General features: G+C 64.1%; 52 protein-coding genes, 1 tRNA gene, 1 pseudogene and 1 other annotated feature (1 of these 55 cut by a window edge). Of the genes and pseudogenes, 27 read left to right on the top strand and 27 right to left on the bottom strand.

Annotated features, from left to right (window positions below; all coding sequences use genetic code 11):
- From DKT70_RS07655 to trpS, 3 genes are all read right to left on the bottom strand, one after another.
- On the bottom strand, nt 1-304 hold the beginning of the coding sequence (locus tag DKT70_RS07655) for a universal stress protein (protein WP_111558615.1). 554 nt of this gene lie to the left of the window's left edge; only the first 304 of its 858 coding nucleotides appear in the window; its start codon is at nt 302-304; the stop codon falls past the left edge of the window.
- 11 nt (nt 305-315) lie between these two features.
- Complete coding sequence (locus tag DKT70_RS07650) at nt 316-1,812, bottom strand: SulP family inorganic anion transporter (protein ID WP_111558589.1); 1,497 nt, start codon at nt 1,810-1,812, stop codon at nt 316-318.
- Nucleotides 1,813-1,881: 69 nt separating this feature from the next.
- Nucleotides 1,882-1,937: a sequence feature (sul1 is cis-regulatory element that is thought to sense ions involved in sulfur or methionine metabolism; They are found in Alphaproteobacteria), on the bottom strand.
- A 126-nt stretch (nt 1,938-2,063) separates the two neighbouring features.
- On the bottom strand, nt 2,064-3,098 hold the full coding sequence (gene trpS, locus DKT70_RS07645; protein ID WP_111558588.1) for a tryptophan--tRNA ligase: 1,035 nt from the start codon (nt 3,096-3,098) through the stop codon (nt 2,064-2,066).
- Between the two features lie 76 nt (nt 3,099-3,174).
- On the opposite strand from trpS, the gene DKT70_RS07640 reads away from it, so the two are divergent.
- Complete coding sequence (locus tag DKT70_RS07640; RefSeq protein WP_111558587.1) at nt 3,175-3,876, top strand: rhomboid family intramembrane serine protease; 702 nt, start codon at nt 3,175-3,177, stop codon at nt 3,874-3,876.
- Here DKT70_RS07640 and murJ read toward each other — a convergent pair.
- The 3 genes from murJ to DKT70_RS07625 are packed head-to-tail and all read right to left on the bottom strand — an operon-like array spanning nt 3,867 to nt 9,412.
- Nucleotides 3,867-5,402 (bottom strand): murein biosynthesis integral membrane protein MurJ, encoded by a 1,536-nt coding sequence (gene murJ / locus DKT70_RS07635; RefSeq protein WP_111558586.1) that lies wholly within the window; start codon nt 5,400-5,402, stop codon nt 3,867-3,869. The genes DKT70_RS07640 and murJ overlap by 10 nt on opposite strands.
- Nucleotides 5,399-8,146 (bottom strand): [protein-PII] uridylyltransferase, encoded by a 2,748-nt coding sequence (locus DKT70_RS07630; RefSeq protein ID WP_233490475.1) that lies wholly within the window; start codon nt 8,144-8,146, stop codon nt 5,399-5,401. The genes murJ and DKT70_RS07630 overlap by 4 nt, the downstream gene beginning before the upstream one ends.
- Before the next feature lie 57 nt (nt 8,147-8,203).
- Nucleotides 8,204-9,412 (bottom strand): penicillin-binding protein activator, encoded by a 1,209-nt coding sequence (locus DKT70_RS07625; protein WP_111558584.1) that lies wholly within the window; start codon nt 9,410-9,412, stop codon nt 8,204-8,206.
- 111 nt (nt 9,413-9,523) lie between these two features.
- Between DKT70_RS07625 and rsmI the strand changes: the two genes are divergently transcribed.
- The 3 genes from rsmI to gshB all read left to right on the top strand — a co-directional run bounded on the left by rsmI (nt 9,524) and on the right by gshB (nt 11,814).
- The gene (gene rsmI / locus DKT70_RS07620) at nt 9,524-10,432 is read left to right on the top strand and encodes a 16S rRNA (cytidine(1402)-2'-O)-methyltransferase (protein ID WP_111558583.1); all 909 of its coding nucleotides are present in this window, start codon (nt 9,524-9,526) and stop codon (nt 10,430-10,432) included.
- Nucleotides 10,432-10,797: a YraN family protein gene (locus tag DKT70_RS07615; protein ID WP_111558582.1), complete on the top strand. Its 366-nt coding sequence runs from the start codon at nt 10,432-10,434 to the stop codon at nt 10,795-10,797. The genes rsmI and DKT70_RS07615 overlap by 1 nt, the downstream gene beginning before the upstream one ends.
- Nucleotides 10,798-10,863: 66 nt before the next feature.
- Nucleotides 10,864-11,814: a glutathione synthase gene (gene gshB / locus DKT70_RS07610; RefSeq protein ID WP_111558581.1), complete on the top strand. Its 951-nt coding sequence runs from the start codon at nt 10,864-10,866 to the stop codon at nt 11,812-11,814.
- Here the strand turns inward: gshB and DKT70_RS07605 are convergent.
- The gene (locus tag DKT70_RS07605) at nt 11,811-13,325 is read right to left on the bottom strand and encodes a YifB family Mg chelatase-like AAA ATPase (protein ID WP_111558580.1); all 1,515 of its coding nucleotides are present in this window, start codon (nt 13,323-13,325) and stop codon (nt 11,811-11,813) included. The two genes, gshB and DKT70_RS07605, sit on opposite strands and share 4 nt — an antisense overlap.
- A 129-nt stretch (nt 13,326-13,454) precedes the next feature.
- Between DKT70_RS07605 and coaBC the strand changes: the two genes are divergently transcribed.
- The 10 genes from coaBC to uvrB all read left to right on the top strand — a co-directional run bounded on the left by coaBC (nt 13,455) and on the right by uvrB (nt 25,309).
- On the top strand, nt 13,455-14,663 hold the full coding sequence (gene coaBC, locus DKT70_RS07600) for a bifunctional phosphopantothenoylcysteine decarboxylase/phosphopantothenate--cysteine ligase CoaBC (RefSeq protein WP_111558579.1): 1,209 nt from the start codon (nt 13,455-13,457) through the stop codon (nt 14,661-14,663).
- Nucleotides 14,660-15,742 (top strand): cysteine desulfurase family protein, encoded by a 1,083-nt coding sequence (locus DKT70_RS07595; protein WP_111558578.1) that lies wholly within the window; start codon nt 14,660-14,662, stop codon nt 15,740-15,742. The genes coaBC and DKT70_RS07595 overlap by 4 nt, the downstream gene beginning before the upstream one ends.
- 3 nt (nt 15,743-15,745) lie before the next feature.
- A complete protein-coding gene (gene sufB, locus DKT70_RS07590) occupies nt 15,746-17,266 on the top strand; it encodes a Fe-S cluster assembly protein SufB (protein WP_111558577.1) in 1,521 nt (506 codons plus the stop codon).
- 77 nt (nt 17,267-17,343) lie between these two features.
- Nucleotides 17,344-18,099: a Fe-S cluster assembly ATPase SufC gene (sufC, locus tag DKT70_RS07585; RefSeq protein WP_111558576.1), complete on the top strand. Its 756-nt coding sequence runs from the start codon at nt 17,344-17,346 to the stop codon at nt 18,097-18,099.
- Nucleotides 18,099-19,442, top strand: a complete 1,344-nt coding sequence (locus tag DKT70_RS07580; protein ID WP_111558575.1) for a SufB/SufD family protein — start codon at nt 18,099-18,101, stop codon at nt 19,440-19,442. Before sufC ends, DKT70_RS07580 begins: the two co-directional genes overlap by 1 nt.
- Nucleotides 19,415-19,933, top strand: coding sequence for a hypothetical protein (locus tag DKT70_RS07575; RefSeq protein ID WP_233490473.1), 519 nt, complete (start codon nt 19,415-19,417; stop codon nt 19,931-19,933). The genes DKT70_RS07580 and DKT70_RS07575 overlap by 28 nt, the downstream gene beginning before the upstream one ends.
- Nucleotides 19,930-20,523, top strand: a complete 594-nt coding sequence (locus tag DKT70_RS07570) for a YIP1 family protein (RefSeq protein ID WP_111558574.1) — start codon at nt 19,930-19,932, stop codon at nt 20,521-20,523. The genes DKT70_RS07575 and DKT70_RS07570 overlap by 4 nt, the downstream gene beginning before the upstream one ends.
- Complete coding sequence (locus DKT70_RS07565) at nt 20,520-21,731, top strand: cysteine desulfurase (protein WP_111558573.1); 1,212 nt, start codon at nt 20,520-20,522, stop codon at nt 21,729-21,731. Before DKT70_RS07570 ends, DKT70_RS07565 begins: the two co-directional genes overlap by 4 nt.
- A gap of 101 nt (nt 21,732-21,832) precedes the next feature.
- A complete protein-coding gene (locus DKT70_RS07560; RefSeq protein ID WP_111558572.1) occupies nt 21,833-23,056 on the top strand; it encodes an NAD(P)/FAD-dependent oxidoreductase in 1,224 nt (407 codons plus the stop codon).
- Nucleotides 23,057-23,125: 69 nt separating this feature from the next.
- Nucleotides 23,126-25,309, top strand: a complete 2,184-nt coding sequence (gene uvrB, locus DKT70_RS07555) for an excinuclease ABC subunit UvrB (protein ID WP_111558571.1) — start codon at nt 23,126-23,128, stop codon at nt 25,307-25,309.
- Here the strand turns inward: uvrB and DKT70_RS07550 are convergent.
- Nucleotides 25,306-25,584 carry a hypothetical protein gene (locus DKT70_RS07550; RefSeq protein ID WP_111558570.1) on the bottom strand — a complete coding sequence of 93 codons (279 nt, stop codon included), beginning with the start codon at nt 25,582-25,584 and terminating at the stop codon, nt 25,306-25,308. The two genes, uvrB and DKT70_RS07550, sit on opposite strands and share 4 nt — an antisense overlap.
- 94 nt (nt 25,585-25,678) lie before the next feature.
- On the opposite strand from DKT70_RS07550, the gene DKT70_RS07545 reads away from it, so the two are divergent.
- From DKT70_RS07545 to DKT70_RS07535, 3 genes are all read left to right on the top strand, one after another.
- The gene (locus DKT70_RS07545) at nt 25,679-25,990 is read left to right on the top strand and encodes a hypothetical protein (protein WP_111558569.1); all 312 of its coding nucleotides are present in this window, start codon (nt 25,679-25,681) and stop codon (nt 25,988-25,990) included.
- A 79-nt stretch (nt 25,991-26,069) separates the two neighbouring features.
- On the top strand, nt 26,070-26,381 hold the full coding sequence (locus DKT70_RS07540) for an ETC complex I subunit (RefSeq protein ID WP_072296080.1): 312 nt from the start codon (nt 26,070-26,072) through the stop codon (nt 26,379-26,381).
- A 488-nt stretch (nt 26,382-26,869) separates the two neighbouring features.
- Complete coding sequence (locus DKT70_RS07535; RefSeq protein WP_111558568.1) at nt 26,870-28,321, top strand: aldehyde dehydrogenase; 1,452 nt, start codon at nt 26,870-26,872, stop codon at nt 28,319-28,321.
- Nucleotides 28,322-28,691: 370 nt separating this feature from the next.
- On the opposite strand, the gene DKT70_RS07530 is transcribed toward DKT70_RS07535, so the two are convergent.
- From DKT70_RS07530 to DKT70_RS07485, 12 genes and pseudogenes are all read right to left on the bottom strand, one after another.
- The gene (locus tag DKT70_RS07530) at nt 28,692-29,822 is read right to left on the bottom strand and encodes a thiamine pyrophosphate-binding protein (RefSeq protein WP_233490472.1); all 1,131 of its coding nucleotides are present in this window, start codon (nt 29,820-29,822) and stop codon (nt 28,692-28,694) included.
- On the bottom strand, nt 29,756-29,989 hold the full coding sequence (locus DKT70_RS18325; RefSeq protein ID WP_233490471.1) for a hypothetical protein: 234 nt from the start codon (nt 29,987-29,989) through the stop codon (nt 29,756-29,758). Before DKT70_RS18325 ends, DKT70_RS07530 begins: the two co-directional genes overlap by 67 nt.
- Nucleotides 29,990-30,013: 24 nt before the next feature.
- Nucleotides 30,014-31,095: pseudogene (locus DKT70_RS07525) on the bottom strand (TRAP transporter large permease).
- Nucleotides 31,096-31,387: 292 nt separating this feature from the next.
- Complete coding sequence (locus DKT70_RS18165; protein ID WP_199559551.1) at nt 31,388-32,056, bottom strand: TRAP transporter small permease subunit; 669 nt, start codon at nt 32,054-32,056, stop codon at nt 31,388-31,390.
- A 90-nt stretch (nt 32,057-32,146) separates the two neighbouring features.
- Nucleotides 32,147-32,467: a type 2 periplasmic-binding domain-containing protein gene (locus DKT70_RS18160; RefSeq protein WP_199559550.1), complete on the bottom strand. Its 321-nt coding sequence runs from the start codon at nt 32,465-32,467 to the stop codon at nt 32,147-32,149.
- 415 nt (nt 32,468-32,882) lie between these two features.
- Nucleotides 32,883-33,866, bottom strand: a complete 984-nt coding sequence (locus DKT70_RS07515) for an ABC transporter substrate-binding protein (protein WP_072296085.1) — start codon at nt 33,864-33,866, stop codon at nt 32,883-32,885.
- Between the two features lie 34 nt (nt 33,867-33,900).
- Nucleotides 33,901-34,734: an ABC transporter permease gene (locus DKT70_RS07510; RefSeq protein WP_111558567.1), complete on the bottom strand. Its 834-nt coding sequence runs from the start codon at nt 34,732-34,734 to the stop codon at nt 33,901-33,903.
- Nucleotides 34,731-35,606: an ABC transporter permease gene (locus tag DKT70_RS07505; RefSeq protein ID WP_111558566.1), complete on the bottom strand. Its 876-nt coding sequence runs from the start codon at nt 35,604-35,606 to the stop codon at nt 34,731-34,733. The genes DKT70_RS07510 and DKT70_RS07505 overlap by 4 nt, the downstream gene beginning before the upstream one ends.
- On the bottom strand, nt 35,599-36,378 hold the full coding sequence (locus tag DKT70_RS07500; RefSeq protein WP_111558565.1) for an ABC transporter ATP-binding protein: 780 nt from the start codon (nt 36,376-36,378) through the stop codon (nt 35,599-35,601). The genes DKT70_RS07505 and DKT70_RS07500 overlap by 8 nt, the downstream gene beginning before the upstream one ends.
- 3 nt (nt 36,379-36,381) lie before the next feature.
- The gene (gene hydA / locus DKT70_RS07495) at nt 36,382-37,833 is read right to left on the bottom strand and encodes a dihydropyrimidinase (RefSeq protein ID WP_111558564.1); all 1,452 of its coding nucleotides are present in this window, start codon (nt 37,831-37,833) and stop codon (nt 36,382-36,384) included.
- A 27-nt stretch (nt 37,834-37,860) separates the two neighbouring features.
- Nucleotides 37,861-39,126 (bottom strand): Zn-dependent hydrolase, encoded by a 1,266-nt coding sequence (locus tag DKT70_RS07490; RefSeq protein WP_111558563.1) that lies wholly within the window; start codon nt 39,124-39,126, stop codon nt 37,861-37,863.
- 65 nt (nt 39,127-39,191) lie between these two features.
- Complete coding sequence (locus DKT70_RS07485) at nt 39,192-40,517, bottom strand: aspartate aminotransferase family protein (RefSeq protein WP_111558562.1); 1,326 nt, start codon at nt 40,515-40,517, stop codon at nt 39,192-39,194.
- Nucleotides 40,518-40,673: 156 nt separating this feature from the next.
- On the opposite strand from DKT70_RS07485, the gene DKT70_RS07480 reads away from it, so the two are divergent.
- The gene (locus DKT70_RS07480; RefSeq protein ID WP_111558561.1) at nt 40,674-41,276 is read left to right on the top strand and encodes a TetR/AcrR family transcriptional regulator; all 603 of its coding nucleotides are present in this window, start codon (nt 40,674-40,676) and stop codon (nt 41,274-41,276) included.
- A gap of 13 nt (nt 41,277-41,289) precedes the next feature.
- Here DKT70_RS07480 and DKT70_RS07475 read toward each other — a convergent pair whose 3' ends face one another.
- Entirely contained in the window at nt 41,290-41,877 is a 588-nt protein-coding gene (locus DKT70_RS07475; RefSeq protein WP_158529970.1) for a TetR/AcrR family transcriptional regulator, read from the bottom strand.
- A gap of 153 nt (nt 41,878-42,030) precedes the next feature.
- The gene (locus DKT70_RS07470) at nt 42,031-42,591 is read right to left on the bottom strand and encodes a YcbK family protein (RefSeq protein WP_111558559.1); all 561 of its coding nucleotides are present in this window, start codon (nt 42,589-42,591) and stop codon (nt 42,031-42,033) included.
- A gap of 400 nt (nt 42,592-42,991) precedes the next feature.
- Here DKT70_RS07470 and DKT70_RS07465 point away from each other — a divergent pair, with 400 nt between their 5' ends.
- The 4 genes from DKT70_RS07465 to DKT70_RS07450 all read left to right on the top strand — a co-directional run bounded on the left by DKT70_RS07465 (nt 42,992) and on the right by DKT70_RS07450 (nt 47,287).
- The gene (locus tag DKT70_RS07465; RefSeq protein ID WP_233490470.1) at nt 42,992-44,524 is read left to right on the top strand and encodes a L,D-transpeptidase family protein; all 1,533 of its coding nucleotides are present in this window, start codon (nt 42,992-42,994) and stop codon (nt 44,522-44,524) included.
- 70 nt (nt 44,525-44,594) lie between these two features.
- On the top strand, nt 44,595-45,695 hold the full coding sequence (gene lpxD, locus DKT70_RS07460) for a UDP-3-O-(3-hydroxymyristoyl)glucosamine N-acyltransferase (protein WP_111558557.1): 1,101 nt from the start codon (nt 44,595-44,597) through the stop codon (nt 45,693-45,695).
- 12 nt (nt 45,696-45,707) lie between these two features.
- Nucleotides 45,708-45,974 (top strand): acyl carrier protein, encoded by a 267-nt coding sequence (locus DKT70_RS07455; protein WP_072296096.1) that lies wholly within the window; start codon nt 45,708-45,710, stop codon nt 45,972-45,974.
- A 104-nt stretch (nt 45,975-46,078) separates the two neighbouring features.
- On the top strand, nt 46,079-47,287 hold the full coding sequence (locus DKT70_RS07450) for a beta-ketoacyl-[acyl-carrier-protein] synthase family protein (protein WP_111558613.1): 1,209 nt from the start codon (nt 46,079-46,081) through the stop codon (nt 47,285-47,287).
- A gap of 68 nt (nt 47,288-47,355) precedes the next feature.
- On the opposite strand, the gene DKT70_RS07445 is transcribed toward DKT70_RS07450, so the two are convergent.
- Nucleotides 47,356-48,198, bottom strand: a complete 843-nt coding sequence (locus DKT70_RS07445) for an invasion associated locus B family protein (RefSeq protein WP_111558556.1) — start codon at nt 48,196-48,198, stop codon at nt 47,356-47,358.
- 318 nt (nt 48,199-48,516) lie between these two features.
- Entirely contained in the window at nt 48,517-48,708 is a 192-nt protein-coding gene (locus DKT70_RS17765) for a hypothetical protein (protein WP_146612603.1), read from the bottom strand.
- On the opposite strand from DKT70_RS17765, the gene DKT70_RS07440 reads away from it, so the two are divergent.
- A complete protein-coding gene (locus tag DKT70_RS07440; protein ID WP_111558555.1) occupies nt 48,707-50,272 on the top strand; it encodes a helicase HerA-like domain-containing protein in 1,566 nt (521 codons plus the stop codon). The two genes, DKT70_RS17765 and DKT70_RS07440, sit on opposite strands and share 2 nt — an antisense overlap.
- Here DKT70_RS07440 and DKT70_RS07435 read toward each other — a convergent pair.
- Nucleotides 50,269-50,601: a DUF6477 family protein gene (locus DKT70_RS07435; protein ID WP_111558554.1), complete on the bottom strand. Its 333-nt coding sequence runs from the start codon at nt 50,599-50,601 to the stop codon at nt 50,269-50,271. The two genes, DKT70_RS07440 and DKT70_RS07435, sit on opposite strands and share 4 nt — an antisense overlap.
- Before the next feature lie 216 nt (nt 50,602-50,817).
- Between DKT70_RS07435 and DKT70_RS07430 the strand changes: the two genes are divergently transcribed.
- A complete protein-coding gene (locus tag DKT70_RS07430; RefSeq protein ID WP_111558553.1) occupies nt 50,818-51,945 on the top strand; it encodes a DUF6456 domain-containing protein in 1,128 nt (375 codons plus the stop codon).
- Between the two features lie 39 nt (nt 51,946-51,984).
- Here the strand turns inward: DKT70_RS07430 and DKT70_RS07425 are convergent, their stop codons facing one another.
- A complete protein-coding gene (locus tag DKT70_RS07425; protein WP_111558552.1) occupies nt 51,985-53,457 on the bottom strand; it encodes a catalase in 1,473 nt (490 codons plus the stop codon).
- 101 nt (nt 53,458-53,558) lie between these two features.
- Between DKT70_RS07425 and DKT70_RS07420 the strand changes: the two genes are divergently transcribed.
- Nucleotides 53,559-54,461 (top strand): hydrogen peroxide-inducible genes activator, encoded by a 903-nt coding sequence (locus DKT70_RS07420; RefSeq protein WP_111558551.1) that lies wholly within the window; start codon nt 53,559-53,561, stop codon nt 54,459-54,461.
- 37 nt (nt 54,462-54,498) lie between these two features.
- Here DKT70_RS07420 and DKT70_RS07415 read toward each other — a convergent pair whose 3' ends face one another.
- Nucleotides 54,499-55,047, bottom strand: coding sequence for a peroxiredoxin (locus tag DKT70_RS07415; RefSeq protein ID WP_111558550.1), 549 nt, complete (start codon nt 55,045-55,047; stop codon nt 54,499-54,501).
- Between the two features lie 232 nt (nt 55,048-55,279).
- On the opposite strand from DKT70_RS07415, the gene lipA reads away from it, so the two are divergent.
- Entirely contained in the window at nt 55,280-56,215 is a 936-nt protein-coding gene (lipA, locus tag DKT70_RS07410) for a lipoyl synthase (RefSeq protein WP_111558549.1), read from the top strand.
- A 117-nt stretch (nt 56,216-56,332) separates the two neighbouring features.
- Nucleotides 56,333-56,416 (top strand) — tRNA-Leu (locus DKT70_RS07405).
- The last annotated feature ends 432 nt before the right edge of the window (nt 56,417-56,848 follow it).

Genomic DNA, 56,848 nt, shown 5'->3' with positions numbered 1-56,848 from the left:
TCGTAACGGCAGTTGCGCCGGCGCCTTCGGTCAGCTGCCGCGCATCCTCCAGCAAGGCGCGTCCGGCCTCGTTGGCGATGCGGGCGCGTTGGGCGTCCAGGGTCGCCAGTTCCTCCAGCAGTGCGGTCCGGGCACCCAGTCGGATCGCACCGGACAGATCCTGCGGGCCGGCCGCTTCGCGGCGCCCCATCACGTGCAACAGCTGGACCGGCGCGCCGGTCAGATGCGATACCCAGGCCGCATGTTCGCAGACCGAAGTTGCATAGCCCGAGTCGTCGACCAGCGCGATGATATTGTCGGTCATGATCATCCCCCTCAATGCGCCATCAGTTTATCGATTGCGCCGGGCTTGTCATGCACGGCGAGCTTGTCGACGATAGTTTCGGATGCCTTGTTCATGCCGATCAGCTGCACCTCGGCCCCGTCGCGCCGGAATTTCAGGATGGCCATGTCCAGCGCCTGCACCGAACTGATGTCCCAGATATGGGCGCCGCTGACATCGATGATCACGCGGTCCAGCGCCTCGGAGAAGTCAAAGGCCGCCATGAAATCCTCGACCGAGCCGTAAAACAGCTGACCCTCGACAATATAGCGGCGTTCGCGCCCATCCTCGGACAGGGTCGAGCGGACGCGGAACAGCTGGGCGATCTTGGCGGCAAAGAAGATGCCGGACAACAGCACGCCCACCAGCACGCCGATCGCCAGGTTGTGGGTCCAGACAACCACGGCCACCGTCGCCAGCATCACGATGGAGGATGACCGCGGGTGCGAGCGAAGGTTGGCAATGGACGACCAGCTGAAGGTGCCGATCGACACCATGATCATGATCGCGACCAGGGCAGGCATCGGGATCTGGCTGACCAGATCGCCCAAGCCCACCACCAGGATCAGCAGGAAGACCCCCGCCACGAAAGAGGACAGGCGCCCGCGGCCGCCGGATTTGACGTTGATCATCGACTGCCCGATCATCGCGCAGCCCGCCATGCCGCCGATGAAGCCCGTGGCCGTGTTGGCCAGGCCCTGGCCGATGCATTCCTGGTTGCGGTTCGACCGGGTGTCGGTCAGTTCGTCCACCAGGTTCTGCGTCATCAGGCTTTCCAGCAGACCCACGATGGCCACCGCGACCGAATAGGGCAGGATGATCCGTAGCGTTTCCAGGTTCAGCGGCACATCGGGCAGCAGGAAGATCGGCAGTGTATCGGGCAGCGCGCCCATGTCGCCCACGGTCCGCACGTCCCAGCCCAGCAGCATCGCAAGCGCCGTCAGCACCACGATGGTCACCAGCGGCGAGGGGATCGCCTTGGTCAGATAGGGGAACAGATAGATGATCGCCAACGAAGCCGCGACCAGCAGATAGGTGAACCAGGTGACGCCAGGCGTCGCGAAGTTCAATTCCGGCAGCTGCGCCATGAAGATCAGGATCGCCAGCGCGTTCACAAAGCCGGTCATTACCGATTTTGACACGAAGCGCATCACGAAGCCCAGCCTCAGCATCCCGCAGGCGATCTGGATCAGGCCGGCCAGCACCGTCGCCGCCAGCAGGTATTGCAGCCCGTGATCGGCCACCAACGTGACCATCAGAACCGCCGTTGCCGCAGTCGCGGCGGAAATCATCCCCGGCCTGCCGCCGGTGATCGCGGTGATCACCGCGATGGAAAAGCTGGCATAAAGCCCCACCTTGGGGTCCACACCCGCAATGATGGAAAAGGCGATGGCCTCGGGGATCAGGGCAAGCGCGACGACCAGCCCCGAAAGGATATCGGGGCGGATATTGCCAAACCATTCCTGTTTGTAGCGTTCGATTGAAAACATGGATCATCCGTTCCTGACCGTTGCGGCGCCATTCGCGCCGGGGTCCGTCGTGCAAGTCTGCAAGGTTCGATTTGTCCGGCGGATCGGCGGCCGGAAGAGCCACCCGGATTCTCACCGGGTCCAGTCGTTTGACTGGCTGATAGCCGTAACCTGTGCGTGATCGCAACCCTCCGGGCAAAAATCCCGCCTGAAACGGACGAAACCGCCACTCCTTGCGGAATGGCGGTCACGTTTCGGGCAATGGGCAGGTTTCAGCGGCGGGTGCGCAGCAGGCCCATGATTTCCTTGGTGCGGTCCAGGATCGGGCGGGCGATGGCGTCGGCACGCTCGGCGCCATCCGCCAGAACCGCATCGATCTGGGCCGGGTCGGCCATGTATTCCGACATCTTGCGGGTGATGGGGGCCATCGCCTCGACCGCGACTTCGGCCAAGGCGGGCTTGAAGGCGCCAAAGCCCTGACCCTCGAACCGCCCCAGCACTTGGTCGGGGGTTTCATCGGCAAGGGCGGCATAGATGTTGACCAGGTTGCGCGCCTCGGGGCGGTCCTTCAGGCCGTCCATCTGGCCGGGCAGGGGATCGGCGTCGGTCCGCGCCTTGCGGATCTTCTGGGCGATGGTGTCGGCATCGTCGGTCAGGTTGATGCGGCTGGCATCGGACGGATCCGATTTCGACATCTTCTTGGACCCGTCGCGCAGGGACATGACGCGGGTGGCCACGCCCTCGATCAGAGGTTCGGTGATGGGGAAATGATTGACGCCGTAATCGTGGTTGAACTTGGCCGCGATATCGCGGGTCAGTTCCAGATGCTGCTTCTGATCCTCGCCCACGGGAACGGCGGTCGCCTGATAGGTCAGGATGTCGGCGGCCATCAGCGCCGGATAGGCCAGCAGGCCCAGGCTGGCATTTTCGCTGTTCTTGCCGGCCTTGTCCTTGAACTGGGTCATCCGGTACATCCAGCCGACGCGGGCCACCGTGTTGAACAGCCACGCCATTTCCGCATGGGCGCTGACTTGGCTCTGGTTGAACAGGATCGATTGCGCGGGGTCCACCCCCGAGGCCATGAAGGCCGCCGCCGCCTCGCGCGTGCGCGACAACAGCACCTGGGGGTCCTGCCAGACGGTGATCGCATGCAGGTCGACTACGCAATAGACGGTTTCGGCCTGATCGCCCTGCAGGGCCGCGAAACGCTTCAGCGCGCCCAGGTAGTTGCCAAGCGTCAACCCGCCCGAGGGCTGGATCCCCGAAAAGATGCGCGGGCGGAAGGTGCTGTTGGTGGGTTCTGACATGACCGGCCTGCCTTGGAATTTCCTGGCCGCTGGCTTAGCGGTTGGGGGAAACTTCCGCAACCGCCAAGGAAACGCCATGCGTCAAGGCCTGACCGAATCTCCGCTGAACCCGCTGCCGCCCGTGATCTGGTTGCTGACCCTGCCCGTCATCGCCTCCGAGGCGGCGTTTGCCCTGGCGCAGGCGGGCTTTCTGGGCGGTGCCGAGGGCGTGGGCCTGCGCCTTAACGCCATCCGCATGACGGCGCTGCCCCCCGAACTGTTCCAGCGCATCTGGAGCCTTGGTGCCTTCGACATCGACCAGATGTACCGGGCGCTGTCCTTCAACTTTGTCCACACGTCCTTGACGCATGCGCTGTTCGTGGTGGTCTTCACGCTGGCGCTTGGCAACCTGGTGGCCCAGCAGTTCCGGCCCTTGGCCGTGGTCGCGCTGTTCCTGGGATCGGCCATCGGGGGGGCATTGATCTATGCGGCGGTGCTGCAGGTCATCGGTGCGCGGCCGTCACTGCTGATCGGGGGCTATCCAGCCGTCTATGGGCTGGTGGGCGCCTTTACCTTCCTGCTGTGGACCAAGCTGGCGGCGGTGAATGCCAACCGCCTGCGGGCCTTCAGCCTGATCGGCGTCCTGCTGGCCTTCCAGCTGGTCTTCGGCCTGGTCTTCGGCGGCGCAGGAACCGGCTGGATCGCCGAAGTGGCGGGCTTTGCCACCGGGTTCCTGCTCAGCTTCGTACTGGTCGATGGCGGGTTGCAGCGGGCGCTGACGCAGATGCGTCAGCGCTGACCCCGGCGGATGGCGGCCTTCAGTTCGGACAGGCGATAGGCCCCGGTGATGAACGCCAGCGAGAAATAGATCGCCGCCCCGCCAAAGACCAGGATCGCCAGCCCGACGCCCCGACCGGTGCCCGCAGCCTCCAGCCATTCGCGCATCCCCCATAGGGCCGCGGCCATCAGCGCCGAGGCCGTCAGGATGCGCGGAAAGGCCCGGACCAGCCGTGCATCCGCCCGTGCCGCCTGACCCATCTCGCGCGTCCCGAGCCACAGTTGGGCGACCATGACCCAAGCCGCGATGGTCGTGCCAAGCGCCGCCGCCAGGAAGCCCAGGAACGGCATCAGGCTGAAGGCCGCGACCGCGTTCACCACCATCGAGATGACGGCAAAGCGCAGCGGCGTGCGGGTGTCTTCACGCGCAAAGAACAGCGGTTGCAGGATCTTTTGCAGCACGAAGGCCGGCAGACCGATCGCATAGACGATCAGCGCGGCCGCCGTCTGCTGAGTGTCGAAGGCAGAAAAAGCGCCGCGCTGGAACAGGGTGGAAACCATGGGTTCGGCGATGACGGCGATGGCAAATGCGGCGGGCAGGGTCAGGAACAGCCCGAATTCCGTCGCGCGGCTATAGGCCGACTGGCCGCCTGCGTGATCATCGGCGCGGATGCGGCGGGCCAGTTCGGGCAGCAGAACCACCGCCACCGCAGCCCCCACCACGCCAAGCGGCAGCTGATACAGGCGGTCCGAATAGGACAGCCAGCCGATCGCCCCGTCAAAGCGCGATCCGACTTGGCGACCGACCAGCAGGTTGATCTGCACCACGCCGCCCGCAAAGGCCGCGGGCAGGGCTACGGCGATCAGGCGGCGCATATCGGGGGTTAGGCGCGGGCGCCGCGGGCGGAAGGTCCAGCCGCTGCGATGCGCGTCCCACCAGACCAGCGCCAACTGGGCGATGCCCGTGACCGGCGTGGCCCAGGCCAACGTCAGCCCCAAGTCCCAACCCTGCCACTGCCCCAGCCCCATCGCCACGATGAACAGCAGGTTCAGCAGCACCGGCGCCGCCGCCGCCGCCGTGAAGCGGCCATTTGCGTTCAGCACCCCCGAAATCATCGAGGCCATTGAGATCAGCAGGATATAGGGGAAGGTGATCCGCCCGTATTCCACCGCCAGATCAAAGCGTTCATCGCCAGCGAAACCCGACGCCATCAGCCAGACCAGACCCGGCATGAAGATCATCGCCACGGCCGACAGGACCATCACCGCTGCCAGCAGGCCCGAAAACGCCTCTGAGGCGAAGCGCTGCGCCTGTGCGTGATCCTCCAACTTCTTGGAAAACATCGGCACGAAGGCGGTGTTGAACGCCCCTTCGGCAAAGAAGCGGCGGAACATGTTGGGCAGCGACAGCGCAATCAGGAACGCCTCGGCCACGGGGCCTGTGCCCAGCCACGCCGCCATCAGGATGTCGCGCACAAAGCCCGACGCACGCGAAATCAGCGTCCAGCTTCCCACTGCCAGGAAGCCACGCACCAGTCCGGATTTCATCCCTGTTCTGCCTCTGCCCGTTTCACGCCGTCGGCGATCGCCGTCCGCAGTTTCTTTTCCAGCGCCTCGCGTTTCGAGGCGCTGTGGAGTTTCAGACCGAACATGTCCTTGACATAGAAGCTGTCGACGACCTGCGCACCAAAGGTGGCGATCACCGCGCTGACGATCTGGATATGGTTCGAGGCCAGCGTCCGCGTCAGGTCGTAAAGCAGACCCGGACGGTCGCGGGTATCGACCTCGACGATGGTATAGATGTCGCTGCCTTCGTTGTCGAAGGTGATATGGGTCGGGAACTTGAATTCCCGGTTGCGCTTTTTCGGCTTGTCGCGGGTCGCGAAAGCCTCACGCGCGACGATCTCGCCGCTCAGCGTCCGCAGAATGGTCTGGCGCAGCTTGGGCAGGCGGTCTTCGGCAAAGGGGTGACCCTCGGCGTCCTGGACCCAGAAGACGGCGGTGGCATAGCCATCGCGCGTCGTATAGGTCCGCGCATCGACCACGTTGGCGCCCGTCAGGGTCAGCGCCCCGGCCAGCCGCGAAAAGATGCCGGGATGGTCCGACAGCACGAAGGCCGTGCGCGTCGCGTCGCGATCGGGATCGGCACGCAGGTCGATGCGGATTTCATCCGGTCCGATGCCGCGCAGCAATTCGGCAAAGACCGTGTGGGATTGCGTCGGCAGGCCGGGCCAATAGGCATCGTAATGGCGGGCGATCTCGGCGCGGATGGCGCGGGCATCCCAACCCTTGGCAACCAGCATGTGGCGCAGCGACCGCTTGGCCTCGTTCTGGCGCTTGTCGCGGTTCAGCTCCTCCAGCCCGTTTTCCAGGGCGGCGGCGGTTTCCTGGTGCAGCGTGCGCAGAAGCGCCGCCTTCCAGTTGTTCCAGGTGCCGGGGCCCACGCCGCGGATGTCGCAGACCGTCAGCACCAGCAGCTTGTCCAGCCGCTTGCGGGTCTTCACCGCCTTGGCGAAATCGCGCAGGGTGCGCGGATCGCTGATGTCACGTTTCTGCGCGACGTCCGACATCAGCAAGTGGTTGCGCACCAGCCATTCGACCGTGTCGATATCTTCCTGATTGAAGCCGAAACGCGTGGCGATGCGCCGCGCGATGCGGGCGCCCAGGATCGAATGATCCTCGGGGCGGCCCTTGCCGATGTCATGCAGCAGGGTCGCCAGATACAGCACCCGGCGGTTCACTCCGTCCTCGATGATCTGGCTGGACAGGGGCAGGTTTTCGGGGTGTTCGCCGCGCTCGATCTCGGCCAGGGCGGCGATGCACTGGATGGAATGTTCGTCGACCGTATAGTGGTGATAGACGTTGAACTGCATCATCGCCACCACCGGTTCGAATTCCGGGATGAAGGCGGCCAGAACGCCCAGCTCGTTCATGCGGCGCAGGGCGCGTTCGGGGTTTCCATGCTTCAGCAGCATGTCCATGAAGATGCGGATCGCCTCGGGGTCGGATTGAACCTTCTCGTCGATGAGGTCCAGATTGGCGGCGACAAGACGCATCGCATCGGGATGGATCAGCACGCCCGTCCTCAGGGCTTCTTCGAAGATACGCAGCAGGTTCAGCGGATCGGCCAGAAAGGTCGCTTCGGATTCATAGGACAGGCGACCCTGCTGATCGATAAACCCCGGCTTCATCTTGCGTTTGCGACGGAACAGCCGACCCAGGAATGGGGCGGTGCGGACGTGCTGGGTTTCCAGCGCGGCCAGAAAGACGCGGGTCAGTTCACCCACGCGCGTGGCATGGCGGAAATAATCCTGCATGAAATATTCGACGCCGCGCCGCGCGGTCGTATCGGCATAGCCCATCCGACGGGCGACCTCGACTTGCATGTCGAAGGACAGCACATCCACCGGACGCCCCGAGATCAGGTGCAGATGGCAGCGCACGGCCCAGAGGAAATCCTCGGCCTGCCAGAAGGCCAGATGTTCGTCGCGCGAAAAGACGCCCAGATCGACCAGTTCGACCGCGCGATCGACGCGGTGGATGTATTTGGCGATCCAGTAGAGCGTCTGCAGGTCGCGCAGGCAGCCCTTGCCCTCCTTGACGTTGGGTTCCAGGACATAGCGCTGGCCCCCTTGGCGGGCATGGCGAGCGGCGCGTTCGTCCAGCTTTGCCTCGATGAATTCGGGCACGGTGCGTTCGAACAGTTCGTCCCACAGGCGCTGGCGCAACTCCTGGGCCAGCGGCGCGTGGCCGGTCACCAGCCGGTGTTCCACCAGCGATGTGCGGATCGTCATGTCGCCTTCGCCAAGACGCAGGCAATCGTCGACGCTGCGGATCGAATGGCCGATCTTCAGCTTCAGGTCCCACATCATGTAAAGCATCGATTCCACGACGCTTTCGGCCCAGCCCGTTATCTTCCAAGGCGTCAGGAACAGCAGATCGACGTCGGACGCGGGGGCCATCTCGGCCCGGCCATAGCCGCCCACGGCCAGAACGGCCAGCCGCTCGCCTTCGGATGGGGCATCCAGCGGGTGAAGCCGCGTGACCGCCACATGATGGACGGCGGTGACGATCTGATCGGTCAGGTTGGCGATGGCACGCACCGTTTCGCGGGCAGCGCGGGGATGGGTCGCGAAGGATGCCTCGATCGCCTGCATCCCGTCGGCGCGCGCCTGCATCAGCAGGGTGACGGTTTCGCTGCGGATGCGGCGGGGTTCGTCGATATCCTGCAGGCGCGCATCCAGCGCCCGCAGAAGCTCGTCCCCGTCACGGGAAAATTGCGCCCCGGTCATGTCCCGGGCGCCGTCGGTGACGCCGTTCAGTGCCATGTCTTGTCGTGCCGTTCCCGTTTACGATCCGAACCCGCGGGTGGTGCGCGGTGCGGGGTCCAGAATGACGAGCCTGCCATCGCGGATGGTCGCGACCGAAAGGCCCCGTTGCGAGGTGCCGTCACGCTTCAGGCGGAAGATGCCGGCCACGCCCGAAAAGCCCGCGGGCTGGGTCAGGCCGGTCGTGGTCAGCGCGTTGCGCTTGCCCGCGCGCACCAGCGACGCGATGGCCGCGACCCCGTCATAGGACAGCGATGCCAGCTGGTGCGGCGCCTCGCCATAGGTCTGGGCATAGCGCGCCTCGAATTGCTGTTGCAGGCCTTGGTCGGGAATGGCGAACCAGCCTTCGGCCAGCTGCGGCATGCCCAAGCGGTCGCGCGGCTGGTCCCAACGGGTCAGGCCCATCATCTGGGTTACAGGCGAGCGCACGCCGGCCTTGGCCAAGTTTTCGGTCAGATAGGGCAGCACGGCCTGGTTGTTGGCCGTCATGAAAATCGAATCGACTTGGCCTGACTGGACAGCCTCGGCCACGCGCGGGGTCGCCGCATCGATCCCCGAGATCGACACCGGGTGATTGACTCGGCCCGCCAGACGCGCGCCATTGCGGGCGATGGCGGTCTGGATGGCGCGTGCGCCCAACTGGCCCGCGACGTCATCCTCGGCCACCAGCAGGACGTTGCGCTTACCCTGACGGACGCCATAGCGCACCAGCCGATCGGCGATGTTGTCGAAGCTGTTGCCCAAGGTGAAGACGTTGCCGCCCGCGATCTCGGTATTGTTCGAGAAGGTCAGCACGTTGATGTTGCGCGACAGCATGGCATTGCCGACGGCGTTTGCATTGCCCGCGAAAAGCGGCCCCAGGATGATCTGCGCGCCCGCATCGGCGGCCGCATTGGCCTGGGCGACAGCCTGTGCCTCGGACCCTGCGGTGTCATAGATGCGCAGGTCGATGCTGGCACCCTGGGCGTCCGCCGCCGCCATCTTGGCCGAGTTGCGCAGGCTGCGCGCCAGCCATTCCATCTCTTGCGATGACGTGCCGCCGGGAACCAGCAGCGCGACCCGAACCGGCTGGCCCGGTTCGATCATCTGCCCGATCTCGGGGCCGCTGGCACGTTCGGTCATGGCGACAGGGTCGCAGGCGGCCAGGAACAGCGCCGAGATCACGGCGGTCGTGCGGATTGCGGCCCGGCGCAGGCGCTGTCCGGGCCGGGTTGTGGCGGATGCAAACATGTGAAACTTCCCTGTCAGATGATACGCGGCGCGCTTATGGTGGCAGACTAGGACCTGAGCCCGTGATTGGCAATCAGCGCCACCCCGCAACCGCGACGACAGGAGGGTTCGATGACCGACCGCAACGACCGATTGGATGCCGAATCTCCGCGCCGCCTGACCGCTCATGTCGAGGCCGCGCGCCTGGACGGCGGTCTTTACCTGGTGGCCACCCCCATCGGGGCCGCGCGCGACATCACCCTGCGGGCGCTGGACGTGCTGAACAGCGCCGACATGCTGGCCGCCGAAGATACGCGCGTCCTGCGCCACCTGCTGGACATCCACGGCATTCCGCTGCGCGGGCGGCGTATCCTGGCCTATCACGACCACAATGGCGACCGGGCCCGCCCGGCGCTGATGGCGGCCCTGGCCGATGGGGCCAGTGTGGCCTATTGTTCCGATGCGGGAACGCCGCTGGTGGCCGACCCCGGCTATCGCCTTGCCGTTGACGCGGCCGAGGCAGGCGCGCGGGTCCATGCCCTGCCGGGGCCGTCATCCTCGCTGGTGGCGCTGTCGCTGTCGGGGCTGCCAAGCGATCGCTTCCTGTTCCTGGGTTTTCCGCCCTCGACGGCCACGGCGCGGCAGACCTTTTTGAAGACCTGGACGGCGGTCGATTCGACGCTGATCCTGTTCGAAAGCCCGCGCCGGGTGAACCGCACCCTGACCGACCTGGCCGCCATCGACCCGAACCGCATGACCGTCATCGCCCGCGAGCTGACCAAGAAATTCGAGGAGGTCATCCGCGGCACCGCCCGGGACCTTGCCGCCGACCCGCGCATGGCGACCCTGAAGGGTGAGGTCGTGATGGTGTTGGACCGCCCCGGCGAAACGGTCGTGGACGAGGCGCAGCTGGACGACGTCATCCAGCGCCACATGGCCAGCATGTCCGTCAAGGATGCCGCGCGCGAGGCCGCGCAGGAACTGGGCCTGCCCAAGCGCGACGTCTATCAGCGCGCCTTAGCGCTGGCCGGGCAGCGCTGATGCGCAGCCGTCGTGGTCAGGTTGCGGCCATGTCGGGACAGATGGCCGAGGAAGCCGTCGCACGCCTCTACCAATCGCGCGGCGCCACGGTGCTGGAAACCCGCTGGCGCGGCGCGGGGGCCGAAATCGACCTGATCCTGCGGGACGGCGACGATCTGGTTTTTGTCGAGGTCAAGGCCGCCGCGACCCACGCCGCCGCCGCCCTGCGCATCCTGCCCGCCCAGATGGGGCGGATCATGCAGGCGGCGCAGGATTATTGCGGGCAGGCGGGGCTGGGGCAGGACGCACCCATGCGGTTCGATGCGGCACTGGTGGACGAAATGGGCCGCATCGACTTGATCGCGAACGCCTTCGACGCCACCTGAACCCCCTCGGGCTTGCATCCGCGACAGGCGCAGGTCACAACAACCTCAAAGTTCAGGAGGGGCAGCATGAGCCTTTACGTCGCCTTGCAGATGGACCCGATCGAAAATGTCTCGATCGACGCCGACAGCACGTTCCGCATCGGGCTGGAGGCCGAGGCCCGCGGCCACAGGCTGTTCCAGTATACCGTCGACCAGTTGCGCTATGACGAAGGTCGCGTCATCGCGCGCGGGCGCCCCGTCACCCTGCGTCGCAAGCAGGGCGACCACGTCACCTTCGGCGATTGGGCCGAGGTCGAGCTGACCGAGTTCGACGTCGTCTGGCTGCGTCAGGACCCGCCCTTCGACATGGGCTATGTCACCTCGACCCATCTGCTGGACCGGGTGCATCCGGGCACGCTGGTCGTGAACGACCCGTTCTGGGTCAGGAACTGCCCCGAAAAGCTGATGGTGCTGGATTTTCCCGACCTGACGCCGCCCACCATGATCGCCCGCGATCCGGCCGCCTTCCGCGCCTTTCGCCAGCGCCACGGAGAGATTATCGTCAAGCCGCTTTACGGCAATGGCGGCGCGGGGGTGTTCCATCTGAAGCCGGGTGATCCGAACCTGTCTTCGCTGCTGGAAACCTTTGCCGGCATGAACCGCGAACCGATGATCGCCCAGAAATACCTGGCCAAGGTCACCGAGGGCGACAAGCGTATCATCCTGGTCGATGGCGAACCCGTCGGCGCGATCAACCGCGTCCCGCTGGAGGGTGAGGCACGGTCCAACATGCATGTCGGCGGTCGCGCCGAACAGATCGGCTTGACCGAACGCGAATACGAGATCTGCAAGCGCATCGGCCCGGTTCTGCGCGAAAAGGGTCTGATCTTCACCGGCATCGACGTGATCGACGGCTGGCTGACCGAGATCAACGTGACATCCCCCACCGGCATCCAGGAACTGGAGCGTTTCGACGGCATCAACGCCGCCGAGGCCATGTGGGAAGCGATCGAGCGTCGCGTGGCCGAAAAGGCCTAACCGCCCGCGACGAAGGGCAGGCGATAGCTGATCGCCTCGGCCAAGTGATGGACCTGCACCGGGTCCGATCCTTCCAGATCGGCGATGGTGCGGGCGCTGCGCAAAATGCGGTGATAGCCCCGCGCCGTCAGCCCCAGCCTGTCCGCCGCCTTGGAAATCAGCGCCCGCCCGGCATCGTCGGGCGCGGCGACCTGTTCCAGCAGCGTCCCCGAAGCATCGGCATTCACCGTCACCTGCGGATGGTCCGCATAGCGTTCGGCCTGCAGCTGCCGCGCCTGCGCCACGCGGGCCGCAACCGTGGCGGATGTCTCGCCCCCCGCCTCGCGGTCCAGATCCTGAAAGGTGACGCCCGGCACCTCGAGCCGCAGATCGAAGCGGTCCATCAGCGGGCCGGATATCTTCGACATGTAGTCCCCGCCGCAGACAGGCGCCCGCGAACAGGCCCGCGCCGGATCGGCCAGATAGCCGCAGCGGCAGGGGTTCGCCGCCGCGACCAGCAGGAAGCGGCAGGGATAGCGGACATGGGCGTTGGCGCGGGCGACCATCACCTCGCCGCTTTCGATGGGCTGGCGCAGGGTGTCCAGCAGTTGGCGTGGAAATTCGGGGAATTCGTCCAGGAACAGCACGCCGTTATGGGCAAGGCTGATCTGGCCGGGCTTGGCGCCGCGTCCGCCGCCGACGATGGCCGGGACCGATGCCGTGTGGTGGGGTTCCTGAAAGGGTGCGTGCCGGGTGATGCCGCCATCGGGCAGCGTGCCCGCCAGCGAATGGATCATCGAAGTTTCGAGCGCCTCGCGCGCCGACAGGGGCGGCATCAGGCCGGGGATGCGGGCGGCCAGCATGGATTTGCCCGCGCCGGGCGGACCGACCATCAGCATGTGGTGACGCCCGGCGGCGGCGATTTCCAGCGCCCGCTTGGCGCGTTCCTGGCCCTTGACCTCGGACAGGCAGCCGACGGGGGGCGCATCGCCGACCAGGCCGGGACGGGCGGGGGTGATGGGGCTGCGGTCGGTCAGGTGGTCGACGACCTGTTTCAAGGTCTCCGCCGCCAGCACCGGCACCGCGCCGACCCAGGCTGCCTCGGGGCCGCAATCGCGGGGGCAGATCAGAGCGCGGTCGTCTTCCGAGGCGGCCATCGCGGCAGGCAGGGCGCCCGTCACCGTCACCAGCCGCCCGTCCAATGACAGCTCTCCCAAGGCGACGCAGCGCGCGACTTCCTCGGAGGGGACGATCTGCAGGGCGGCCAGAACCGCAAGCGCGATGGGCAGGTCGAAATGCGACCCTTCCTTGGGCAGGTTGGCGGGCGACAGGTTCACCGTGATGCGCCTGCTGGGCATGGCGATCGACAGCGCGCCAAAGGCCGCCTTGACCCTTTCGCGCGCCTCGCTGACGGCCTTGTCGGGCAGGCCGACGATGGAGAAGCCCGGCAGGCCGGCCGCGACGGCGCATTGCACCTCGACCAGGCGGGCCTCGATGCCGTCGAAGGCAACGGAATAGGCGGTGGCGACCATGCATCCTCCCACGATGTCGCGGAATGGTTAACGTGGCAGGGTTAAGGAGGAGTTAACAATCAGCCGCTTCCTTGCGGCAGGGGGGGATGGCGGTTATCTGTGCAGGGCGCAAGGAAGCGGGGCGATGCAATGCTGGGCAAACGAATTCTGTTGATCGTCGGCGGGGGGATCTCGGCCTACAAGATCCCGCAGCTGATCCGGTCGATCCGCGCCCAAGGCGCGTCGGTGACCCCTGTGCTGACGGCGGCGGGCGCGCAGTTCACCACGCCCATGACCCTGTCTGTCCTGGCCGGAGAACCCGTGCACGACACCCTTTGGGACCGCAATTCCGAGGCCGAGATCGGCCATATCCAGCTGTCGCGCAACGCCGATCTGGTCGTGGTCGCCCCCGCCACGGCCGACATGATGGCCAGGATCGCGCAGGGGCTGGCCAACGACCTGGCCTCGACCCTGCTGCTGGCGACGGACAAGCGAGTGCTGATCGCGCCGGCAATGAACGTGCGGATGTGGGACCACCCGGCGACGCGGCGCAATCTGGCGACCCTGCGGGGCGACGGCATCCTGACCGTGGGACCCGACAGCGGTGACATGGCCTGCGGCGAATACGGCCCGGGACGGATGGCCGAACCCGATGCGATCATCGCGGCGATCCGCGATGCGCTGACGCCTGAGGCGCAGCCACTGTCGGGGCGGCATGTCATCGTGACATCGGGGCCGACGCATGAACCCATCGACCCGGTGCGCTATATCGCCAACCGCTCCAGCGGGGTGCAGGGAGCGGCCATCGCGGCAGCGCTGCGGGATCTGGGCGCGCGGGTCAGCTTCGTGACGGGGCCTGCGGCGGTTCCGCCCCCGGCGGGGGTCGATGTCATCGCGGTGGAAACCGCCCGCCAGATGCGCGATGCGGTGGGGGCTGCCCTGCCTGCCGATGCCGCCGTGATGGCTGCCGCCGTGGCCGATTGGCATGTGGTCGGCGCATCCGACAGCAAGATCAAGAAGGACGGCAGCGGCCGGCCACCGGCGCTGGACATGGCCGAAAACCCCGACATCCTGGCATGGATCAGCCGCGCGGAGGAACGGCCCGCCCTGGTGGTGGGTTTTGCCGCCGAAACCGACGACGTGATTGCCAACGCGACCGCCAAGCGGCTGCGCAAGGGCTGTGACTGGATCGTGGCGAATGATGTCAGCCCGGCGACGGGGATCATGGGTGGGACCGAAAACGCCGTTACTCTGATCGGTGAACACGGTGCCGAAGAATGGCCCCGCATGGGCAAGGACGCGGTGGCCGCCCGCCTGGCCGACCGCATCGCAGCCCATCTGAACGGAAAGACGACATGAGAACCTATCTGGACTGGAACGCGACCACCCCTCTGCGCCCCGAGGTCAAGGCCGCGATCGTCGAGGCGCTGGAGATTTCCGGCAACCCGTCCTCGGTCCATACCGAGGGACGCGCCGCCAAGATGGCGATGGAACGCGCGCGTGAACGGGTGTCGGTCGCGCTTGGCGCCGAAGGGGCGGATGTGGTCTTTACCTCGGGGACGACCGAGGCGGCGGCGATGGTGCTGGGGGGCCGGAGCATCCGCTGCGCCGAGGTGGAACACAGCGCCATCAAGGTCTGGTGCGACGCCACGCTGCCGGTGGATGCGGACGGCATCGTCACCGTGGATGATCCGGCGACGAGCAGCCTGCAACTGGCCAACAGCGAAACCGGCGTGATGCAGGACCTGCCGCAGGGGTTGGCCTCCAGCGATCTGACGCAGGCCTTCGGCAAAGTGCCCTTTGCCTTCAACTGGCTGGGAGTGACGGCGGGCTTCGTCAGCGCGCACAAGTTGGGCGGCCCCAAGGGTATCGGTGCGCTGATCCTGCGCAAGGGCACTGATGTTCCTGCCCTGCTGCGCGGGGGCGGCCAGGAACAGGGACGCCGCGCGGGGACCGAGAACCTGATCGGCATCCTGGCCTTCGCCGCCGCCGCTGAGGCCGCGCAGCGCGATTTGGAAAGCGGATTGTGGGATCAGGTGGCCGCACGGCGCGACCTGCTGGAGGCGCGCCTCTGCGACATCGCGCCCGAGGCTGTCATCGCGGGAAAAGGCGCGCGGCGCTTGCCGAACACCACCTGCCTTCTTACATCGGGGTGGAAGGGCGAGACCCAGGTCATGCAGATGGATCTGGCGGGCTTTGCGATTTCGGCAGGTTCGGCCTGTTCGTCTGGCAAGGTTCGCGCTAGTGGCACGCTGCAGGCGATGGGTTTTGATGATCAGCATGCGCAATCGGCGATCCGGATATCGATAAGCCCAGCTTTGGGCGATGATCAGATCAACCGATTTGCGGATGCCTGGGAAAAGTCGTATTCACGCTGGCGCGACAGACATGGCGTGACGGGAATGGCTGGGCAGGGGCCCGCCACCAAGGAAGGATAAGGGATGACGGGTACCACCGATCTTGACGTGCGCGAAGGCGTCGACCGCGAAACGGTCGAGACCGTGCAGAACATGGGCAGCTATAAATACGGCTGGAACACCGAGATCGAGATGGAATACGCGCCGAAAGGCGTGAACGAGGATATCGTCCGTCTGATCTCGGAGAAGAACGGCGAACCGGAATGGATGACCGACTGGCGGCTGGAAGCATACCGCCGTTGGGTCACCATGACCGAGCCGAAATGGGCGATGCTGAACTATCCCGAGATCGACTATCAGGATCAGTATTACTATGCGCGCCCCAAAAGCATGCAGGAAAAGCCGAAATCGCTGGACGAGGTCGATCCCAAGCTGCTGGCGACGTATGAAAAGCTGGGCATTCCGCTGAAGGAACAGATGATCCTGGCCGGTGTCGAGGGTGCTGAAAACGCGCCTGCCGAAGGCCGCAAGGTCGCTGTGGACGCCGTCTTTGACAGCGTCAGCGTCGGCACGACCTTCAAGGATGAACTGGCCAAGGCAGGCGTCATCTTCTGTTCGATCAGCGAGGCGATCCGCGAACATCCCGAACTGGTGAAGAAGTACCTTGGCACGGTCGTTCCGGCCTCGGACAACTATTTCGCCACGTTGAACAGCGCAGTCTTCTCGGACGGGTCCTTCGTTTATATCCCCGAGGGCGTCAAATGCCCGATGGAGCTGTCGACCTATTTCCGCATCAATGCCGAAAACACCGGCCAGTTCGAGCGCACGCTGATCGTGGCCGAAAAGGGCAGTTCGGTCAGCTATCTTGAGGGCTGCACCGCCCCCAAGCGCGACATCGCGCAGCTGCATGCGGCCGTGGTCGAGATCGTGGTGCTGGAAGATGCCGAGGTGAAATACTCGACCGTCCAGAACTGGTTCCCGGGCGACGAAGACGGCAAGGGCGGCATCTATAACTTCGTGACCAAGCGCGCCGATTGCCGCGGGGCGCGCGCCAAGATCATGTGGACCCAGGTCGAAACCGGTTCCGCGATCACTTGGAAATACCCGTCCTGCATCCTGCGCGGCGATGACAGCCAGGGCGAGTTCTACTCGATCGCCATCGCCAACAACTGGCAGCAGGCCGACACGGGCACCAAGATGATCCATCTTGGCAAGAACACCAAGTCGCGCATCGTGTCCAAGGGCATCTCGGCGGGGCAGGCGCAGAACACCTATCGCGGTCTGGTGAGCATGCATCCGCGCGCCGTCAACAGCCGCAACTATACCCAGTGCGACAGCCTGCTGATCGGCGACAAGTGCGGCGCCCATACCGTGCCCTATATCGAGGTCAAGAACACCTCAAGCCGGGTCGAGCACGAGGCGACCACCAGCAAGGTCGATGACGACCAGCTGTTCTATTGCCGTTCGCGCGGGATGGACGAGGAAGAGGCCGTGGCCCTGGTCGTCAACGGGTTCTGCCGCGAGGTGCTTCAGGCGCTGCCGATGGAGTTTGCCATGGAAGCCCAGGCCTTGGTCGCCATCTCGCTGGAAGGCTCGGTGGGCTGAACATTCGGCCGGGTCTTCGGGACCCGGCCACCTGATATCACGGCGCCCAAGGGGCGTCTTTGCCGTTTGAGGGAATTATGCTGAAAATCAACAACCTGCACGTCAAACTTGAAGAAGAGGACAAGCAGATCCTGAAAGGTCTGTCTTTGGAAGTGCCCGCAGGTGAGGTTCACGCCATCATGGGCCCGAACGGGTCGGGGAAATCCACGCTGTCTTATGTGCTGTCGGGCCGCGACGGCTACGAAGTCACCGACGGCGAAGCCACGCTGGACGGTGAAGACCTGCTGGACATGGACCCCGAGGTTCGCGCCGCTGCCGGTCTGTTCCTGGCCTTCCAGTACCCGGTGGAAATCCCCGGCGTCGGCAACATGACCTTCCTGCGCACCGCCGTGAACGCGCAGCGCAAGGCGCGCGGCGAGGTTGAGCTAACCGCGGGCGAGTTCCTGAAGGAAGTCCGCGCCAAGGCGGCCGAGCTGCAGATCAGCCCTGAAATGCTGAAGCGCCCGGTCAATGTCGGCTTCTCGGGTGGTGAGAAGAAGCGCAACGAGATCCTGCAGATGGCCATGCTGCAGCCGCGCATGTGCATCATGGATGAAACGGATTCGGGTCTGGACGTCGACGCCATGCGTCTGGTGTCCGAAGGCGTGAACGCCCTGCGTTCGCCGGATCGCAGCTTCCTGGTCATCACCCATTATCAGCGCCTGCTGGACCACATCAAACCCGATGTCGTCCACATCATGTCGAACGGCCGCATCATCAAATCCGGCGGCCCGGAACTGGCGCTGGAAGTCGAACATAACGGTTACGGCGATTTGCTGGCGGAGGCCGATTGATGTCCGATACCGCCGTGAAACCCATCAATGAGGTGACGCCGCAGGTTTCGGGCAATCCGAAGGCTGCCAGCGCACTGGAAGATCGCCTGGCCGCGATCACCATGCCCGACGCGGGCTTCAGCGCCGATGCGCGCGCAGATGCGATGGCGCGTCTGCGTGCCATGGGCCTGCCTGCGCCGCGGGACGAATATTGGCGCTATACCGACCCGCGGGCATTCAACGCGCCCCGGCCGGCGGCGCTGCGCTTCGACGCGAATGGGGCTGAATCGCCGCTGTTCACCGGTCGTGACAAGCTGACGTTGGTTTTTGTCGATGGTGCCTTCGACGAAGCCGCATCCGACGATCTGTCGCTGGAAGGGATCGAGATCACGACCCTTGCCAAGGCAGACGCTGCTGGTGACCACTGGTCCGCGGATCTATACGGCCAGCTGGAACTGGCAGGGCAGACCCCGGTCAAGCGTCCGTTCGCGGCGCTGAACACCGCCGTCGCCCATGACGGTCTGCTGATCCGTGTGACGGGCAAGCCCTCCAAGCCGGTGCACGTGCTGTACCGTCGCGGCGCGGACGACGCGGACGCCGTCTGGCACCACGTCATCCGCGTCGAAGCGGGGGCCGAGATGACCCTGTTGGAAAGCGGCATGGCGGGCGCACGGTCGAATGGCATGCTGGAGGTCGATCTGGCCGACGGCGCCAAGCTGCATCACATCGCCGCCAAACGCGCCGTCGACCCCAAGGTCGGCCTGTCGCATATCTTCGCCCGCGTCGGCGCCGAGGCTCAGCTGAAAAGCTTTACCCTGGCTGTCAATGGCACGCTGATGCGCAACGAAGGCGCCATCGACATGGTCGGCGATGACGCGGTAGCCCATATCGCGGCTGCCGTGCTGGGCGATGGCGACAATGGTTCGTTCCACCATGACGATACCGTCTTCATCACCCATGGGGCCCAACGCGGTGAAAGCCGTCAGGTCTTCAAGAAGGTGCTGAAGAACGGCGCGACCGGGGTGTTCCAAGGCAAGATCCTGGTCAAGCCGGGCGCGCAGAAGACCGATGGCTATCAGATCAGCCAAGCATTGCTGCTGGACGAAAACAGCCAGTTTCTGGCCAAGCCAGAGCTTGAGATCTATGCCGACGACGTCAAATGTTCGCACGGGTCGACGACTGGGGCCATCGACGAGGAAGCGCTGTTCTATCTGCGCTCGCGCGGTGTGCCGCATGACCGCGCCATCGTCTTCCTGGTCCTGTCCTTCCTGGCCGACGCCCTGTCCGAGGTTGAGGATGACGACCTGCGCGACGACATCAATGATCGGTTGGAAGCGTGGCTGACAACGCGCCCGCAGATCTGAGATCCGCGCGCGGCGGCATGGTGCTGCGCGTGATCGAGAGCTGGTGGGCTCCGCGCCGGGTGGTGCGGAGCCTGTCCGGCATGCCCGACAGGGTGCTATTGGTGGTGCTGATGGTGGCGATGCTGATTTCGCTGATCGCGCAGGCACCGGGCCATGCGCGGGCTGCGGCGCTGGACCCCTCGGTCCCGCTCGAGGCGCGTATCGGCGGTGCGGTCATGGGCACGATCTTCATGATGCCGCTGCTGGCCTATGGCGTCGCAGCGTTGACGTCGCTTCTGGCACGGCTGACGCGCTGGCGGCTGGATCCGCTGGACGCGCGGCTGGCGCTGTTCTGGGCCTTCTTGGCGGTATCGCCGGCGATGCTGCTCTCCGGCATGGTGGCCGGGTTCATCGGGCCGGGGCCTGCCCTGACCCTGACGCAGACTGTTTCCGGCTTGGCGTTCCTGTTCATCTGGGCCGCCGGGATTTCGACATTGGCGAGACGCATATGACCTTCGACGACTTCAGGGCGCTGGTGCGTCTGACCCTTCGCGACCCCGAACGCGGGGCACATATGCTGATGGGGCTGCACCTGCCGATGGCGGTGCGCTGGATGGCGCTGCTGCTGGCGGTGTCGGTATCAGGGCTGCTGGCCTATCTGGCGGCGATGCTGTTTCCTGTGCCCGAGGCCGAAACCCCGCCCATGTATTCCATGGTTCAGCAACCGCTGGTCATGGCCGGAATGCAGATGGTGGCGATCGTGATCGGCGCCGGACTGATGACCGGCGTCGGGCGGATGTTTGGCGGGCAGGGCAATTTCGCCGATGCGCTGCTGCTGACCGTCTGGATCGAGGTGATGCTGCTGCTGATCCAGGTTGCGCAGATCATCCTGTCGCTGGCGCTGCCTGCGCTGTCGGGCCTGCTGGGCTTGCTGGCGATCGCCATGTTCCTTTGGCTGACGGTCCAGTTCACCAAGGCGCTGCACGGCTTTGCCAGCGGCCCCAAGGTGATGCTGGGTCTTTTCGCGACACTTTTGGCCATGGGCTTTCTGCTGTCATTTTTCGCCGCCTCGTTTGGCCTGCTGCCGGAGATGCCGCAATGAGTTTTGACGTGAACGCCGTCCGCGCCGATTTTCCCATCCTGTCCACGCAGGTCAACGGCAGGCCGCTGGTCTATCTGGACAGCGGTGCCAGCGCCCAAAAACCGCAGGTCGTGATCGACGCAATCAGTCGCGCCTATGAGGGCGAATATGCCAATGTCCATCGTGGCCTGCACCATCTGTCTAATTTGGCGACGGACAATTACGAACGCGTGCGCGGCATCATCGCGCGCTTTCTGAACGCCCCCCATCAGGACGAGGTGATCTTCACCTCGGGTTCGACCGAGGCGTTGAACTTGGTCAGCTATGGCTGGGCCGCCCCCCGGCTGCGCGAAGGCGACGAAATCGTGCTGTCGGTGCTGGAACACCACGCGAACATCGTCCCGTGGCATTTTCTGCGCGAACGTCAGGGCGTCGTTCTGAAATGGGTCGAACCCGAACCCGATGGCAGCCTGTCGCCCGAAAAGGTGCTGGAGGCGGTCGGTCCGCGCACGAAGCTGATCGCGGTCACCCATATGTCGAACGTGACGGGAACCGTGGTCGACGTGGCCGCCATCGCCGCGGGCACCGATGTACCGGTGTTGGTCGATGGCAGCCAGGCTGCGGTCCACATGCCCGTGGACGTCGCGGCGCTTGGCGTCGATTTCTACTGCATCACGGGGCACAAGCTTTACGGGCCCTCGGGTTCGGGCGCCATCTGGATCAAGGCCGACCGCCAAGCCGAGATGCGGCCCTTCCTGGGCGGCGGCGACATGATCAAGACCGTCGCCCGCGACCAGATCACCTATAACGACCCGCCCTTGCGCTTCGAGGCAGGGACCCCCGGCATCGTCAACCAGATCGGCCTTGGGGTCGCGCTGGAATACATGATGGGGCTGGGGATGGAAAACATCGCCGCCCATGAACGCACCTTGCGCGACCACGCCCGCGCCCGGTTCCGCGACCTGAACTGGTTGCAAATTCAGGGCGATGCGCCGGGCAAGGGGGCGATCTTTTCGATGGTCATGCAGGGTGCCCATGCGCATGACATCTCGACCATTCTCGACAAGCGGGGAATCGCGGTGCGGGCGGGCAGCCATTGCGCCATGCCCTTGATGGAATTCTTTGGTGTCAATGCCAGCGCACGTGCATCCTTCGCGATGTACAACACTGTTGAAGAAGTGGACGCCTTGGTCGAAGGATTGAGCTTCTGCCACGAGCTTTTCGCCTGAATCTTGCAAAGTTTCCGGCGGTCGTCGAAGATTGCCCGATAAATCTTGCCCCACACCATTGATCTGGGCATCCCTGACCCAAAGCAAGTCAGGAGGCCGTCATGGCAGAGGTTCTGGTTCTGGGTGCAGGCATGGTCGGCGTGACGACCGGGCTGGCCCTGCAGGCGCGTGGTCATCAGGTGACGATCATCGATCGCGGGTCGCCCGGTCGTGAAACCAGCTATGGCAATGCCGGTTTGATCCAGACCGAAGCCGTCGAACCCTATGCGATGCCGCTGCAGCCCGCCGCCCTGATCCAGATCGCGATGGGGCGGGGCTATGACGTCAAATGGAACGTGCCGGGTCTGGCCGCACAGGTCGGGGCCGTCTGGAAATACGCGGTCAATTCGCTTCCGGCGGCGCATCGGCGGGCTTCGGTCACCTGGGGCAAGCTGATCCGGCAATCGACCGAGCGCCACGGGCCGCTGATTGCGGCGGCAGGCGCCGACAACATCATTCGCCGCGACGGTTATATCGAACTGCACCGCACGGCCGCCAAGCTGCAGAAGGCGCAGAAGAACGCCGAGCGGTTCATGACCGAGTTCGGGGTTCAGGCACGTCTGATCGACGGGGCCGAACTGCGCGCCATGGAACCCTCGATCAAGGCTGACATCTTGGGCGCAACCCATTGGTCAGACAGCTGGAATTCCTCCGATCCCGGCGCTCTGGTCGCGGCTTATGCGGCGCTGTTCCAAAGACAGGGCGGACGGATTGTCAATGGCGATGCGGGCGATCTGCACCGCAAGGGCAATGCCTGGGTTGCCGACGAAGCCACGGGCGAACATGCCGTCGTGGCGCTTGGTCCCTGGTCGCCGATGCTGACGGCCCGTTTCGGGTTGAAGGTGCCGATGGTCTACAAGCGCGGCTATCACCGCCATTACCGGATGGAGGCCGCGCCGCATCACCCCATCGCGGATTTCGGCAATTCTGTCGTGTTTTCGCCGATGCGGCGCGGCCTGCGGATTGCCACGGCGGCTGAACTGACCTTGCACCCGCGCAGCACGCCGCCGCAATTGCGCCACGGCGAGGAAGCCGCGCGCGAGCTGTTCGACCTGGGATCGCCGGTCGAGGCGGAGCCTTGGACGGGGCGGCGCCCCTGCATGCCCGACATGCTGCCGCTGGTGGGGCGTATTCCCGATCAGCCGAACCTCTGGGCGCATTTCGGGCATGGGCATCAGGGGTTTACCTTGGGTCCCGTGACCGCCGAAATCCTGGCCGACGAACTGGATGGCGGCGAAGGCTGGGAGGCATTGCAGCCCGCCCGCCTGAAAGCCCGCAAAGGGTGACGCGCGGCTGTTGATCTTTGGGCCTGCCGCACACATCTTGGGGGCAAGCACGAACGGATCAGGAACCTCATGGGTCATAACAACACCAGCGCGCCCGTGACGCGCTTTGCCGAGGTGACCCGCCCCAAGCTGGAGGGCGGGAAGCGCTTTGTCATGAACAGCGAGTTCAAGCCGGCGGGCGATCAGCCCACGGCCATCGCAGAACTGTCGCAGGGCGTCAAGGCGGGCGAACGCGACCAGGTGCTGCTGGGTGCCACCGGCACCGGCAAGACCTATACCATGGCCAAGGTGATCGAGGAAACGAACCGCCCCGCGATCATCCTGGCCCCCAACAAGACGCTGGCCGCACAGCTTTACGGCGAGTTCAAGGGGTTCTTCCCCGACAACGCGGTCGAGTATTTCGTCAGCTATTACGACTATTACCAGCCCGAAGCCTATGTGGCCCGCAGCGATACCTACATCGAGAAGGAATCGCAGATCAACGAGGCCATCGACCGGATGCGCCACAGCGCCACCCGCGCGCTGCTGGAGCGCGACGACGTGATCATTGTGGCCTCGGTCAGCTGCATCTATGGCATCGGTTCGGTCGAAACCTATTCGGCGATGACGCAGGACATGATCGTCGGCGAAAGCTATGACCAGCGCGAATTCCTGGGCCAGTTGGTGGCGCAGCAGTACAAGCGTCTGGACGCCAGTTTCCAGCGCGGGGGTTTCCGCGTGCGTGGCGATCTGGTCGAAGTCTGGCCCGCCCACTTGGAGGACCGCGCCTGGCGGTTCGATTTCTTCGGGAATGAGCTGGAGGCGATCACCGAATTCGACCCGCTGACCGGTGCGAAATCCGACAGCTTCAAGCAGATCCGCATCTATGCCAACAGCCACTATGTGACGCCGCGCCCGACGATGCAGCAGGCGGTCAAGGGCATCAAGCAGGAACTGGCCATGCGCCTGAAGCAGCTGACCGATGAGGGCAAACTGCTGGAGGCCCAACGCCTGGAACAGCGCACCGCCTTCGACATCGAGATGCTGGAGGCAACCGGGGTCTGCAATGGCATCGAAAACTATAGCCGCTATCTGACCGGGCGCGCGCCGGGCGAACCGCCCCCCACGCTGTTCGAATTTATCCCCGACAATGCCATCGTCTTTGCCGATGAAAGCCATGTCAGCGTGCCGCAGATCGGCGGGATGTACCGGGGCGACTTCCGGCGCAAGTTCACCTTGGCCGAGCATGGCTTCCGCCTGCCCAGTTGCATGGATAACCGGCCCCTGAAGTTTGAGGAGTGGGACGCGATGCGGCCCCAGTCCGTCTTCGTGTCGGCGACCCCTGCGCAGTGGGAGATGGACCAGACCGGCGGCGTCTTCACTGAACAGATCATCCGCCCCACTGGGCTTCTGGACCCGGTGATCGAAATCCGCCCCGTCGAGACTCAGGTCGACGACCTGCTGGACGAAGTGCGCCGCGTCACCGCCGCCGGCATGCGGACCCTGTGCACAACCTTGACCAAGCGCATGGCCGAAGACCTGACCGAGTATTTGCATGAACAGGGCATCAAGGTCCGCTATATGCACAGCGACATCGACACGATCGAGCGGATCGAGATCCTGCGCGATCTGCGGCTTGGGGCATTCGACGTGCTGATCGGCATCAACCTGCTGCGCGAGGGGCTGGATATTCCCGAATGCGGGCTGGTGGCCATTCTGGATGCCGACAAGGAAGGGTTCCTGCGGTCGGAAACGTCGCTGATCCAGACCATCGGGCGCGCGGCGCGCAATGCCGATGGTCGCGTCATCATGTATGCCGACCGCATCACCGGCAGCATGGAACGCGCCATGGCCGAAACCGACCGGCGCCGCGAACGCCAGATGGCCTATAATGAGGAACATGGCATCACGCCCACGACCGTGCGCAAGAATGTCGAGGATGTTCTGGCAGGCCTGTGGCAGGGCGATACGGACCAGTCGCGCGTTACCACCAAGGTCGACAAGCCGATGATCGGGGCAAATTTGGCCGCTCATTTGGACGCGATGCGCACGCAGATGCGCAAGGCCGCCGAGAACTTGGAATTCGAAGAGGCCGCCCGCCTGCGCGATGAGGTCAAGCGGCTGGAGGCCGTCGATCTGGCGATTTCGGACGATCCGATGGCACGGCAATCCGCGATCGATCAGGCGGCCGAGGCGGCGGTCAAATCGTCCGGGCGATCGACCGCCGGCCGCGCCGGTCAGCGGGGCGGCAACAAGCGGTCAAAGCGCGGCTAGCCGCAGGCGACCTGAACGATCCAGCCCTTCACGTCGACGAACATCGTCAGGCGTGAAGCGTCGTTCGCCATACTGGGCGATGACCCGAAGGGGACCTCTTGGCGGCGCAGGGTGGGCGGCAGGGTGATGCCCCCGACATTCTGGCCGACCAGCGCCTGATGCCTGCGCAGGTCGCAGCTTTGGCTGCTCACGGTGTAATTCGTGGTGGCGCATGCGGACAGGGTCAAAAGCAGTCCGGGAAGGGCGAATGCCGTGGCGCGGTTGAATTTTTGCATATCACGGTTCTCTCATGTGACTTGATCGGCCGATGGGGCCATTGTCACCAAACATGATGATCCCCGAAGCGTTCCCATGAAAGGAAAAACAGTCTTGAAACATGGTTATCCCGCAACGCTGCTGTTCTATCTTTGCCTGGGTGCACCGATGGCCGCCCATGCCTCCAGCGAAGCGGCGTGGGATCTGTTGCGCCAGGATCTGGCTGCCGCTTGCGAACGTCTCGCCCGGGAAATCGCGCCCAATGCGGAAATCAGTCTGCGCTTGAACGAATTCGGGTCGGAAAACTATGCGGTGGCCCTGGTCACGATGGAAAACTCGGCCGGGCCAGAGCTTTCGGTCTGCGTCTATGACAAGCAGTCCGGGCAGGCGCAGCTGACCACGGCCTTTCCCGAAGCCGAGGAATAGGCCGCATCGACGTTCCGGGGCTTGAACCGCTGCCTGGATTTGGCGATAAACCCCCAACATCTGGTCGAGGAAAATTCCCATGCTCGTGCGCATCTATCAACCTGCCCGCAACGCCATGCAATCGGGCACGGCCAAGACCAAAGGCTGGGTTCTGGAATTTCCGCCATCGGGCACGCGCGAGGTTGATCCGCTGATGGGCTGGACCAGCAGCAGCGACACGCAAAGCCAGGTCCGCCTGCGCTTTGACACCTGCAAGCAGGCCGAAGATTATGCCCGCGAACACGGCTATGATTTCGTCGTCCAGCAGCCGCACAAACGGGCCGCCAACATCCGCCCGCGCGGATATGGCGAGAATTTCGCCACCGACCGGCGCGCGCCCTGGACGCATTGAGGCGCTGATGTCGTCAAGGTTATGGCATGGCGGCCCCGGAAAGGGTCGCCATTTTCATATTCGGCCCTGATCAACGCCCAGGAAAAGTGCAAAAAATTGACAAGAATGTCTATTCAGTTCAATCTGGATAGACCCTAGCGTCGTCGGGTGGTCCATGGGATCGTGACAGTTCACATTCCATGGACCGCCCGCAGATTCAAGACGTCTCTTCGGAAAAATAACAATCAAGATCAATTCGCTATATAAAATCTAGCTTTGTATAGATGGAACGCGCATGCGTGGTGACTTGACGACGATGCAGCCCCTGTGAACGGTCGATGCGTCAGTCGATAGGTCGGTCCGGTCGCATCTGTAAGATGACGGACGGTCAATGGCGGAAGGCATCGGCGGGCAGGGACCACGAAGGGGGGGCGTGTCGATGACGCCGGATTGTCAGACAGATGTTCCGCGAACGGCACCCGACGGTATTTGGAGGAGGAGCTTTGAGCTTGGAGACACTGGGATTGATGATCGGCGGCAAGGATATGGACGCCATGGATGGCGCCACATTCGAGCGCCTGAACCCCCTGACCAACAAGACGGCGACGCGCGCTGCCGCAGCCAGCATCGACGATGCGATCAGTGCCGTCGATGCCGCCGCCGCAGCCTTTCCGGAATGGTCCCAAAGTTCACCCAAGGTCCGGCGGACGATCCTTCACAAGGCTGCCGATATCCTGATGGACAAGATGCCGGAATTCGTCGACGCCATGGCCTCCGAGATCGGCGCGACGGCAGGCTGGGCCGGCTTCAACGTGAACCTGGCCGCCGATATGCTGCGTGAGGCAGGAGCCATGACCACGCAGATCACCGGTCAGATCATCCCGTCTAACCGGCCCGGAACGATGGCCATGGCCACGCGACAGGCGGCGGGGGTCGTGCTGTCGATAGCACCGTGGAATGCGCCGGTAATCCTGGGCGTGCGGTCGATCGCCATGCCCATCGCCTGCGGCAATACGGTGGTTATGAAGACGTCCGAAATCTGCCCCCGCACCCATCGCCTGATCATCGATGCCCTGAATCATGCCGGCCTGCCCATGGGGGTGTTGAATGCCATTTCGAACGCGCCCGAGGATGCGCCGGCCATCGTCGAGGCGCTGATCGCCCAGCCCGCGATACGCCGGGTGAACTTCACCGGTTCGACCCGGGTGGGGCGGATCATCGCCGAACTGGCGGGGCGCCATCTGAAGCCCGCCCTGCTGGAACTGGGGGGCAAGGCGCCGTTGATCGTTCTGGACGACGCCGATATCGAAGCTGCCGTCGCGGCAGCGGCCTTCGGGGCCTATATGAACCAGGGCCAGATCTGCATGGCGACCGAACGCCTGGTGGTGGATGACAGCGTCGCCGATGAATTCGTCGAGGCATTGGCCGCCAAGGTCAGGACGCTGACCGCGGGCGATCCCGCGCAGGGCAAGGCCCCCCTGGGCAGCGTCGTCGATGCCACAGCCGCGCGGCGCATTCAGGACCTGGTGAAGGATGCCGTGGCGAAGGGGGCCAGGATGGTGGCCGGTGGCGATCACGACGGAACGCTGATCTCGGCCATCGCGCTGGATCATGTCACCCCGGCGATGCGCATCTATTCCGAGGAATCCTTCGGCCCCGTCGTCGCCATCGTCCGGGTTTCGGGCGTGGACGAGGCCGTGCAGGTCGCGAATGATACGGAATATGGCCTCTCCGCCGCGGTCTTTGGACGTGACACCATGCGGGCCATGGCGGTGGCGCGGCGCATCGAATCAGGCATCTGCCACATCAACGGTCCCACCGTGCATGACGAGGCGCAGATGCCTTTTGGTGGTACCAAGGCCTCGGGCTATGGCCGGTTCGGGGGCCAGGCGGCGATCCAGGAATTCACCGAAACGCGGTGGATCACGATCCAGGACGGACCGCTGCACTATCCCATCTGACCGGTCAGGCGGGCCGCACCCGCACATCCGGCAGCGCAAGGCTGCGGGACGTGCGGATATGGTCTAATGCATCTTGCTGGGCGGCCGTCCGAGATGCTGCGTGCCCAGGCCCGGCTGGCCTGTGCCACCAGCGTAAAGTCGAGCGCGGGCGACAGCTGCGTCAGCGGCATGGCGTTGGTGCGCACGGCGGGGCCATCGGGATAGAGGCCCAGCACCGATTGCCGCACAGCCCCCATTCGGGGTTGTTCGCGATCACCACCAGCAAGGGCAGCGACAAGGCCTCGGCGATCTGGTGACAGGCCACGGGATTGGCGAACATGCATGACCGGTCCCCCATCGTCGCCACGATCAGCCGGTCCCGGTCGGCCAGCTACATGCCCAATGCGGCGGGAAAGGACCAGCCCAGCCCGCCGGCATGGGTTTCCTGATACCAGGCCCGGTGATGGTCCAGCGTCATCGGCGCCATCGGGCAGCCCAGTTCGGGCAGCACCGACGCGTCCCGCCCTTGGATGGCCCACGACAGGCACAGGCTGACCCAATCCTTGTTCATCGCGCCTTCGCCCCCCGTCCCGGCGCGATCCAGCACCTGCATGCGGTCGCGGGCATTGACATCGACCACTCGTCTGGCCCGGTCCGCAACATCCGCAGGCCGATGCGCATCTATCGCACGCTTCAGCGCAAGGATGCCGTCGGTGGTATCGCAGGCGATCAACAGGTCGGATTGGAAATTGCGTACGGGGATACGCGTCGACAGCGGGTCCGGCCCCATCTGGATGATCCGGCAGGCGGCGTCCGGTCTGTGGTTGTCAGGCGACCAAGGGGCCAGCGCGTCCAGCACAAGGATGGCGTCGGCCTGTTCCAGCAGGGGCGCGGGGTCGGGACCGGCCGCCATCGGGCGATCGGTCGGGATCGCCAGGCCCAAGGCCCAGTATTGGCAGACCGGAATGCTCCAATCCTGCGTCAGTTCCGACAGGGCGGCAAAAGCCTCGGCGCTGCCCGCGCCGTGTTGGGCAAAGATGACCGGACTTCGAGCCGAGGCCAGGATTTGCGCCGCCTGTTCGATTTGGTCCGCGCTGGTATGGGCGCGGGTGGGTTGCATCAGGGGTGGCTGGTCCAGCCCATCGGACGGGGCGGCCTGGCACAGAACCTCTCGCGGCAGGCTGACATAGACCGGGCCGCGCGGCGCGGAATTGGTAAAGGCCCCGGCCCTGTCGACGACCTCGGCCACCTGTTCGGGAAAGCGTAGTTCATAGTCCCATTTGACGGCCTCGCGGACCAGGGCGGTCTGGTCGCGTATTTCCTGGCCCCAACCGATGGGCACGGTCCACGCCCGGAACAGGTCGCGTTCCGTCGTGGGGGTGCGGCCGGAAAACAGCAGCATTGGGATATGTTCGACCGCCGCGTTGATCGCCCCGATGGCGCAGTTGGCCAGCCCTACATTGGTGTGGCCATCACCGCCTGCGATCGCCCCGTGGAGGTAATAGCCATGCGCAATGGCCATCGCGGCGCCTTCATTGGAATGACGATGCCCTGGAGCAGGTCGATATCGTTGGCGGCGGCCTCGGCCAGGCCCTCGATGATGGGCGGAAAGTCGGTGCCCGAATTGGCGAAGACATAATCGACGCCGATGCGTTTCAGCTGAGCCAGCAGCGCGCCGCCGGCGGTCATGGTCAGGGGTCAGACATAGTGGCCTCATTGCAGGATACGGGGCAGGAACAGCGCGATGGCCGGAAACGGCACTAGCAGGGTGATGCGCATGATTTCCGAGGCAAAGAACGGCATCACGCCGAGAAAGGTTACGCGCATGGGTACATCGCGGGCGACGGAATTGATGATGAAGACGTTCAGCCCGACTGGCGGCATGATCAGGCCCAGTTCCACCACCACCAGAATGGTGATGCCGAACCACAGCTTGGTTTCGTCCGGTGTCAGGCCGTAATCCAGCCCCGCGACGACCGGCCAGCAAAAGGGGATTGCCAGGATCACCATCGACAGGCTGCCCATCAGGCAGCCCAGCACCAAGAAGGTCACGATGATCAGCACCATGATCGTCATCAGCGCCAGCCCGCTGTTCTCCAGCAGGTCGGCCGCTGCCTGCGGGACGCCTGCGCGCGACATGCAGATCTTGAGCAGTTCCGCCCCGAAGACGACCAGCAAGATCATGCCGCTGTTGTGCGCCGTTTCCAGCATGGCCTCGACCATGTCCTGAAGGCCCAGCCTGTGGTGTGCCACGACATAGGCCACCACCATCACCACGCTGATCGCCGCCGCTGCGGTCGGGCTGTAGATGCCGCCGATGACCACGCCGAAGATCACGACGACCGGCAGCATGGCCACGGTCGCCCCGATCAGATCATGCCGGCCGACGGGCTGCGCCTTGGGGCCCGAACCCGGCACCAACCGCACATAGAGCAAGATCACCGCGATGAACATCAGCGTCGCCATGATCCGGGGGCTCAGGGCGGCGGCGAACATGGTGATGATGTTGATCTCGACGATGATGGCATAGACGCTCAGCACGACCGAGGGCGGAATCAGGATGCCAAGCGTGCCCCCGCCGCGATGCAGCCGGTCGCCAGCGCGCCGCTATAGCGGTCTTTGCACAGTTCAGGGATGGCGACTTGACCCATGGTCGATGCCGTGGCGGTCGATGACCCGCAGACCGCCCCGAAGCCCGCGCAGGCGGCGACGCCGCCCTGAAATCGGCCCGGCCACGCGTTCGCGCACCGGAAGATATCGGCGGACAACCCGTACCGTGCCGCCAGCCAACCCATGAGGATGAACATCGGCAGCACCGACACGTCGTAATTGGAAAACTGCGCGTAGTCCAGATCCCGCGGCTGATTCAGGATGTTGGCCGGTCCCGATTGCAGGCAGATGCCCGCAAAGCCGATCAGGAAGTTGTCGATCATGCGCTGGTCCCGTCATCATGGGGCGATCTGACGGCGCGCACCTGCGCCATCAGTGTCGCGAGGGCCGCCAGAGCCAGCAGCGCCAGCGACAGAAGCATCGGCGGAAAGGCCGTCCACACGGGCAGGTTCAGGACGGGCGTGACCTTGAAGTATTTCAGATAGCTTTGCAGCGCGCCATCAGCACCAGCATCAGAACCGCGAAGGCCAGCCCCAAAACCGAAAACAGAACCGCCATCGCGGCCTTCTGTCGGCGGCCCATCCGTTCGGTGAAGATGTCGACATACACGTTCGCGCCGGTGATCTGGCAATAGGGCAGGAACATGAAGATCGCGATGGCGATGACATGCTTGACCAATTGGTATTTTGCCGCAAAAAGCCTGCCGATCAGCAGGTTCGACACCGCGCTGCCCGACGTCATCAGCGCCAGCCCCATGGTCAGGACCCCGCCCAACAGCGCCCATCCGCGGATGATCCGCAAGATCCACCCGCGGGGGGGAACGCTGCCTTCTTCCACCATGCTCAACCCTGGCGGGTTCGCGATCGCCTGACGGGTGGCGGTGACAAGGGCATCGGCGTCAAAACCCGACTGCGCGGCGGCCCAGTCTTCGACCACGGGGGCCAAAACCTGATTGAAGGCGGCCATTTCACCTTTGGTCAGGACGACATGGTCGTTGCCGTTGTCCACCGCCATCTGGATGCCGACATCATCGGCGGCGCGCCGGATCTCGGCGACCTCTCGCAGCCAGTCCTCGCCGCTGTTGTCGGTCAAGATCTGCTGCAGCTCGGGGCCAATGCCGTCCCACCGGACCTTGTTCAAAGACATCTGGAAGTTGGTGGTGCCAAAGCAGTTCCGGTCGTGGTCTTCGATTTGGTATGGGCTCGATCCAAACAGCCGCAGGGGCGGGATGATGTCTTACGAGCTCAGGGCACGGTTGACGCCGCGGGTCCCAAGCGCCTGCGGCAGGTCGGGAACGGGCATGGTGACCGCAGTGGCGCCCATCGCCTCGACCACGGCATTTTCGGTGGGGCCGGGAACGCGCAGTTTCAGACTCTTGGTATTGGCGAGCCGCAGACCAGCTTTTGCGCCATCCGGATCGCCTGACCCGCATGCACATGTAGGAACAACAATGGACATCGGAAAAATCGGCGGCAATTTTAAGATCTCGACCTGCGGGAAAAGACCGGGGATATTGCCTTTCACTGTCCAGACGATGTCGACGACGCCATCGGCCACCTAACGGAACAGCTGCGGGTGCGCACCGTGAAGCGACATGGCGGGATACAGTTCTATCCGGATTGGGTCTCCGGGTTGTTCCTGGATGTGGTCGGCCCAAGGCTGCAGTATCCTGAATTTGTAAGCTGCTCGGGGCGCAAGGAAATGGCGGAGCTGCAGGTCGACCTGCTGGGATTGTGCCCAGGCCTAGCGCATACAGGCCGGCAGGGCGACCGCAGCCGCACCGCTGGCAGGGATCTGCCGTCGATTGATCATGATATCCTCCCATGTGACCGGCACATCTCCTCAGGGACCAGTTGCAAAGGATGTAAGGCGGGATTGGGCGCGCCAGGAATAGACGATTTTTGCCAATAACAGGACATATTATCCTGCGGCAGCTGGGCGGGGCCGGAAAGGATCGGCCCCGCGCCGGTGGTTACTGGAAGGCGCGGTCCGTGACGGTCGGAACCCATGCGCCTTCGGGCGCCTGCGCGATCACCGGGTCGGACCCGCCCGACAGCAGGATGTCGACCGTGCGCTGGTAATCGGCCTCGTCCAGCGTGCCGTCCGAACCTTCCAGCAGCTTGGCGATCTCGGACATCATGCGGGTCTGGTGTTCGATCGTCTGCGCGCCGGTCTCGTCGTTTTCCAAGACGATCTCGGCGGCTTCCTCGGGGTTTTCGGCGGCATAGGTCCAGCCCTTCATGCTGGCGCGCACGAACTTGGCCAGGTCCTCGACCTTGGCATCGTCCTGCAGCGTTTCTTCCAGCACATAGAGGCCGTCCTCCAGCGTGGCGACGCCTTGGTCTTCGTATTTGAAGGTGACCAGATCCTCGGGCGTCAGCCCTGCATCCAGCACCTGGCCATATTCGTTGTAGGTCATGGTGCTGATACAGGCCGCCTGCTTTTGCAGCAGCGGATCGACGTTGAAGCCCTGCTTCAGGACCGTGACGCCGTCCTCGCCCCCTTCGGTCGACAGGCCAAGCGTGTTCATCCATGACAGGAAGGGATATTCGTTGCCCGCAAACCAGACGCCAAGCGTCTTGCCCGCGAAATCGGTCTTGGGATCGCTGATGCCGCTTTCCTTCAGGCAGGTTAGCATCATCCCCGATGCTTTGAAGGGCTGCGCGATATTGACCAGCGGCAGGCCCTTTTCACGGGCGGCCAGCGCGGCGGGCATCCATTCCACGACGACATCCGCGCCACCGCCTGCCAGCACCTGCGTGGGGGCAATATCGGGGCCGCCGGGCTTGATGGTGACGTTCAGGCCCTCTTCTTCGTAAAAGCCCTTTTCCTGCGCCACGTAATAGCCCGCGAACTGGGCCTGCGTGACCCATTTCAGCTGCAGCGTCAGATCGCCCGCATGGGCTGCCCCCGCCATCAGAGCCAGTCCCGCGGCCGAGATCATCAGTCGTTTCATATCCCAAACTCTCCTGTTGGTGGGGCGTGCCCCGTTACTTGCGCTGTGACGGGTGCCAGAACGTCACCTTCTTTTCGATCAGCGCAACAAGTCCATAGAACAGCGTTCCCGCGATGGCCGCCACGACAATCTCTGCCCAGACTAGCGGCAGATCCAGCCGTCCCACGGCGGTCGAGATGCGGAACCCCATGCCCCGCGTCGGGCTGCCGAAGAACTCGGCCACGATGGCGCCGATGAGGGCAAGGGTCGTTGTGATCTTCAGCCCGTTGAACAGGAAAGGCATCGCGGCAGGCAGGCGCAGCTTCCACAGGGACGCCGCATAAGGCGCGGCCCAGCTGGCCATCAGGTCGCGCTGCATCGCGTCGGTGGCCTTCAGCCCCGCAACCATGTTCACCAGGATCGGGAAGAAGACCATCACCACGACCACCGCCGCCTTGGACTGCCAATCGAAACCGAACCACATAACCAGGATCGGCGCGATGCCGACGATGGGCAGGGCGGCCACAAAATTGCCGATGGGCAGCAGCCCGCGCTGCAGGAATGGGCTGCGGTCGATGGCGATGGCGGTCAGCATCGCCGCAAGCGCCCCGATCAGCCAGCCCGTCAGCGCGCCGCGCAGGATGGTCTGCACGAAATCGGTCCACAGGATGCTGCGGTTGGCTGCAAAGCTGGTGGCGATCTGGCTGGGTGCGGGCAGGATGACGGCGGGGATGGCATAGATCCTGACCGCCATTTCCCACAGGATCAGCAGGGTGGCACCAAAGACGACAGCGACCGCCATGCGGCTGAGGCGTGTGTCGAACCGGGCCAGCCAGATGTTCAGTGCCCAACCGCCCAGCCAGACACCGATGATGGGCAATGCGTTCATCGTGCCAACCCCATGCGCCGCAGCGTCGCCTTTTCGATGATGCCGACGATGGCCACCAGTCCCGCCGCCAGCAGGGCCGCGGCGAACAGTGCCGACCAGATCTGCACCGTCTGCCCGTAATAGCTGCCTGAAAGCAGCCGCGCGCCCAGTCCCGCCGTGGCGCCTGCGGGCAATTCGCCCACGATGGTGCCGACAAGGGCGGCCGCGATGGCGACCTTCAGGCTGGTGAACAGATAGGGCAGGGACGAAGGCAGGCGCAGCCGCCAGAACTGCTGATTGTCGCTGGCGCTCCAGGATTTCATCTGGTCCAGCTGCATGGCGTCAGGCGTGCGCAGCCCCTTGACCATGCCGACCAGCACCGGAAAGAAGGAAAGCCAGGCCGCGATGATCGCTTTGGGCAGCAGACCCGTAATGCCCGCGCTGGCAAAGACCACGATCACCATCGGTGCGATGGCCAGGATGGGCACGGTCTGGCTGGCCACGGCCCAGGGCATGACCGACTGGTCCATGCTGCGGCTGTGGACGATGCCCACGGCCAGCAGGATGCCCGCGCCCGCCCCGATTGCAAAGCCCGCCAGCGTGGCCGACAGCGTCACCCAGGCGTGCCAGACCAGGCTGCGCCGCGACGTGATGGCCTGACCCGCGATCCCGTCATAAAGACCCATCGCGACCTGATGGGGTGCAGGCAGGATGGGGCGGTCTTGCGTCAGGGTGCGGGTGATCATCTGCGACGTGGTCAGTTCCTCGCCCGCGCGGGCGGCCTGATCGCGTTCCCATGTCGCGTTCATGCGCACCGCGCCCAGATACCAGATGGCGATGATGACCAGCAGCACCGTCAGGATGGGCGCGCCTGCGCGCCAGACCCTAGTCATAGCTGTGCCCTTCGCGCAGACCCTCGCGGACCTCGTGCGCCAGCGCGATGAATTCCGGCGTGTCGCGGATGTCCAGCGGACGTTTGCGGGGCAGGGTGCTGTGGATGACCCGCGTGATGCGGCCCGGACGGGGCGACATGACGACGATCTTGGTGGACAGATAGACGGCCTCGGGGATGGAATGGGTCACGAAGCCGATGGTCTTTTCGGTCTTGGCCCAGAGGTTCAGAAGCGCTTCGTTCAGGCGGTCGCGGACGATCTCATCCAGCGCCCCGAACGGTTCGTCCATCAGCAGGATATCGGCGTCGAAGGCCAGCGCGCGGGCGATGCTGGCCCGCTGCTGCATGCCGCCCGACAGCTGCCAGGGATATTTGCCGCCGAAATTGTCCAGTTCGACCAGTTCCAGGACATGGGCGATGCGCTTGGCGCGTTCTTCGCGGGAAAACCCCATGATTTCCAGCGGCAGCGAGATATTGCCCCTGATCGTGCGCCACGGATAAAGCCCCGGCGCCTGGAAGACATAGCCATAGGCCCGTGCCTTGCGCGCCTGGTCGGGCGTCATGCCGTTCACGCTGATCTGCCCCGCAGTGGCGGTTTCCAGCGCGGCGATGCTGCGCAGAAAGGTCGTCTTGCCACAGCCCGAAGGGCCGATGAAGCTGACGAATTCGCCGCGATTGATGTCCAGATCCACATCCTTCAGCGCGTGAATCGGGCCGTCGGCCGTCTGGAAGGTCAGGCCGACGCCCTGCGCCTTGATGACAGTGTCGTCCAATCGTCAGACCCCGCTTGCCGGAATGCCGCCACGCGCGATCGGGCGCGGGGCTGTCAGTTCCTTCCAAGCGCTCAGCGCGCGGTTCACCTGACCGCGCGGTTCGCGGGCGACGAATTCGCCATGGCCCTCGCGGCTGTCGACCTTTCCCTCGGTCACGGCGACGACGCCGCGGGTCAGCGTGAAGCGGGGCAGGCCGGTCACCTGTTGGCCTTCGAAGACGTTGTAATCGATGGCTGATTGCTGGCTGCCGGCGCTGATCGTCTTGCTGGCCTTGGGGTCCCAGACCACCAGGTCGGCATCGGCACCGACCAGCACGGCCCCCTTGCGCGGATACATCCCCAGGATCTTGGCGATGTTGGTGGATGTCGCCGCCACGAATTCATTGGGCGTCAGGCGGCCGGTTTCGACACCGTGGGTCCACAGCATCGGCATCCGATCCTCAAGCCCGCCGGTGCCGTTCGGGATCTTGGTGAAATCGTCGATGCCATAGCGCTTCTGTTCGGTGGTGAAGGCGCAATGATCCGTCGCCACGACCGACAGGCTGCCCGATTGCAGACCGGCCCAGAGGCTGTCCTGATGCTGCTTGTTGCGGAAGGGGGGCGACATGACGCGGCGGGCGGCATGGTCCCAATCGGCGTTAAAATATTCGCTTTCGTCCAGGGTCAGGTGCTGGATCAGCGGTTCGCCCCAGACGCGCTTGCCTTGTTGGCGGGCGCGGCGGATGGCCTCGTGGCTGTCCTCGCAGCTGACATGGACCACATAGAGCGGCACGCCCGCCATGTCGGCGACCATGATGGCACGGTTGGTGGCCTCGCCCTCGACTTGGGGCGGGCGGGAATAGGCATGAGCCTCGGGGCCGGTATTGCCTTCGGCCAGCAGGCGGGCCGAGAGTTCGGCCACCACGTCGCCATTTTCCGCATGGACCATCGCGATACCGCCCAGATCGCCGACCCGGCGGAAGGACGCGAACAGTTCGTCGTCATTCACCATCAAGGCGCCCTTGTAGGCCATGAAATGCTTGAAGCTGGTTATCCCGCGATCGACGACCGCCTGCATTTCGTCAAAGACCTTTTCCCCCCACCACGTCACCGCCATGTGATAGCTGTAGTCGCAATGCGCGCGGCCCGATTTGTTGTCCCACATCTGCAGCGCATCCAGCAGGCCCTGGCCGGGCGAGGGCAGGGCGAAATCCACCACCATCGTCGTGCCGCCGGCCAGCGCCGCGCGGGTGCCACTTTCGAAATCATCGGCCGAATAGGTGCCCATGAAGGGCATTTCCAGATGGGTGTGGGGGTCGATGCCGCCTGGAATGACATAGCATCCCGTGGCGTCCAGAACCGTGTCGCCCATCAACCCCTCGCCGATGGCGGTGATCTTGCCGCCCTCGATCAGGACGTCGGACTTATAGGTCAGATCTGCGGTGACGATGGTGCCGTTCCTGATGACAGTGCTCATCTCTCCAGCCCTTTCTTGATGTTGCGTTCAGCGGACGATTTCGGCGGCGTCCAACACCGCATGCAGCAGCACGTCACCCCCCGCAGCCGCCCATTGGGGCGTGATCTCTTCGGCCTCGTTGTGGGACAGGCCGTCGACGCAGGGGCACATGATCATCACGGTCGGCGCGACCTTGTTGATCCAGCAGGCGTCGTGACCCGCCCCCGAGATGATGTCCATGTGGCTGTGCCCCAGCCGTTCCGCCGCCTGCCGGACCGATGCGACCAGCGCCGGATCGAAGGTCACCGGGTCGAAATGGCCGACGGGTTCGATTTCGATGCCAAGGCCGAGTTCCTTGGCGATATCAGCGGCTTCTGCCTCAAGCACCGACCGCATCGAGGTCAGCTTTTCCAGGTCGGGCGAGCGGAAATCGATGGTAAAGACCGCCTTACCGGGGATCACGTTACGGCTGTTGGGATAGAGGTTGGCCTGACCCACGGCGCCCACGGCAGCTGGCTGGTGATCCATGGCGATGCGATGCACGGCCTCGGTGATGCGTGCCATGCCAAGGCCCGCGTTCACGCGCATGGTCATGGGGGTTGATCCGGTATGGGCGTCCTTGCCGGTCAGCGTGACCTGCAGCCACCACAGGCCCTGACCATGGGTGACGACACCGATATCCTTGCCCTCGGCCTCCAGGATGGGGCCCTGTTCGATGTGGTATTCGAACATGGCGTGGATGGGACGCTTGCCCACATCCTCGGTCCCGCGCCAGCCGATGCGATCCAGTTCCTCGCCAAAGCTTTTGCCCTCGGCATCCTTGCGGCTGTTGGCGTAATCCTCGGTCAGGACGCCCGCAAAGACGCCCGAGGCCAGCATGGCCGGCGCGAAACGCGCGCCTTCCTCGTTCGTCCAGTTGACCACCACGATGGGGCGGCGCGTCTTGACGCCCATGTCGCGGATCGAGCGGACCACCTCCAGCCCCGCCAAGACCCCCAGCACGCCGTCATATTTCCCGCCGGTGGGCTGGGTATCCAGATGGCTGCCGATATAGACGGGGTCCAAGTCGGGTTCGGTGCCCTCATGGTACATGAACATGTTGCCCATGCGGTCCAGACCCATGGTCATGCCCGCATCCTCGCACCAGGACTGGAACAGGCGGCGGCCTTCGGCATCCGCGTCGGTCAGGGTCTGGCGATTGTTCCCGCCGGCAATCCCCGGACCCACCTTGGCCATCTGCATCAGGCTGTCCCACAGCCGGTCGCCATCGATCTTCATGTTGGCAGCCGAAACCACCCCGCTTGCAACGGTCATGTTTTGTCCTTCCTGTCTGGCCGCCCCGTTCTGATGCGGGGTCGGCTTGATGGGTGTCTTGGCGGTCAGGCGGCCTGTTTCAGGACCTGGCCCAATGTGCCGATCAATTCGTCGATCTGCGCCTCCGAGATGATCAGCGGCGGCGACAGCGCGATGATGTCGCCGGTGACGCGGATCAGGATGCCGGCCTCGAAGGCCTTGACGAAGACGTCGAAGGCCCGCTTGCCGGGTTCCCCCGTGATGGGGGCCAGTTCGACCGCGCCGATCAGGCCCATGTTGCGGATGTCGATGACATTGGGATGGTCGCGCAACCCATGCAGCGCCTCCTGCCAGTAGATCTCCAGATCGGCCGCGCGGGTCAGCAGCCCTTCCTCGGCATAGGTGTCCAGAGTGGCCAAGGCCGCCGCGCAGCTGATCGGATTGCCGGAATAGGTATAGCCGTGGAACAGTTCGATCATATGTTCCGGGCCCTGCATGAAGGCGTCGTGGATCTGCGCCGTCGCCAAGACCGCGCCCATCGGGATGACGCCGTTCGTCAGGCCCTTGGCGCAGGTGATCATGTCGGGAATGACGCCGAAATGCTGGGCGGCGAAAGGGCTGCCCAAACGGCCGAAGCCGGTGATCACCTCGTCGAAGATCAGCAGGATGCCGTGCTTGCGGGTGATGTCGCGCAGGCGTTGCAGGTATCCCTTGGGGGGCATCAGCACGCCGGTAGATCCGGCCATCGGTTCGACAATGACGGCGGCGATGGTTTCGGCGCCATGCAGCGCGACGATGCGTTCCAGCTCATCCGCTAGGTTTGCGCCGTGTTCGGGCTGGCCCTTGGTAAAGACGTTTTCGGGCAGGTGTGTGTGGGGCATGTGATCGACGCCCGCCAGCAACGTTCCGAAATGGCGGCGGTTGTTGACGATGCCGCCGACAGAAATGCCCCCGAAACCCGTCCCGTGATAGCCGCGTTCACGCCCGATCAGCCGGGTGCGCGATGCGTCACCGCGCGCGCGGTGATAGGCCAGCGCGATCTTCAAGGCCGTATCGACGGCCTCGGACCCCGAGTTGCAGTAGAAGACGTGCTCCATGCCGTCAGGCGCGATGTCGACGATGCGGTTTGCCAGTTCGAACGCCAGCGGATGGCCCATCTGGAAGGCGGGGGCATAATCAAGCTCGGCCACCTGCTTCTGCACGGCCTCGGTGATGCGGGGACGACAATGGCCGGCGTTGCAGCACCACAGGCCCGCGGTTCCGTCCAGGATCTGGCGATCATCCGACGCGGTGTAATGCATGTCCTTTGATGCGACCAGCATCCGCGGCGCCGACTTGAACTGCCGGTTGGCGGTATACGGCATCCAGAAGGCGCGCAGATCATTCGGGGCGGGCTTGCGGTCAAGCGGCATCGTGGGAACCCTTTTGAATTATTGACCAAACGGTCAGGATCAAGCTAGCACGGGTCGGATACCAGTCAAGCGCGGTGAACCCTTGCGTGACATTTCCCCCCGGACTGCTCAAAATCAGATCATGCCAGAGCGGAGGCACCGATGACAGACGCGAAAATGCCCCGAATGACCCGGATTCAGCAGAAGAATCGCGATTTGATCATGGATGGGGCGTTGAACGTTTTTTCGGCAAACGGCTTTCGCGGGACGACGATCGACCAGATCGCGAGGTCGGCAGGATTGTCCAAGCCGAACGTGCTTTATTATTTTTCGTCCAAGGACGACATCCACAAGACCCTGCTGACGGAACTGCTGGACATGTGGCTGGCCCCCATGCAGCAGATCGATCCGGCGGGTGATCCGATGTCCGAGGTCCTGGGCTATGTCGCCGCCAAGATGCGCATGTCGCGGGACTATCCCCGCGAATCGCGCCTGTTCGCCTATGAGATCCTGCAAGGCGCGCCGCACCTGACCCAGATCCTGGGGGGCGGCCTGCGCGAGATCGTCGACCGGACGGTGATGGTGCTGCAGGGCTGGATGGATGACGGGCGGCTGGCGCGGACCGATCCGCGCCACCTGATCTTCTCGATTTGGTCGATGACCCAGCATTATGCCGATTTCGAGATTCAGGTGCGCGCCGTGCTGGGTCGCGGGCGCGATCCTTTCGACGAAGGGCAGGCCTTTCTGGATCAGATGTACCGCAAGCTGCTGACGCCCTAGCCGAGCCTGATCCCTAGTCGGAGGCCCGGCCCAGCATTTCGGCGGCGGTCAGGATCAAGGAAAGGTTTTCGTGGGCCGAGGCGATGAAGTCATCGCGCGTTCCGGCCACCCAATCCTTGGTCGCGGCATTGGTGGCGGCGATGATCGCGGCGGCCAGGATCTCGATGACGCGTTCGTCCGATCCGGGCAGGCGGCGGTGCAGCAGGCCGCGCATCTGCGCGCGCCGCGCCAGCATGGCGCTGTTGCGCAGTGCCTCCAGCTTGGCATCGCTGTCAGAGAGAGCCAGCATGTGGCCGATCATCTCTCGCTCACCCAGATAGCGTTCCAGATGGGCCGATATCAGCGTCTGCAGATCATCGATCAGGCGTCCCTTGCCGACCACGAATTTTTCGGAAGCTTCGGGCGGATAGTCGGGCGGCGGTCCCATCAGGGCCGCTTCCTTGTAGGGGTAATAGTTGAAGAACGTGCGCGTGCTGATTCCCGCGTGGCGGGCGATCGCTTCGGTCGTGACATTGGCAATGCCATCGCGGACCGAAAGTTCGACGGCGGCCGCCTGGATGATCTTGGCGGTTCGAAAGCGACGCGTGTTCTGGGGGCTCATGTAGGTCCGTTCTTCAGCATGGATCATTCCTGCAAGGCTGACCGCAGCCGGGATGAAGGGCAAGCCCGAATTGAGACAAGGCCCGTTTCCGGGCAACGCCCCTTGCCGATGGGCAAGGGCGCAAGTCATATCCATGCAGGCAGATGCCCGAGATCAGCTGCCCCAGGTGCGGACCGGGCCGCAATCCATGTGCACGAAGTTCGAACGGCTGTAGCGTCCGACACCGCCACCGCGGCAGGCCGAAGCCGCCTGGAACATCTGCGCGACCGAACGCGACTTCAGCCGCAGGTCGGCAGCCTTGCCCGTCATGTGCAGCGAATTCTTGGCGACACCGCTGGAATTGCGACGCAGCATCGCGTTGGTGCGCGGCGAGCGGTATCCCGACAGCATCATGTAGGGTTCGTTCGTCTGCAGCAGGCGCGAGGATGCGGCCGCCACGTCGATGGTGCGCGGGTCGATCCCGATCACTTCGCCGGTGCGCCAGTCGCGCATGAAGACGTTGATTTCATTCAAGGCTTCGCGGATATATTTGCCATCGACCCAATAGACGGTGTCGATGCTTTCGCCGGTACGTCCCGAATACATGCGCACGCGGCGCATGTCGCCGGCCCCGCGAAGGAACCCGAAAGCGTTGGCCATAACCGGAGCAGCCACGACGCTGGTTGCTGCAAATGCGCCCAGCACGCCGCGACGGGAGATGAGGTCCATTGTCATGTCAGATCGCCTGTCCTGCTTCGTTTTTTGGATCCGCGAAACTTTCGCGGCATGTCGTGGTTTATCCTCGACTTGCTAACATTGTGTCAAAATACCTTGAGGTTGAGAAACGGATTCTGCCCCTGCATTCCATGTTAGGTTGTATTTCGGCAAGAAACCGCCAATTTAGCGGTTGTTGCAGATCGAACGAAACCCTGTGACCTGGTTGCAACGCACCTTTTTCTCGCGCGGTACCAGTGGGATGGCTGGTGGCTTGTGTCATCAGGGTATGAGACAATCGGTAACTGTTGAATTGGGGTGTGTCATGTCCGCTTGGCGTGTGGGTTCGGTTTTTGCAATCTTGCTGGGTGCTGCGGCAATGTCCGCACCGGTCGCGGCGCAGGAAAGGGTCGCCGCCCTGATGTCGGTGCCAGGACCCAAGCTGCAGTTTTCGGCGGCGCAGATGGATCTGGCCCGGGCCGTCGCGGGTGATTCCGACCTGGCGGCCTTTTATGGCGGCAACGGGCTGGCCCCGGTCTTCATCGGCCCCGATGCCGAGGCCCGCCGCCAAGCGGTCAAGCTGGCGATCGAAGCGATGCCACGCCACGGCATTCCGGCGTCCCGCTATGATGCGGCATCGTTGCCCGATCATCCCCGCAGCGTCATGGACGAGGTGGCCTATGCCACCCGCGCCGCACGCCTGTTGCGCGATCTGAAAAGTGGAATCCTGTCGCCCTCTGCTGTCGAACCCGACATCAAGCGTGCGCCAACTCGTCCCGCCATCGTCGCGTCGTTGCGTGAATTTCAGACCTCGGCCGATCCGACCGCGGTGCTGATGAACGCCGGCCCCAGTCATCCCGCCTACAAGACGCTTCAGGACGCGCTGTTCGGCCCCGAAAGGCTGACCGTGCCGCAGGGACTGGCCAAAGCACCCGAGGCCGTCTGGCGTGTCGGCCAGTCGGGTCCCGGCGTCGTTCCGCTGCGCGACCGACTGGCCGCGATCGGCTTTGCCGCAGACAGTGCCGATCCGACGCTCTATGATGCGTCCATGTCCCGGGCCGTGGCGGATTACCAACGTGCGGTCGGGCTGAGGGACGACGGCATCGCGGGCCCGCAGACCATCCGGCTGCTGAATGGCGAGGCGGCTGGTGGACAGAATGCCCGCCAGCGCGCAATTCTGGTTGCCATGGAGCGCCTGCGCTGGATGGGTTCGGATGATTTCGACGGTCGCTACATCTGGGTGAACATCCCCCAATATGAAACCGCCATCTTCCAAGACGGGCAAGAAGTCTTTCGGACCCGTAGCGTCGTGGGCAAGAATGACGAACACATGCGCACGCCCGAATTTTCGGACATGATGTCGAATGTTGTGGTGAATCCGTCATGGAACGTGCCGCGGTCGATCACGACGCGTGAATACCTGCCCAAGCTGCAGGCCAATCGCAATGCAGTGTCACATCTGGACGTGGTGGACGGTCGTGGAAACGTGGTGTCCCGCGACAGCATCGACTTCAACCGCTACAGCGCCAGCAACTTTCCCTATCGGATGCGTGAAAAGCCAAGCGAAGACAACGCTTTGGGGATCGTCAAATTCATCTTCCCGAACCAGTGGAACATCTATCTGCACGACACGCCCAGCAAGCACCTGTTCGCCAACTCGACCCGCGCCTATTCGCATGGCTGCGTGCGCATCGGCGATCCGCGGGACCTGGCGCGCGAACTGTTGTCCGCGCAGAGCGATGATCCGGCGGGGCTGTTCCAGCGCACCCTGGACAGTGGGCGCGAAACCTGGCTGACCCTGCGTCCTGCCGTTCCGGTTCACTTGGTCTATTTTACCGCATGGCCAGACCAGACCGGACAGGTCAGGCTTTACGGTGACATCTATGGACGTGACGGTCGCATCTGGCAGGCCCTGCAGGCGCAGGGCGTGGGTCAGATCGACACGGCATCATAAGCCCGGGCGGTCTCGTTTTGCTGGAAGGGCGCCGGCAAACGCGCTAAGCCCCTGGCCAAAAGGGGGCAACATGACCGTCACGATCAAGGAACTGGCGCAATCACTGGATGCGCGCGCCTGGGGCGAAACCGATCTGCAGGTCACCGGGGCTGGCGAACCTGCCCAGACTGAACCGGTAGGTCCCACGGGGGGGCAGATTGCCCTTGCCATGGCACCCAAATATGCCGAGGCGCTGCGTCCGGGCTGCATCGCCATTCTGGCCGAGGGCATGGAGCCGGAAGCCTATGGCGTCCGGGCCGCGATCTTTGCGCCGCGCCCACGCCTGGTGATGGCGGGCCTGACGCGGGCATTCGACCAAGGGCCCGACATCGAACCCGGCATTCACCCCACGGCGGTGATTCACCCCACGGCCCAAGTCGGAGAGGGTGCCGCCATCGCGCCCTTCGTGGTCATCGGACGCGATGCCGTGATCGGCGCGAATGCGCGGATCGCCTCGCATGTCAGCATCGGGCGCAATGCGCGCATCGGCAGCGACGCGGTCCTGCATGCGGGGGTGCGCATCGGCCATGACGTGATCGCGGGTGACCGGCTGTTCGTCCAGCCGGGCGCGGTCATCGGCGGCGACGGTTTTTCCTTTGTCACCCCCGAGGAATCGGGGATCGAGGAAATCCGGCGCACCTTGGGCGCGCGCGCCAACATCACCACCCAGCATTGGACACGCATTCATTCGCTTGGCACGGTCGAACTGGGCGACGATGTCGAGATCGGGTCGAACGCCACGATCGACCGGGGCACGATCCGCGCGACGCGCGTCGGGTCAGGCAGCAAGATCGACAACCTGGTGATGCTGGGCCACAATGTGGTGGTCGGCCAAGACTGTCTGCTGTGCAGCCAGGTGGGTATTGCCGGGTCCTCGACGGTGGGCGACCGGGTCGTGCTGGCGGGCAAGGTTGGCGTGTCGGACAACATCACCATCGGTGATGACGTGATCGCGGGCGGGGCGACCAAGATCTTCACCCGCGTGCCGGCGGGTCGCGTTATTTTGGGCAATCCGGCGGTCAAGATGGAAACCCAGCTGGAAATCCAAAAGGCGATGCGGCGCTTGCCGCGTTTCGCACAACAGCTGTCAAAGCTTCAGGAAACCGTTACACGTCTGTTGGAAAAGGGCTAGGCAGGAGGCGACATGACCGAAGACATCAAGACCCGAATTCGTGCCATCATTGCCGAACAGGCGATGCTTGACCCCGAACAGGTGACCGACGACGCAACCCCCGAGGATCTGGGCATCGACAGCCTGGGCCTGGTCGAATCCATCTTCGCGATCGAGGAGGAGTTCGACATCACCATCCCCTTCAATGCGAACGAGCCCGAGAAGTCGGATTTCGACATCACGAACATGGGCACCATTATTGCTGCCGTCGAGCGCCTAGTCGCGGAAAAGGACGGATGAGCAAGAAGAAGGGCCTTTCGGTCGGCAAGCAGGCTGACAGGATCGATCAGGGGCTTGCGGCGCCGTCGGTGTCGCAGGGTGGCGACAAGGCCGGGCGCGACGGCCTGCGCCGCGTGGTAATCACTGGGGCGGGGACCATCAACGCCCTGGGCCACGACGTCGCATCCACGCTTGAGGCGTTCCGCGAGGGGCGTTGCGGGATCACCCAGCTGGATTTCCGGGACGTCGAACGGCTGTCGATCCAGATCGGCGGCCAGATCCATAATTGGACCCCTGAGACTTATTTCAACCGCCAGCAAATCCTGCTTTATGACAAGTTCACACAGTTCACGTTGCTGGCCGCGAAACAGGCCGTGGCCCAGGCCGGGCTGAATTTCGAAGGCGCGCTTGGGCTGCGGTCCGGGGTCATCCTGGGCACGGCGGGCGGCGGGTTGAACACCTGGGACGAGAATTATCGCGCCGTCTATGAGGAGGGGAAGAACCGCGTTCACCCCTTTGTCGTCCCCAAGCTGATGAACAATGCCGCCGCCAGCCATGTCAGTATGGAATTCGGCCTGCGGGGGCCCGCCTTTACGGTGGCGACTGCCTGCGCCAGTTCGAACCACGCGATGGGTCTGGCCTTCCAGATGGTGCGGTCTGGGGCTGCGGACGTCATGCTCTCGGGCGGGTCCGAGGCGATGCTGTGCTTTGGCGGCGTCAAGGCTTGGGAAGGTCTGCGGGTCATGTCCAAGGACGCCTGCCGCCCCTTCAGCGCCAACCGCAATGGCATGGTGCAGGGCGAAGGTGCGGGCGTCTTTGTCTTCGAAGAGTACAGCCGCGCCAAGGCGCGCGGTGCCGACATCTTGGCCGAAGTGGTCGGCTTTGCCATGTCCTCGGACGCGCAGGATATCGTCATGCCCTCGGCCCAAGGGGCTGAGCGCGCGATCACCGGCGCGATGACTGATGGCGGTCTGAACCGTGACCAGATCGGCTATATCAACGCGCATGGCACCGGGACGGCGGCCAATGACAAGACGGAATGCGCGGCCGTGGCCCATGCTTTCGGGCATCACGCCGACAAGCTGATGATGTCATCGACCAAATCCATGCACGGCCACCTGATCGGCGGCACGGGCGCGGTCGAATTGCTGGCCTGCATCATGGCATTGCGCGACGGGGTGATCGCCCCGACCATCGGCTATCAGGAAGCTGACCCAGAATGCGCACTGGACGTGGTTCCCAATGAAGCGCGCGAGGTCGAGGTCGAGGCGGTGCTGTCGAACGCCTTCGCCTTTGGCGGCCTGAACGCCGTCATCGCGCTGCGCCGGGTCTGATCAACCCAAGGCGGACATGAAAAAACCGCGCCCTGACTGGGGCGCGGTTTCGTCAAGTCGCTATCGGATTATTCGGCGGGTGCGGTCTCGTCCGTTGCCTCATCGGCGGGCAGGGCGGCATAGGCAACCAGTTCGTCAAAGGCGGCCGTGAAACCGGAGAGCGAGATGTCCAGCTTGACGGGCTGCTTGGGATCGCCGCCAAAGGGAAGCAGCTGCACCGAAGCCTTGTTGCCGCGCTTCATGCCGTTCAGTTCGGCCTGCGTGAAACCAAGGCGCGAAATGCAGCCCACGGGCGCGCAGAAGCTGAAGGGATAGCCGCGCATCTCGCCGCTGTCGACCTGGAAGCCTAGGCCCTCGATCAGGTCGGTTTCCAGCGGAGCCACCAGAGTGGCACCGGCCGCGACATTGCCATTCGACAAGGGGACCAGCGTCAGTTCGGCCACCGCATTGTCTTCCTGGTCGTTCAGCAGCTTGTACATTTCGCAAGGGTCCTTGCCCTCGCCTGCGCGAATGCAGCGGATGGTCCAATCGCCATGTTCGGACTTGGCGTAATAGGTTCCGGGACGGTTCGGATCATTGGCTGCCGGCTGTCCGGCTGCCGTTGCATCGGCGTCATCGGTCGGCGTATCGGCAGCGTCGGTCTGCGCCGCCTCGGCTTGCGGTGCTTCGGTGGCAGCTTCGGTATCGGTCTGCGCGGGCGCGGCATCGTCATCCACGGCAGGGGTCGTTTCCGCAGGAGCCTCGGTCGGGGTGGCCTCGGTCGGGCTGGCTTCGGTGGTGGGTGCCGCGTCGGCCGGCTGCTCGGTCGAGCTGGCTTCGGGCTGGGCCGGGGTCGCGGCCTCTTGGGCGAATGCCGGACCGGCGATCAGGGCCAATGCGGCCAGCAGCGCGTGCGAGGGTTTGATGGACATCTATGTTTCTTCCCTTTGCTCAAAGCATTGGCGCCGATCTAGCATGCTGCCGTGACCTTGTCAGGTGCCACCGGACCCCGCCAGCTTCACCTTGATTTGAGCATCTGGTGAAACGGGGCCCGGCGGCGGTGATCCGCGCATTGATGTCGGAATGGTTGCGACAAGCCGCCATGCTGCGCAAGCTGTCTATGAAAACGCAAGGCCGCTTGAATGCGAAAGGCCGTGGTCTTTACCACGGCCCCGACGCTTTTGCGTAGTCTCCCTGCCGGACTGGCCGGTCTTTATTGGTGTGCACGCTAATCGCGCTGCCGTGATCCGTCAACTGTTGATGCGTTTTTGTCGGATCACAAAAAAAGCCGCGCCTCGAAAGGCGCGGCAGTCCAACAGGGAGGAAGGTTCGACCCGCGACCAGCGATCCCGAACAACTTGACCTTGCACCAAATGGGTTAAGATTGTCTTTTTAAAGGGCGCGTTGCTGTTGCGCCAAGGCAAATAATCGGGGGTCGCCATGTCGTCAGTTCTGGATCCGGATACGGGTACGATTTTCGTCGGTGGGGCGGGACAGGACCATGCAACGCCCGAAACGCTGCTGCTGAAATATGCCAATCGCCACGGGCTGATCGCCGGTGCGACCGGGACGGGCAAGACCGTGACCCTTCAGACGCTGGCTGAGAGCCTGTCGCTGGCCGGGGTTCCGGTCTTTCTGTCCGATATCAAGGGTGATCTGGCGGGCCTGGCTTGCGCGGGGCGGCAGGATTTCAAGCTGCACGATGCCTTTGCCAAGCGCGCCGAACAGATCGGGTGTCCGCTGGACTATCAGTCCTTTCCGGTCACCTTCTGGGATGTCTGGGGCGAGCTGGGCCATCCGGTCCGGACCACTCCGGCCGAGATGGGGCCGCTGCTGCTGTCGCGCCTGCTGGATCTGACGCCGGCGCAGGAGGGGGTGATGAACATCGCCTTCCGCGTCGCTGACGAGGACGGCCTTCCATTGCTGGACCTGAAGGACCTGCAGGCCATGCTGATCTGGGTGGGTCAAAATGCGCAAGAACTGTCTCTGCGCTATGGCAATGTCAGCCCCGCCAGCGTCGGCGCCATCCAGCGTGCGCTGCTGGTTCTGGAAAACGAGGGTGGCGACCACTTGTTCGGAGAGCCCGCGCTGGAGCTGGCCGACCTGATGCGGCAGGATGCCGAGGGCAGGGGGGTGATCAACATTCTGGCCGCCGAACGCCTGATGAACGCGCCCAAGCTGTACGCGACCTTCCTGCTGTGGCTTTTGTCCGAACTGTTCGAGCAGCTTCCCGAGGTCGGCGATCCTGATCGCCCGCGCATCGCCTTCTTCTTCGACGAGGCGCATTTGTTGTTCGACGATGCCCCAAAGGCCTTGATCGACAAGGTTGAACGGGTGGCACGGTTGATCCGGTCCAAGGGTGTCAGCGTCTGGTTTGTCAGCCAGAACCCCGCCGACATTCCTGAAAACGTTTTGGGGCAGCTGGGCAACCGTGTGCAGCATGCCTTGCGGTCCTTTACCGCCAAGGATCAGAAGGCCTTGCGGATGGCCGCCGAGAATTACCGTCCAAACCCGGAATTCGACATTGCCGATGCCATCCAGCAGGTCGGCACGGGTGAGGCGGTGACATCGTTTCTGGGGCCCAAGGGCACGCCAGGCATCGCACAGCGGACGCTGATCCGGCCTCCGTTCAGCCAGTTGGGACCGATTGACGCAACCAGACGGGCCGAAATTCTGAAGGCGTCGCCGCAGGGGGCGAAATACGACGCCATGCTGGATCGCGACTCGGCCCACGAGATCCTGGCCAGGCGCACTGCGGATTCTGCAAGCCAAGCGCAGTCCACACCGCGGTCCGATGATGACCTTTTCGACATGCCGTCGGGTGACGGTCATCGCCAGGCGCGCCGCTATGAGGCGCCCAAACCGGAAAGGAAAACCGCAAGCCGGCGTTCCGACAGCGTCATCGACACCTTCGGCAAAAGCCTTGCGCGGCAGTTGGGAACCCGGACCGGCCAAGCCTTGGTCCGGGGTGTCCTTGGATCATTGCTGAAAGGCCGCAAGACCTAGAGCGCGGTCGCCAGCGGCGCGGGATGCGCCTCCAATGCGGCGCGCATCTCGCCCATGATGGCGATCATCAGCAGGACATGCCGCTTCATGTCGTAGTCCGCCAGGCGGTTCAGGCGGAAATCGTTCTGGATCTCCTCCTCGGCGCGCAGACGCGACAGAGCGCGGGCGGGTTCGGGGCAGCGGTCGGCGCGCAGCAGTCGGGCCAGATCGCGTTCTCGCCTCCAGGCGCGCTGCCCTTCGCGGGCTGCGCGGATCAGCGCCGCCGGGCGCCGGAAGGGTTGGTTGGCGGGGCGCGGCGGGAAGGCGATGACATTCGAGCTTTGGGTCATTCTTCTGATCCTTGGAATTTGACGCAAAGCCACCATCACACAACCTGTGGGCGTGTTGCCAAAAGGGTGGACGCAGCGTCCGGTTGCGCAAGAAATCTTTAGGAATTGTTAGGGAATGTTGCGGCTATGTGCAGTAATACCCTGTTAACCACAGGGAAATAATTCAACCCAGGGTGGTCAACTGCCGGGCGACCCGAGGAAGACAAGGGGCCTGACATGACCATATTGACCGGTGATTTCGCACTCGACACCCCCATCGCGGAGCACCGTTCTGAAGGACGACAAGCCGCATGCGGGGACACACTGGGCGACGATGCCCGCCTTTATCTGCGCCATGTCGAACATGGCGAGACGATCCGTTCCTTGGCGCGCGAAGCAGGCTGCCACGCTTCGACCATCCTGCGCCGCATTCGCCGCTTCGAAGCGCGCCGCGACGACCCGCTGGTGGACGGCGCGCTGGCGCAGGCCGGGGCGAACCCCAAACCTGATGACGACCGCCAATCGTTGCGCGTATTGCGTCGCCTGGCCGAGGCGGGGGCCGTCATGGTCACCGCGCCGGGCATGGACAAGGCAATCGTTACACGCGACGACATCCGCACCGTGGTTCTTGAACGCCAGCTGGCCGAAAAGATGGCGCTGAACGGTTGGGTGGTCCAGACCCGCGACAGTGGCCGCGTCCAGCGTTATGTCATCGCGCCCGCGGGACGCGAGGCGTTGCGCCAGATGCTGCGCTCTCCGCGGCAGCGCAACGCCGCCATGGGGCCGGATTCCTTCGCCGATGCCAGCCCCGTCCAACCGCAAGGCATGGCCGAGGCCGCAGCGCCCTTCAAGCATGCCGACCAGCACCGCGTCTATGAGGACCGCGTCCTGCAGGACCCCGAAGACGGTCGCCGCAAGCGCATGCGCGTCAACATCGCCGAGAGCCCGCTGCTGGTTCTGGCGCGGCGCCGCGACCATCAGGGCGAGGCTTTCCTGACGCCCGGCATGGTCACCGCCGGAGAACGCCTGCGTGAGGATTTCGAACTGGCCCAGATGGGGCCGCGCGTGACGCAGAACTGGGACGGCTTCATGACCTCGGGGATCGATGTATCGTATAACGCGTCGGGCTATCGCGGCGGGTCGGAATCGGCGCGCGATCGCGTTGCGCTGGCGCTGCGCGACTTGGGCCCGGGTATGGGCGACATCGTGCTGCGCGTCTGCTGTTTTCTGGAGGGGATCGAGATGACCGAGCGGCGCTTGGGTTGGTCGGCGCGTTCCGGCAAGATCGTGCTGCGCTTGGCGCTGATGCGGCTGGAACGGCATTATGCCGAAAATTACGGCAAGGGGTCGCCGCTGATCGGCTGACATGCGAAAAGGGGCGCCTGACCGGCGCCCCCTTCAATTTTACACGTGCTTGCGGGCGATTTCCTGACGGGCGGTACGGATACCGGCGCCATAGGCCGGGCTGATGCGGTCGAAATGGCCCAGTGCGACCTCGATGATCGCATCGTCGGCACCCTCCATCGCGGCGGCAAGGTTATGGTAGAGCCGCGCCCGTTCCTGATCGTTCAGCACCTGGTCGTGCAGGGCGCGGGGCTGGGTATAATCATCCATCTGCTGTTGGTGCGGATGACGCCCGGCCTCGCCCGAGATGCGCAGCGGCGGTTCGGCAAAACTGGCGTCCTCAACCGCGCCACCGAAGCTGTTGGGTTCGTAATAGGCGTCGATGCTGCCCGACTGATGCCCGAAGAAGTTCATCTGGCCATCCTTGTGATAGTGATGGACCGGGCATTTCGGCGCGTTCACCGGCAGGTGTTCGTAATGCGTGCCAAGCCGATAGCGATGCGCATCGGCATAGCTGAAGACCCTGGCCTGCAGCATCTTGTCGGGCGAATAGCCGATCCCCGGCACCTTGTTCGACGGGCTGAAGGCCGCCTGTTCGATTTGGGCGAAATAGTTGTCGGCATTGCGGTTCAGCTCGATCTCGCCCACCTCGATCAGCGGATAATCCTTGTGCGACCAGACCTTGGTCAGGTCGAAGGGATCGAATGCGGTGGTTTCGGCCTCGGCCTCGGGCATGACTTGGATGAACATTGTCCAGCGGGGGAAATTGCCATCCTCGATCTTGCCGAACAGCGCCTCCTGATAGCCTTCGCGCGAATGGCCGATGATCTCGGCGGCCTCGCCGTTGGTATAATGGCGGTGACCCTGTTTCGTCTTGAAGTGGAACTTGACCCAGAAGCGTTCGCCGTCCCGGTTCCACAGCGAATAGGTGTGGCTGCCATAGCCGTTCATGAAGGTCGGGTCCTGCGGCAAGCCACGATCCGACATCAGGATCGTCACCTGATGCAGCGATTCGGGATGACGCCCCCAGAAGTCCCACATGGCCGTCGGGCTGCGCAGGTTGGTGCGCGGGTGACGCTTTTGCGTGTGGATGAAGTCCGGAAACTTCATCGGATCGCGGACGAAGAACACGGGCGTGTTGTTGCCCACGACGTCCCAGTTGCCCTGATCGGTATAGAATTTCAGCGCAAAGCCCCGCACGTCGCGTTCATGGTCGGCCGCGCCCTGTTCGCCTGCCACGGTGGAAAAGCGGGCCAGCATTTCAGTTTTCTTGCCGGGTTCGGCAAAGATCGATGCACAGCTGTATTGGCTGATGTCATGGGTGACGGTGAAGGTCCCGAAGGCACCCCAGCCCTTGGCATGGACGACCCGTTCGGGAATGCGTTCGCGATTCTGATGGGCCAGCTTTTCAAGCAGCTGATAATCCTGCATCAGCAGCGGGCCGCGCGGGCCGGCCGTTTCGCTGTTTTGGTTCGAAACTACCGGCGCGCCGGCCGTGGTGGTCATCCGGGGGCGGGGGGTCTGGTCATTCATGCAATGCGATCCTTGGTTGGGTCAGCTGATTGCCGCCACCATGTCGCCTGATTTGCATAAACGGAAATTGCATTTTCTGCTGATTGCGATTAGATTACCTTATGAACATCACCCTGCGCCAATTGCGATACTTCCTGGCCCTGTCGCGGACCGGCAACTTCACCCGCGCCGCCGAGACGATCCATGTGACCCAACCCGCGCTCTCGATGCAGATCCGCGCGCTGGAGGAGGAGGCTGGCACCCGGCTGGTCGAACGCACGCCCCAAGGTGTCGTGCTGACCCCGCAGGGGCGGGCGCTGGCCCTGCACGCCGAACGGGTGCTGGGGGCGATGGCCGATCTGGAAGGCGGGCTGCGTCAACCGGGGCAGGGCGGTCGGCTGATGTTGGGGATGATCCCGACCGTCGCACCCTATCTACTGCCCGAGGTGCTGCCGATCCTGCGCGCGCGCGACATCGGTCGCGACTTGCATCTGCGCGAGGCACAGACCGATACGCTTCTGGAGGAATTGCTGGCGGGCCGCCTTGATGCGGTCGTCGTTGCCAGTCCGCCGGACGATCAGGGGCTGGACGGGGTCGTGCTGTTTCAGGACCCGTTCCTGCTGGCGGGCAGCGCCGCGCGGATCGCGGATCTGGGCAACAAGGCCGTTGCGCCCGCATCGCTTGATCCGGGCCAGCTGTTGTTGCTGGACGAGGGGCACTGCCTTGGCGATCAGGCGCTTGAGGTCTGTGGCCTCAGCCGTCGCAGCAGCCGTTTGGATCTGGGGGCGGCGTCGCTGTCGACCCTGTGTCGCCTGGCCGCGCAGGGGATGGGCCTGACCTTTCTGCCGCAGATCGCCAAAGGCCAGGAAACCGCGGCCGCGCCGGGTCTGACGGCGATCAGCTTTCCCGATCCGCAGCCCGCGCGTCAGATCATGTTGCTGCGGCGCAGATCGACACCTGCCGAAGGCTGGTTTCAGGATCTGGCCGGGATGCTGCGCCACGCGGCGCAGCCACTGTTGGTCTAAGGACCGGCGGGGCAATCCTGTTGCCCCGCCGCAAGGATCAGGCCATTTCCTCGACATTGGCGTTCTGCAGCCATGCCAGGATCGTCTCGGGCGAGGTCTTGCCATAGGGATCATCGGCGCAGTCGTCACAGCGGCCGGGCTCCTCGAACCAGGCGACGACCTTGCCGTCGTCGACGATCGCCGCATAGCGCCAGCTGCGCGCGCCAAAGCCCAGATTGTCCTTGCGGACCAGCATGCCGACCTTGTCGGTGAATTCGCCCGAACCGTCGGGGATGACCGTCACATGGTTCAGGTTCTGCGACTTGGCCCATTGGTTCATGACAAAGCTGTCATTCACCGACATGCAATAGACGGCATCGATGCCCAGACCCTTCAGCTGCTCATGCGCGGCTTCGAAGCCGGGCAGCTGATAGGTCGAACAGGTCGGGGTGAACGCGCCGGGCAGCGAAAACAGCACGACGCGCTTGCCGGCAAAGTAATCGGCCGTGGTCTTGTCCTGCCAGCGGAACGGGTTGGACCCACCGATCGATTCGTCGCGGACGCGGGTGCGGAAGGTGACGTCGGGCAGTTGCGATCCGGGTTTCATAAGGGCTCCTGTCTGTATGAAGGGGCACCGCCGATGCGATGCCTGCGGCTTCCTCCCATTGGGTCGCGTGGTAACGCTGCAACGCGGCAAGGGCAATGCCGCGACGCAGCTTATGGGCGCGGCATGACAGCCATGTGTCGCGCGCATCGGCAACGCGTTGCCAATCGGGCGAATTTCGCCTAATTCTGCGGGAACCGCGATCGAAAGGACCAAGACCTTGCGCGACCTCAGGATGCCGGACCAGCGTCACCCGGAAAAGGCGCATCGCGCCGACCAGGCACAGCCCAAGAAACCCGATTGGATCAGGGTCAAGGCACCCACCTCCGAGGGTTACAAACAGACCCGTGACCTGCTGCGTGAAAACCGCCTATCGACCGTCTGCGAAGAGGCAGGCTGCCCCAATGTCGGCGAATGCTGGAGCCAGGGCCACGCTACCATGATGATCATGGGCGAAATATGCACTCGTGGCTGCACCTTCTGCAACGTGGCCACGGGCCGCCCGCAGGACCTGGACGCGTTCGAGCCTGGCCGCGTGGCCCATGCCGTGCAGAAGCTGGGCCTGAACCATGTCGTCATCACCAGCGTGGACCGCGACGATCTGGACGACGGCGGAGCCGAACATTTCGCCCAGACCATCCGCGCGATTCGCCATCGCTCGCCGGGATCGACCATCGAGGTGCTGACCCCGGATTTCCTGAAATCCAAGCCCGGTTCGCTGGAGATCGTGGTCGAGGCGCGTCCCGACGTCTTCAACCACAACCTGGAAACGGTCCCCGGCCTTTATCCGATGGTCCGTCCCGGCGCGCGCTATTTCCACTCGCTGCGCCTGCTGCAGCAGGTCAAGGAAATGGACCCGACGATGTTCACCAAATCCGGCATCATGGTGGGTCTGGGCGAAGACCGTCAGGGCGTGTTGCAGGTCATGGACGACATGCGGGCCGCGCATATCGACTTCATCACCATCGGCCAGTACCTGCAGCCGACGCCCAAGCACCACCGCGTGGACCGCTTCGTCACGCCCGATGAATTCAAGGGCTATGAGAAATCGGCCTATGGCAAGGGCTTCCTAATGGTCTCGGCAACGCCGCTGACCCGGTCATCCTATCACGCGGGCGACGATTTCGCGCAGCTGCGCGACGCACGCCTTGCCAAGCTGGGCCGCGCCTGAGGAAATAGGGCAGGGCATCGCGACCCTGCCTTGTTTCTTCCTCTTGCATATCCCTGCGGACGGAAATATTCGTCTGTCAGACCCGAATGGGTCATGCCGAAAGAGCGCCGGTTAATCGGGGGCGTGGCGGAATGGTAGACGCGACGGATTCAAAATCCGTTTCAGCAATGAGTGCCGGTTCGAGTCCGGCCGCCCCTACCACGCTCTTTCGTTTTAATATTCTAGCATGTGCAGAGGTCGCGCGACTTGCCATCGTTTGATTTATCAACGGCATTCGCAGCATTCTTGATTCGAACCGCATTCGTCCCGCATAGCCGTTGAGCCTCTTTCGCGCAGGCCTTCCGCCGCGCTGGTCCCGGATACTTGGCGATTATCACGATGGTCTTGTGCCCGGTGATTGAGGCAATCAGTTCATCGCTGCAGCCAGTTTCCACCAATTCGGCGGCCGCTGAGTAGCTCCGGCCGTGAATATCGTATTCCCATGCGCCGATGGCGTGCCTCACATCACGAACAGCTTGCGATGCGGGGCTGTATTTCAGCGGTCGTCCGTCGTTGCCATGGGCGCGGACCGGATCACCACGCTGGTGCCCGATTACATCGAGCCGTCGCTGGATTACACCGCCACCACCGCCG

The sequence above is a fragment of the Paracoccus sediminilitoris genome (genome assembly GCF_003259195.1).
GTDB lineage: Bacteria > Pseudomonadota > Alphaproteobacteria > Rhodobacterales > Rhodobacteraceae > Paracoccus > Paracoccus sediminilitoris.
Note: the sequence above shows the minus strand (reverse complement) of the source record. Positions and strands in the feature narration are given on the sequence as shown.

Bases quoted from the DNA above. Each gene is read 5' to 3' on its own strand.
- coaBC (WP_111558579.1), top strand. From the start codon at position 13,455: ATGCTGGGCAAACGAATTCTGTTGATCGTCGGCGGGGGGATCTCGGCC.
- DKT70_RS07550 (WP_111558570.1), bottom strand. From the start codon at position 25,584: ATGCAAAAATTCAACCGCGCCACGGCATTCGCCCTTCCCGGACTGCTT.
- DKT70_RS07445 (WP_111558556.1), bottom strand. From the start codon at position 48,198: ATGTCCATCAAACCCTCGCACGCGCTGCTGGCCGCATTGGCCCTGATC.
- lipA (WP_111558549.1), top strand. From the start codon at position 55,280: ATGCCGGACCAGCGTCACCCGGAAAAGGCGCATCGCGCCGACCAGGCA.
- DKT70_RS07455 (WP_072296096.1), top strand. From the start codon at position 45,708: ATGACCGAAGACATCAAGACCCGAATTCGTGCCATCATTGCCGAACAG.
- rsmI (WP_111558583.1), top strand. From the start codon at position 9,524: ATGACCGACCGCAACGACCGATTGGATGCCGAATCTCCGCGCCGCCTG.
- DKT70_RS18165 (WP_199559551.1), bottom strand. From the start codon at position 32,056: ATGTCTTTGAACAAGGTCCGGTGGGACGGCATTGGCCCCGAGCTGCAG.
- DKT70_RS07475 (WP_158529970.1), bottom strand. From the start codon at position 41,877: ATGAGCCCCCAGAACACGCGTCGCTTTCGAACCGCCAAGATCATCCAG.
- DKT70_RS07650 (WP_111558589.1), bottom strand. From the start codon at position 1,812: ATGTTTTCAATCGAACGCTACAAACAGGAATGGTTTGGCAATATCCGC.
- DKT70_RS07570 (WP_111558574.1), top strand. From the start codon at position 19,930: ATGACCTTCGACGACTTCAGGGCGCTGGTGCGTCTGACCCTTCGCGAC.
- DKT70_RS07560 (WP_111558572.1), top strand. From the start codon at position 21,833: ATGGCAGAGGTTCTGGTTCTGGGTGCAGGCATGGTCGGCGTGACGACC.
- DKT70_RS07565 (WP_111558573.1), top strand. From the start codon at position 20,520: ATGAGTTTTGACGTGAACGCCGTCCGCGCCGATTTTCCCATCCTGTCC.
- DKT70_RS07615 (WP_111558582.1), top strand. From the start codon at position 10,432: ATGCGCAGCCGTCGTGGTCAGGTTGCGGCCATGTCGGGACAGATGGCC.
- DKT70_RS07530 (WP_233490472.1), bottom strand. From the start codon at position 29,822: ATGGCCATTGCGCATGGCTATTACCTCCACGGGGCGATCGCAGGCGGT.
- DKT70_RS07510 (WP_111558567.1), bottom strand. From the start codon at position 34,734: ATGAACGCATTGCCCATCATCGGTGTCTGGCTGGGCGGTTGGGCACTG.
- uvrB (WP_111558571.1), top strand. From the start codon at position 23,126: ATGGGTCATAACAACACCAGCGCGCCCGTGACGCGCTTTGCCGAGGTG.
- DKT70_RS07595 (WP_111558578.1), top strand. From the start codon at position 14,660: ATGAGAACCTATCTGGACTGGAACGCGACCACCCCTCTGCGCCCCGAG.
- hydA (WP_111558564.1), bottom strand. From the start codon at position 37,833: ATGAGCACTGTCATCAGGAACGGCACCATCGTCACCGCAGATCTGACC.
- DKT70_RS07605 (WP_111558580.1), bottom strand. From the start codon at position 13,325: ATGGTCGCCACCGCCTATTCCGTTGCCTTCGACGGCATCGAGGCCCGC.
- lpxD (WP_111558557.1), top strand. From the start codon at position 44,595: ATGACCGTCACGATCAAGGAACTGGCGCAATCACTGGATGCGCGCGCC.
- DKT70_RS07490 (WP_111558563.1), bottom strand. From the start codon at position 39,126: ATGACCGTTGCAAGCGGGGTGGTTTCGGCTGCCAACATGAAGATCGAT.
- DKT70_RS07625 (WP_111558584.1), bottom strand. From the start codon at position 9,412: ATGTTTGCATCCGCCACAACCCGGCCCGGACAGCGCCTGCGCCGGGCC.
- DKT70_RS17765 (WP_146612603.1), bottom strand. From the start codon at position 48,708: ATGGCGACCCCCGATTATTTGCCTTGGCGCAACAGCAACGCGCCCTTT.
- DKT70_RS18325 (WP_233490471.1), bottom strand. From the start codon at position 29,989: ATGACCGCCGGCGGCGCGCTGCTGGCTCAGCTGAAACGCATCGGCGTC.
- trpS (WP_111558588.1), bottom strand. From the start codon at position 3,098: ATGTCAGAACCCACCAACAGCACCTTCCGCCCGCGCATCTTTTCGGGG.
- murJ (WP_111558586.1), bottom strand. From the start codon at position 5,402: ATGAAATCCGGACTGGTGCGTGGCTTCCTGGCAGTGGGAAGCTGGACG.
- DKT70_RS07580 (WP_111558575.1), top strand. From the start codon at position 18,099: ATGTCCGATACCGCCGTGAAACCCATCAATGAGGTGACGCCGCAGGTT.
- DKT70_RS07440 (WP_111558555.1), top strand. From the start codon at position 48,707: ATGTCGTCAGTTCTGGATCCGGATACGGGTACGATTTTCGTCGGTGGG.
- DKT70_RS07415 (WP_111558550.1), bottom strand. From the start codon at position 55,047: ATGAAACCCGGATCGCAACTGCCCGACGTCACCTTCCGCACCCGCGTC.
- DKT70_RS07480 (WP_111558561.1), top strand. From the start codon at position 40,674: ATGCCCCGAATGACCCGGATTCAGCAGAAGAATCGCGATTTGATCATG.
- DKT70_RS07430 (WP_111558553.1), top strand. From the start codon at position 50,818: ATGACCATATTGACCGGTGATTTCGCACTCGACACCCCCATCGCGGAG.
- sufB (WP_111558577.1), top strand. From the start codon at position 15,746: ATGACGGGTACCACCGATCTTGACGTGCGCGAAGGCGTCGACCGCGAA.
- DKT70_RS07505 (WP_111558566.1), bottom strand. From the start codon at position 35,606: ATGACTAGGGTCTGGCGCGCAGGCGCGCCCATCCTGACGGTGCTGCTG.
- sufC (WP_111558576.1), top strand. From the start codon at position 17,344: ATGCTGAAAATCAACAACCTGCACGTCAAACTTGAAGAAGAGGACAAG.
- DKT70_RS07485 (WP_111558562.1), bottom strand. From the start codon at position 40,517: ATGCCGCTTGACCGCAAGCCCGCCCCGAATGATCTGCGCGCCTTCTGG.
- DKT70_RS07420 (WP_111558551.1), top strand. From the start codon at position 53,559: ATGAACATCACCCTGCGCCAATTGCGATACTTCCTGGCCCTGTCGCGG.
- DKT70_RS07515 (WP_072296085.1), bottom strand. From the start codon at position 33,866: ATGAAACGACTGATGATCTCGGCCGCGGGACTGGCTCTGATGGCGGGG.
- DKT70_RS07425 (WP_111558552.1), bottom strand. From the start codon at position 53,457: ATGAATGACCAGACCCCCCGCCCCCGGATGACCACCACGGCCGGCGCG.
- DKT70_RS07465 (WP_233490470.1), top strand. From the start codon at position 42,992: ATGTCGGTGCCAGGACCCAAGCTGCAGTTTTCGGCGGCGCAGATGGAT.
- gshB (WP_111558581.1), top strand. From the start codon at position 10,864: ATGAGCCTTTACGTCGCCTTGCAGATGGACCCGATCGAAAATGTCTCG.
- DKT70_RS07640 (WP_111558587.1), top strand. From the start codon at position 3,175: ATGCGTCAAGGCCTGACCGAATCTCCGCTGAACCCGCTGCCGCCCGTG.
- DKT70_RS07630 (WP_233490475.1), bottom strand. From the start codon at position 8,146: ATGACCGGGGCGCAATTTTCCCGTGACGGGGACGAGCTTCTGCGGGCG.
- DKT70_RS07540 (WP_072296080.1), top strand. From the start codon at position 26,070: ATGCTCGTGCGCATCTATCAACCTGCCCGCAACGCCATGCAATCGGGC.
- DKT70_RS07470 (WP_111558559.1), bottom strand. From the start codon at position 42,591: ATGACAATGGACCTCATCTCCCGTCGCGGCGTGCTGGGCGCATTTGCA.
- DKT70_RS07435 (WP_111558554.1), bottom strand. From the start codon at position 50,601: ATGACCCAAAGCTCGAATGTCATCGCCTTCCCGCCGCGCCCCGCCAAC.